The sequence below is a fragment of the Paraburkholderia sp. BL21I4N1 genome (assembly GCF_002973525.1).
GTDB lineage: Bacteria > Pseudomonadota > Gammaproteobacteria > Burkholderiales > Burkholderiaceae > Paraburkholderia.
This window is the reverse complement of the sequence record NZ_PVEN01000010.1, coordinates 57,672-115,342: the sequence shown is the minus strand read 5'-3', so window position 1 is coordinate 115,342 and position 57,671 is coordinate 57,672. Positions and strand designations below refer to the sequence as shown.

Annotated in this window: 47 protein-coding genes and 3 riboswitches (2 of these 50 cut by a window edge); of the genes, 19 read left to right on the top strand and 28 right to left on the bottom strand. The window is 62.7% G+C overall.

All coding sequences use genetic code 11. From position 1 onward, the window contains the following. On the bottom strand, positions 1-806 hold the 5' end (the start) of the coding sequence (locus B0G83_RS23905; RefSeq protein WP_105509996.1) for an ATP-binding protein. The gene continues 964 nt to the left of window position 1, outside the view; 806 of the gene's 1,770 nt are visible here — the first part of the coding sequence; the start codon lies at positions 804-806; its stop codon lies beyond the left edge, outside the window. Positions 807-1,215: 409 nt separating this feature from the next. On the opposite strand from B0G83_RS23905, the gene B0G83_RS23900 reads away from it, so the two are divergent. The 5 genes from B0G83_RS23900 (at position 1,216) to mntP (ending at position 5,678) form a co-directional block, all read left to right on the top strand. Further along, positions 1,216-2,403, top strand: coding sequence for an ammonium transporter (locus B0G83_RS23900; protein ID WP_105509878.1), 1,188 nt, complete (start codon positions 1,216-1,218; stop codon positions 2,401-2,403). 63 nt (positions 2,404-2,466) lie between these two features. Next, a riboswitch (Fluoride riboswitch) is annotated at positions 2,467-2,527 on the top strand. An 80-nt stretch (positions 2,528-2,607) separates the two neighbouring features. After that, the gene (gene crcB, locus B0G83_RS23895) at positions 2,608-2,988 is read left to right on the top strand and encodes a fluoride efflux transporter CrcB (protein WP_105509877.1); all 381 of its coding nucleotides are present in this window, start codon (positions 2,608-2,610) and stop codon (positions 2,986-2,988) included. 138 nt (positions 2,989-3,126) lie between these two features. Beyond that, positions 3,127-3,317, top strand: a riboswitch (yybP-ykoY riboswitch). Positions 3,318-3,324: 7 nt separating this feature from the next. Further along, the gene (locus B0G83_RS23890) at positions 3,325-3,915 is read left to right on the top strand and encodes a TMEM165/GDT1 family protein (protein ID WP_105509876.1); all 591 of its coding nucleotides are present in this window, start codon (positions 3,325-3,327) and stop codon (positions 3,913-3,915) included. A gap of 29 nt (positions 3,916-3,944) precedes the next feature. Beyond that, positions 3,945-4,853 carry a cation diffusion facilitator family transporter gene (locus tag B0G83_RS23885; protein ID WP_258168175.1) on the top strand — a complete coding sequence of 303 codons (909 nt, stop codon included), beginning with the start codon at positions 3,945-3,947 and terminating at the stop codon, positions 4,851-4,853. Positions 4,854-4,932: 79 nt separating this feature from the next. Then, positions 4,933-5,104, top strand: a riboswitch (yybP-ykoY riboswitch). Positions 5,105-5,111: 7 nt separating this feature from the next. Further along, positions 5,112-5,678: a manganese efflux pump MntP gene (gene mntP / locus B0G83_RS23880; RefSeq protein WP_105509875.1), complete on the top strand. Its 567-nt coding sequence runs from the start codon at positions 5,112-5,114 to the stop codon at positions 5,676-5,678. A 60-nt stretch (positions 5,679-5,738) separates the two neighbouring features. Here mntP and B0G83_RS23875 read toward each other — a convergent pair whose 3' ends face one another. After that, positions 5,739-6,701: a DUF1571 domain-containing protein gene (locus B0G83_RS23875; protein WP_105509874.1), complete on the bottom strand. Its 963-nt coding sequence runs from the start codon at positions 6,699-6,701 to the stop codon at positions 5,739-5,741. Between the two features lie 565 nt (positions 6,702-7,266). On the opposite strand from B0G83_RS23875, the gene B0G83_RS23870 reads away from it, so the two are divergent. The 4 genes from B0G83_RS23870 to B0G83_RS23855 all read left to right on the top strand — a co-directional run bounded on the left by B0G83_RS23870 (position 7,267) and on the right by B0G83_RS23855 (position 16,366). After that, entirely contained in the window at positions 7,267-8,103 is an 837-nt protein-coding gene (locus tag B0G83_RS23870; protein WP_105509873.1) for an IclR family transcriptional regulator, read from the top strand. Positions 8,104-8,464: 361 nt separating this feature from the next. Further along, the gene (locus B0G83_RS23865) at positions 8,465-9,895 is read left to right on the top strand and encodes an MdtA/MuxA family multidrug efflux RND transporter periplasmic adaptor subunit (RefSeq protein ID WP_105509872.1); all 1,431 of its coding nucleotides are present in this window, start codon (positions 8,465-8,467) and stop codon (positions 9,893-9,895) included. 18 nt (positions 9,896-9,913) lie between these two features. After that, complete coding sequence (locus tag B0G83_RS23860; protein WP_105509871.1) at positions 9,914-13,048, top strand: MdtB/MuxB family multidrug efflux RND transporter permease subunit; 3,135 nt, start codon at positions 9,914-9,916, stop codon at positions 13,046-13,048. Between the two features lie 3 nt (positions 13,049-13,051). Then, a complete protein-coding gene (locus B0G83_RS23855) occupies positions 13,052-16,366 on the top strand; it encodes an efflux RND transporter permease subunit (RefSeq protein WP_105509870.1) in 3,315 nt (1,104 codons plus the stop codon). Between the two features lie 464 nt (positions 16,367-16,830). On the opposite strand, the gene B0G83_RS23850 is transcribed toward B0G83_RS23855, so the two are convergent. Next, on the bottom strand, positions 16,831-17,214 hold the full coding sequence (locus tag B0G83_RS23850) for a hypothetical protein (RefSeq protein WP_146120286.1): 384 nt from the start codon (positions 17,212-17,214) through the stop codon (positions 16,831-16,833). A gap of 555 nt (positions 17,215-17,769) precedes the next feature. On the opposite strand from B0G83_RS23850, the gene B0G83_RS23845 reads away from it, so the two are divergent. Then, positions 17,770-18,222, top strand: coding sequence for a hypothetical protein (locus tag B0G83_RS23845; RefSeq protein ID WP_105509868.1), 453 nt, complete (start codon positions 17,770-17,772; stop codon positions 18,220-18,222). 477 nt (positions 18,223-18,699) lie between these two features. Here the strand turns inward: B0G83_RS23845 and B0G83_RS23840 are convergent, their stop codons facing one another. The 3 genes from B0G83_RS23840 to B0G83_RS23830 form a co-directional block, all read right to left on the bottom strand. Continuing rightward, on the bottom strand, positions 18,700-19,164 hold the full coding sequence (locus B0G83_RS23840; RefSeq protein ID WP_105509867.1) for a hypothetical protein: 465 nt from the start codon (positions 19,162-19,164) through the stop codon (positions 18,700-18,702). Between the two features lie 114 nt (positions 19,165-19,278). Beyond that, on the bottom strand, positions 19,279-19,842 hold the full coding sequence (locus B0G83_RS23835; protein WP_105509866.1) for a peroxiredoxin: 564 nt from the start codon (positions 19,840-19,842) through the stop codon (positions 19,279-19,281). A 326-nt stretch (positions 19,843-20,168) separates the two neighbouring features. Beyond that, entirely contained in the window at positions 20,169-21,500 is a 1,332-nt protein-coding gene (locus tag B0G83_RS23830) for an EAL and HDOD domain-containing protein (RefSeq protein WP_105509865.1), read from the bottom strand. Between the two features lie 289 nt (positions 21,501-21,789). Between B0G83_RS23830 and B0G83_RS23825 the strand changes: the two genes are divergently transcribed. Further along, entirely contained in the window at positions 21,790-23,604 is a 1,815-nt protein-coding gene (locus B0G83_RS23825) for a bifunctional diguanylate cyclase/phosphodiesterase (RefSeq protein WP_105509864.1), read from the top strand. A gap of 106 nt (positions 23,605-23,710) precedes the next feature. Then, positions 23,711-25,168: an HDOD domain-containing protein gene (locus tag B0G83_RS23820; RefSeq protein ID WP_105509863.1), complete on the top strand. Its 1,458-nt coding sequence runs from the start codon at positions 23,711-23,713 to the stop codon at positions 25,166-25,168. A gap of 155 nt (positions 25,169-25,323) precedes the next feature. Here the strand turns inward: B0G83_RS23820 and B0G83_RS23815 are convergent, their stop codons facing one another. Then, on the bottom strand, positions 25,324-26,724 hold the full coding sequence (locus tag B0G83_RS23815) for an EAL and HDOD domain-containing protein (RefSeq protein WP_105509862.1): 1,401 nt from the start codon (positions 26,722-26,724) through the stop codon (positions 25,324-25,326). 266 nt (positions 26,725-26,990) lie between these two features. On the opposite strand from B0G83_RS23815, the gene B0G83_RS23810 reads away from it, so the two are divergent. Then, positions 26,991-27,749: an acetoacetate decarboxylase gene (locus B0G83_RS23810; protein WP_105509861.1), complete on the top strand. Its 759-nt coding sequence runs from the start codon at positions 26,991-26,993 to the stop codon at positions 27,747-27,749. A gap of 122 nt (positions 27,750-27,871) precedes the next feature. On the opposite strand, the gene B0G83_RS23805 is transcribed toward B0G83_RS23810, so the two are convergent. After that, positions 27,872-28,666, bottom strand: a complete 795-nt coding sequence (locus B0G83_RS23805; RefSeq protein ID WP_105509860.1) for an ABC transporter substrate-binding protein — start codon at positions 28,664-28,666, stop codon at positions 27,872-27,874. 563 nt (positions 28,667-29,229) lie between these two features. On the opposite strand from B0G83_RS23805, the gene B0G83_RS23800 reads away from it, so the two are divergent. The 4 genes from B0G83_RS23800 (at position 29,230) to B0G83_RS23785 (ending at position 34,413) form a co-directional block, all read left to right on the top strand. Continuing rightward, positions 29,230-31,899 carry a type VI secretion system Vgr family protein gene (locus tag B0G83_RS23800; protein ID WP_105509859.1) on the top strand — a complete coding sequence of 890 codons (2,670 nt, stop codon included), beginning with the start codon at positions 29,230-29,232 and terminating at the stop codon, positions 31,897-31,899. Next, positions 31,899-32,780, top strand: coding sequence for a hypothetical protein (locus tag B0G83_RS23795; protein ID WP_105509858.1), 882 nt, complete (start codon positions 31,899-31,901; stop codon positions 32,778-32,780). Before B0G83_RS23800 ends, B0G83_RS23795 begins: the two co-directional genes overlap by 1 nt. Before the next feature lie 85 nt (positions 32,781-32,865). Further along, positions 32,866-34,023 carry a glycosyl hydrolase gene (locus B0G83_RS23790; protein WP_105509857.1) on the top strand — a complete coding sequence of 386 codons (1,158 nt, stop codon included), beginning with the start codon at positions 32,866-32,868 and terminating at the stop codon, positions 34,021-34,023. Positions 34,024-34,125: 102 nt separating this feature from the next. Next, positions 34,126-34,413, top strand: coding sequence for a PAAR domain-containing protein (locus B0G83_RS23785; protein ID WP_105509856.1), 288 nt, complete (start codon positions 34,126-34,128; stop codon positions 34,411-34,413). 118 nt (positions 34,414-34,531) lie between these two features. Here B0G83_RS23785 and astE read toward each other — a convergent pair whose 3' ends face one another. From astE to B0G83_RS23720, 13 genes are all read right to left on the bottom strand, one after another. Next, the gene (gene astE / locus B0G83_RS23780; RefSeq protein ID WP_181157052.1) at positions 34,532-35,620 is read right to left on the bottom strand and encodes a succinylglutamate desuccinylase; all 1,089 of its coding nucleotides are present in this window, start codon (positions 35,618-35,620) and stop codon (positions 34,532-34,534) included. Beyond that, positions 35,604-36,944, bottom strand: coding sequence for an N-succinylarginine dihydrolase (gene astB, locus B0G83_RS23775; protein ID WP_105509854.1), 1,341 nt, complete (start codon positions 36,942-36,944; stop codon positions 35,604-35,606). Before astB ends, astE begins: the two co-directional genes overlap by 17 nt. A 9-nt stretch (positions 36,945-36,953) precedes the next feature. Beyond that, positions 36,954-38,417 carry a succinylglutamate-semialdehyde dehydrogenase gene (gene astD, locus B0G83_RS23770; RefSeq protein ID WP_105509993.1) on the bottom strand — a complete coding sequence of 488 codons (1,464 nt, stop codon included), beginning with the start codon at positions 38,415-38,417 and terminating at the stop codon, positions 36,954-36,956. A 2-nt stretch (positions 38,418-38,419) separates the two neighbouring features. Next, the gene (gene astA / locus B0G83_RS23765) at positions 38,420-39,457 is read right to left on the bottom strand and encodes an arginine N-succinyltransferase (protein WP_105509853.1); all 1,038 of its coding nucleotides are present in this window, start codon (positions 39,455-39,457) and stop codon (positions 38,420-38,422) included. Next, a complete protein-coding gene (aruF, locus tag B0G83_RS23760) occupies positions 39,454-40,536 on the bottom strand; it encodes an arginine/ornithine succinyltransferase subunit alpha (protein WP_105509994.1) in 1,083 nt (360 codons plus the stop codon). Before aruF ends, astA begins: the two co-directional genes overlap by 4 nt. Positions 40,537-40,603: 67 nt before the next feature. Next, positions 40,604-41,839, bottom strand: a complete 1,236-nt coding sequence (locus B0G83_RS23755; RefSeq protein WP_105509852.1) for an aspartate aminotransferase family protein — start codon at positions 41,837-41,839, stop codon at positions 40,604-40,606. Between the two features lie 113 nt (positions 41,840-41,952). Further along, a complete protein-coding gene (locus B0G83_RS23750) occupies positions 41,953-43,002 on the bottom strand; it encodes a GlxA family transcriptional regulator (RefSeq protein ID WP_105509851.1) in 1,050 nt (349 codons plus the stop codon). Between the two features lie 25 nt (positions 43,003-43,027). Beyond that, positions 43,028-43,819, bottom strand: a complete 792-nt coding sequence (locus B0G83_RS23745; RefSeq protein ID WP_105509850.1) for an ABC transporter ATP-binding protein — start codon at positions 43,817-43,819, stop codon at positions 43,028-43,030. An 88-nt stretch (positions 43,820-43,907) separates the two neighbouring features. Then, positions 43,908-44,621, bottom strand: coding sequence for an ABC transporter permease (locus B0G83_RS23740; protein WP_105509849.1), 714 nt, complete (start codon positions 44,619-44,621; stop codon positions 43,908-43,910). A 4-nt stretch (positions 44,622-44,625) separates the two neighbouring features. Further along, positions 44,626-45,315, bottom strand: a complete 690-nt coding sequence (locus tag B0G83_RS23735) for an ABC transporter permease (RefSeq protein ID WP_105509992.1) — start codon at positions 45,313-45,315, stop codon at positions 44,626-44,628. Positions 45,316-45,675: 360 nt separating this feature from the next. After that, positions 45,676-46,629, bottom strand: coding sequence for a patatin-like phospholipase family protein (locus tag B0G83_RS23730; RefSeq protein WP_105509848.1), 954 nt, complete (start codon positions 46,627-46,629; stop codon positions 45,676-45,678). A 22-nt stretch (positions 46,630-46,651) separates the two neighbouring features. Then, a complete protein-coding gene (locus B0G83_RS23725) occupies positions 46,652-47,203 on the bottom strand; it encodes a hypothetical protein (protein ID WP_105509847.1) in 552 nt (183 codons plus the stop codon). Positions 47,204-47,725: 522 nt separating this feature from the next. Next, positions 47,726-48,664: an ABC transporter substrate-binding protein gene (locus B0G83_RS23720; RefSeq protein WP_105509846.1), complete on the bottom strand. Its 939-nt coding sequence runs from the start codon at positions 48,662-48,664 to the stop codon at positions 47,726-47,728. Between the two features lie 198 nt (positions 48,665-48,862). Between B0G83_RS23720 and B0G83_RS23715 the strand changes: the two genes are divergently transcribed. Beyond that, positions 48,863-49,774, top strand: a complete 912-nt coding sequence (locus tag B0G83_RS23715) for a LysR family transcriptional regulator (protein WP_105509845.1) — start codon at positions 48,863-48,865, stop codon at positions 49,772-49,774. Between the two features lie 56 nt (positions 49,775-49,830). Here B0G83_RS23715 and B0G83_RS23710 read toward each other — a convergent pair whose 3' ends face one another. The 5 genes from B0G83_RS23710 to B0G83_RS23690 all read right to left on the bottom strand — a co-directional run bounded on the left by B0G83_RS23710 (position 49,831) and on the right by B0G83_RS23690 (position 55,115). Next, the gene (locus B0G83_RS23710; RefSeq protein ID WP_105509844.1) at positions 49,831-51,432 is read right to left on the bottom strand and encodes a rhodanese-related sulfurtransferase; all 1,602 of its coding nucleotides are present in this window, start codon (positions 51,430-51,432) and stop codon (positions 49,831-49,833) included. Beyond that, positions 51,429-52,037 (bottom strand): cysteine dioxygenase, encoded by a 609-nt coding sequence (locus B0G83_RS23705; RefSeq protein ID WP_105509843.1) that lies wholly within the window; start codon positions 52,035-52,037, stop codon positions 51,429-51,431. Before B0G83_RS23705 ends, B0G83_RS23710 begins: the two co-directional genes overlap by 4 nt. A 33-nt stretch (positions 52,038-52,070) precedes the next feature. Then, the gene (locus B0G83_RS23700; protein WP_105509842.1) at positions 52,071-53,132 is read right to left on the bottom strand and encodes an ABC transporter substrate-binding protein; all 1,062 of its coding nucleotides are present in this window, start codon (positions 53,130-53,132) and stop codon (positions 52,071-52,073) included. A 61-nt stretch (positions 53,133-53,193) separates the two neighbouring features. After that, entirely contained in the window at positions 53,194-54,024 is an 831-nt protein-coding gene (locus B0G83_RS23695; protein WP_258168164.1) for a class II aldolase/adducin family protein, read from the bottom strand. 11 nt (positions 54,025-54,035) lie between these two features. Then, positions 54,036-55,115, bottom strand: coding sequence for an LLM class flavin-dependent oxidoreductase (locus tag B0G83_RS23690; protein ID WP_105509841.1), 1,080 nt, complete (start codon positions 55,113-55,115; stop codon positions 54,036-54,038). 297 nt (positions 55,116-55,412) lie between these two features. On the opposite strand from B0G83_RS23690, the gene B0G83_RS23685 reads away from it, so the two are divergent. Beyond that, positions 55,413-56,408, top strand: coding sequence for an LLM class flavin-dependent oxidoreductase (locus tag B0G83_RS23685; protein WP_105509990.1), 996 nt, complete (start codon positions 55,413-55,415; stop codon positions 56,406-56,408). Here B0G83_RS23685 and B0G83_RS23680 read toward each other — a convergent pair. Further along, positions 56,391-57,347, bottom strand: coding sequence for a LysR family transcriptional regulator (locus B0G83_RS23680; protein ID WP_105509840.1), 957 nt, complete (start codon positions 57,345-57,347; stop codon positions 56,391-56,393). The genes B0G83_RS23685 and B0G83_RS23680 overlap by 18 nt on opposite strands. 166 nt (positions 57,348-57,513) lie before the next feature. Beyond that, positions 57,514-57,671: the 3' end of an MFS transporter gene (locus tag B0G83_RS23675; protein ID WP_105509839.1), read on the bottom strand. 1,066 nt of this gene lie beyond the right edge of the window; the window shows 158 of its 1,224 coding nt (coding positions 1,067-1,224); its start codon lies beyond the right edge, outside the window — the gene reads right to left on this strand; it ends in the stop codon at positions 57,514-57,516.

Here is a 57,671-nt window from a genome sequence, read left to right as displayed (position 1 = left end):
TCGCCGGCGCGGCGCGCGAGGTCGGCCTGAAAGCGCGCCTGGATCCGCTCGGCTTCGAGCAGGCGCCGGCTGGTCTCGTGTAAGGTCAGATCGAGCCGGGCGATTTCGTCGCGGCCCGGGCCGATCGGTGCCAGCGGCTCATTGCCGGCCAACCGTCCGGCGTTGTCGGACAGCAAGGCGAGCCGCCCGCGCACGCCGCGCGTAAATAGCCAGACGGCCAGCGCGACGAACAGCAACGAGCTGAGCACGGCCGCGACGACGAGAATTTGCTGACGTTCGCGCGCGGATTCCGCGGCATTCGAGCGAAGGGCGTCGAGGCGTCGTTCTTCAGCCTGGAACGCGGCCACCTGCTGCCGGAAACGATCGAGCACATCGGCCGGCGCGAGGTCGCGGAAACGGTCGAGCACGTCGCGCCGTCGCCCGGAATGCAGCATGTCCTGCACGCGGTCCGACCATTGACGATAAGCCTGCGCCGCCTGACGCACCTGCACGACCCGCTCGACCTGCGCCGGATTGTCGGCGACCAGGTCGGCCAGTTGATCGATACGCCGGTCGACGTCCATCCACGTCATGACCGGCGTGACAAAGCGAGCGTTGTTGGCGAGCACCGCGCCGCGCAGCGCCACGGATTCGCCCAGCACCGGATCGAGAATCGCAGTGGTCTGGCGCAGCACTTCCTCGCTATGAATCGCCCAGCGCTCCGCCTGCGTCGCGTCCGACTGCGCCTTGACCAGGCCGGACAAAAGCGCCAGTTCGAAGAGGGCCGGAATTGCGATCAGCAACAGGCCTTTGGTGGTAAGTCTCATGCGTGCGCGATAGAAGTCGGTAGCCGGCAGATCGTGCTCGGGACGGCACATTATGTCGGCGTTTGCACAGGAAACAAAGCGGCCACGCCATGAACCAGGCGCGAGCCGCCAGGCGTTGTCGGCGCGCGCAACGAATGCGCATAAATTGTTGGGTGATTGAATGCAACGTAAGAATTTTAAAAGGTGATGCACGAACTTGAGCCATTGCGCCCTATCGTGAACGCAGACGCACTTAAATAGTGCCCAATATGAAGCTCCAGGTGCATCCGGCCGAATGACATGATTCGCCGGATCGCGGCACCCCGCCCATTCCGGTGCGACATTGCACCGTCGATGTGTTTATCACGCACTCATTTGGCCCACTTCTTGCATTCAATGCCCGCTTTTTGCCATTAAGCGGGACACGTCGATGGAAAGTCTGAAAACCGGCACCGATACCCTGTTTCTTCTGCTCGGCGCCGCCATGGTGCTGGCCATGCACGCAGGGTTCGCGTTTCTCGAACTCGGTACGGTGCGCAAGAAGAATCAGGTCAATGCACTCGTCAAGATCCTGGTGGACTTCTCGGTGTCGACAATTGCGTATTTCTTCATCGGCTACACCATTGCTTATGGCGTGCAGTTCTTCGGTAGCGCCGAAACATTGGCCGCGCATAACGGTTATGCACTGGTGCGCTTCTTCTTCCTGCTGACCTTCGCTGCCGCGATTCCGGCGATCGTGTCGGGCGGTATCGCCGAACGCTCGAAATTCAATCCGCAACTGTTTGCGACTTTCGTGCTGGTCGGCTTTGTGTATCCGTTCTTCGAAGGGATCGCCTGGAACGGACGCTTCGGCATTCAGGACTGGCTGACGCACGTATTCAGCGTGCCGTTCCATGACTTTGCCGGTTCCGTGGTGGTGCATGCGTTCGGCGGCTGGGTGGCCCTGCCGGCCGTGCTGTTGCTGGGCCCGCGCCATGGTCGCTACCATCGCGATGGCGGTATCGCGGCGCATCCGCCGTCGAATATTCCGTTTCTCGCGCTGGGTGCGTGGGTGCTGGCGGTCGGCTGGTTCGGCTTCAACGTGATGAGCGCGCAGACCGTCGACAAAATCAGCGGCCTCGTCGCCGTCAATTCGTTGATGGCAATGGTCGGCGGCACGCTGACCGCGTGGCTCGCGGGGCGCAACGATCCCGGCTTCACGTATAACGGGCCGCTGGCCGGTCTGGTCGCGGTGTGCGCCGGCTCCGATCTGATGCACCCGCTGGGTGCGCTAGTGACGGGCGGTATCGCCGGCATGCTGTTCGTTTATATGTTCACCTGCGTGCAGAACCGCTGGCGCATCGACGACGTGCTCGGCGTGTGGCCGCTGCATGGTCTGTGCGGCGCGTGGGGAGGTCTCGCGGCGGGCATCTTCGGTCTGCGCGCGCTGGGCGGCATGGGCGGCGTGTCGTTCGGCGCGCAACTGGTCGGCACCCTGGGCGGCATCGCGGTGGCGACGCTCGGCGGCACGCTGGTGTATGGCGCGATTCGCCTGACGGTAGGCCTGCGACTCGATCAGGAAGAGGAATACAACGGCGCGGATCTGTCGATTCACCGGATCTCGGCGACGTCGGAATAAGCCACGCTGCCTTCATGGCACCGCGCGTTGCCCTGTCCCCACAAGCACCCGCCGATGTTAGACTTGCGCGCTGGAGATGGCATTCTCCCTTAACCGCCCTCGGGCTGATGATGCCTGCTACGCCCGGATGATTGCGGACGCGGCAGCGCGCGTCGTCCGCCCAGGCCGGTTTGTCGACCCTCCTGTCTTGCCAGGTCTCCTCCCATGTATTGGTCCATTCTCGCCGTCGCCATTGGCGGCGCACTCGGCTCGTTATTCCGCTGGGTTCTCGGCATCCGTCTGAACGGCGTATTCGCCGGCCTGCCGCTCGGCACCTTTGCTGCCAACGTGATCGCCGGTTATGTGATCGGCGTCGCGGTCGCCGGCTTCGCGCGCGCGCCGCAGATCGCGCCGGAATGGCGGCTGTTCGTCATCACGGGTTTGATGGGCGGACTGTCTACCTTCTCCACGTTTTCCGCGGAAGTCGTGCAACGCCTGCAGGACGGCCGGCTCGGTTGGGCGGCTGGCGAGATCGTCATTCACGTCGGCGCGTCGCTGCTGATGACGATGCTCGGTATCGCCACCGTCTCGCTGCTGTCCCGGTAACGGCGACCGCGCACGATCAGCGCACCGACCAGCCCACTGCGAGCCGAACGGCGCGTGCGGCGAGCGGCGTCTTTCGAGCGAACGCGCCGCGCGATCTCGCCAAACGCCTTGCTCCGGTCACAACCCGACAGCTATAATCGGCCCCTCTTCGGGGAGTAGCCGCCCTGGACTTCATGTTCAGGGGCTCGCGTCAACATACTTGCCCGGTCGCCAGACCGGTCATGGCGCGCGCAGCGTTTCGCCTGGCAAGACCGATGACTCACACTCCCACCAGCCGGGTCGCGGGAGTGCGTGTCATCGTGTATTGACCGTGCGGCCCGGTTATAAAAAATCCCCATGCAATCATTCCTCGTCTCCACAAGCGTGGTCGGGCTCGCCGAAATCGGCGACAAGACCCAGTTGCTGTCGCTGGTGCTCGCCGCGCGGTATCGCAAACCCATCCCGATCGTGCTTGGCGTGTTTGCCGCAACCCTGATCAATCACGCCTGCTCGGGTGCGCTAGGCGCCTGGCTTGCCAGCATCATCCGGCCGGAGATCATGAACTGGGCGGTCGTTGCATCGTTCGCGGTCATGGCGGTGTGGATTCTTATCCCGGACAAACTCGACGACGCCGACACCGTCCCCATGAAAGATTCGATGGGCGTGTTCGGCACGACCGCGTTGACGTTCTTCATCGCGGAAATGGGCGATAAGACGCAAATCGTGACCGTCGCGCTGGCGGCGCGCTTTCACGAATTTTTCGGCGTGGTGGCCGGCACGACGCTCGGCATGATGCTGGCCAACGTGCCGGTGATCTATCTGGGACACAAGTTCGCCGACCGTCTGCCGACCAAGGCCGTGCATATACTGGCGGCGATTATCTTCGTGGTGCTCGGTGGCCTCGCGTTGCGCACGGCGCTTTACCCCGACGCCCACCCGATGTTCTGATTCCCCGCCACGCCAAAGAGGCCGACACGATGTCCGAACGCATGTCCGACGAAGCGCTGCGACGCATGGCCTCCGTGGTCGCCCTCGCGGTCGCGCTGGGGCTAGTCGTCGTCAAGGTGTGGGCGTGGCTGGCAACGGACTCCATTTCCCTGCTGACCTCCGCGGCCGACGGACTGGTGGACGTCGTGGCGTCCTCGGTGACGTTTGCGGGTGTCCGCTATGCCGCGCGGCCGGCCGATCGCGGGCATCGCTACGGTCACGGCAAAGCGGAAGCGGTCGCCGCCTTCGTCCAGGCGCTGCTGCTCGCGGGCGCCGCGTTCGGGCTCGGCGTGGAGTCCATCCATCGTCTCTTCGTGCCTCAGGCGTTGAACCAGACGGGCTTCGGCATCGTGGTGATCGTGGGCAGCTCCGTGATCGCGGCGGGACTCGTCGGTATGCAAACGCTCGTGGTCCGGCGCACCGGTTCCACCGCGATCGCCGCCGACCGCGCTCACTATGTGACCGACGTAGCCGTCAATCTCGCGGTGCTGGCCGCGCTTCTGCTCGAACGCTTTCTGGGCTGGACGCGTGCCGATGCCATCGGCGCACTGGCGATCTCCGTGTACATGCTGTGGAACGCGCGAGGCATGGCGGCGCAGGCGTTGCTGCAACTGCTCGACCGTGAACTCGATGAAGCGGATCGCGCGCGGATCGAAGCGGCGGTACTCGGTTGCGACGGTGTAAAAGGCTTGCACGACTTGCGGACTCGGAATGGCGGAGACCGGTTCTTCGTCGAGTTTCATGTGGAAGTCGACGGATCGCTCACGGTCGAAGAAGGCCATACGATCGGCGATAACGCCGAAAAAGCGGTGCAGCGATTATTCCAGGCGGCCGATGTCGTCGCGCATCTCGAACCGGCGGGTATCGAGGACGAACGGCTGGACGACCTCGTCGCCTAGCGCGTGAACGTCGCCGATGGATCGCGAGCGTGAAGTCATGCAAACGCGATTACATAAACCTTTCACGCGTGTTATGCTCGCCGCTGTCTTTGGGGAGTAGCCGGCTTCCATCTGCATGGAAGCGCCTGCGTCAACATTCTCGGTCGCTCAGACCGTGGTGCAGGTAGCCCTTGGGTTGGCAAGACCATCGACACATCACGCGACCGGTCGGGCGCGCGGTGTGTCGCGGTTTCCGCCCGACCTTGAGCGCCTCCTTTCATGAATCCCGTCGCCACGCTGTTCCTCGCTTTCGCCATGTCCACCGACGCCTTCGCCGCCGCTATCGGCAAGGGCGCCACGCTGCATCGCCCGCACTGGCGCGAAGCGCTACGCACCGGTCTCATCTTCGGCGTAATCGAAGCGCTGACGCCGCTGGCCGGCTGGTTTATCGGCAAAGCGGCGGCGCACTATGTTTCCGCGTGGGATCACTGGATCGCGTTCGCGCTACTGTCGATTCTCGGCGCCCGCATGATCCGCAACGGCTTCAAGGCCAGCGAAGCCGAGGAGACGAAACCGGCCGCGCATTCGTTCTGGTTGCTGGCGTTGACCGGCTTCGCCACGAGTATCGACGCCATGGCGGTCGGCGCGGGTCTCGCCTTCGTCGACGTCAACATTTACTCCACGGCGGCGGCAATCGGTCTGGCCACGGCGACGATGGTCACGATCGGCGTGCTGCTTGGCCGCGTGATTGGCGATGTGGTCGGCAAGCGCGCGGAAATGGCGGGCGGTGTGGTGTTGATCGGCATCGGCTGCATTATTCTCGTTGAGCATTTGCAGTTGCTCTGAGCGTCTTCAACGCGCCGTCTTGCAACGGTAGATACGGCCTCGGCCGCCGGGCACGAGACCCTAACGGAAATCGTAGCTCGGGTTGTGCGGGTCGAAGGCTTCATCCGTCCAGACATGCGGGACGATTTGCTCGAAGTCGATCTCTTCGAGCGGCGCCCCGCTCGCGTCCGCCGCGATCACGCCATGAAGTTGCGGGCGGCGCAGGTCGAAGGTCAGCGTCACGCGTGGCGCGAAATGCGCGGGCGGACCATCTGGCGCGTCCCACGTGAGCGCGAGCAATCGCCTGCCGTTCGCGGTCTCGATGTCGACGTGAGCCGGTCTTGCGCTCAGGCCTTCGGCTTCGAAACTCCCCTCTTCGTGTTCGAGCGTATGGACGACGAATTGCAAGCCGAGATCGCGCACGCTATGGCGTGACTGGGTTCTCGCGAACGTGCCGTCCACCCGGAATCTGCCCGACAGGAAATGCCACGCGCCGCCGAAATGCCCCAGGAAACGTGTCGGGTCGCGGGTCGCGTCGTAGATGATCTCCTGCCCCGCATGCGCGCCATCCGGCAGCCATTTGACGTATACGCGCTGTGGACTGTCCTGACAGTAGACCTCCATATGATCGGCTTGCGCCGGCCATTTTCCGTTCACGCGTTCGCGACGCCGCATCCAGTACTCGTACGAGCTGCCGGCACCAATCGCGAGGCGCGTATAGGCCACGATCGCTTCCGGCTTCATTGCGTCGACCAGCGCGATCAGGCGCGAGTCCGGCATGGTGCCGAGCGTGCCGTCGGCGATACGCTCACGGATGACATTCGCCTGCGCTGCGGCCGATAAACAGGCGAAGTCGGCCAGGTCACCTCCGTTCGCGCCCGGCGCCATGTCGTCATGGCAGGCTACCGGCGTCGCGCGCTGACCTTCGGCGGCAGGTGCGGCACGCGCCACCACCGAAAACAGCAACGCAACGGACATGACCACCACGATGATGAAACCGTGATCCGATTTAGCGCGACTGCCGGAACGTCCATTACCACGCATCAGGTTCTCCGCCGGGCGCGCGCAATCAGCACGCACTATCGACTAAACATCAGCCGCGCGCGATTATTCCTTGGCGTTTGAAATAACTCTCTTACGGAAAATGTCACGCCGACCCGACAGACGAAAAAAAAGGCGTCACGTTGCCGTGACGCCTTAAAAAGTTCTAGCCATTCCGAGGGCCGTGCTAGAACCTGAGAGACGGTATTCGGAAGATTTGACCCGACGAGGCGGCGCCCAGAGGGACGCGCGGCACAGACTGTTACGGTGGACTGTTTAAAGACACTCGACCAGACACTGCGCGGGCCACGGTTAGGTTGCTGAATTTCAAAATGCAGAACCTGAAACCGTCTTTCGAAATGAGATTCCATTTTTTATGGTTATGCTGACTAAGTCAAGCAAAATCTAAAGAGGCGTTCCTCGTCGCGGCAAAATATTCCGATACAATGAATCTTCTGATGAAAAATACAGTCCATGCCCCATTTTGGGGCTCATCGGCGGCGCTTTTCGGGACGGTCGCCAACGCGGCTGTGTTCAAAAAACTGAAATAAAGTTCCAGAAAAACCACATGAACAGACCTAAGCCTTCCCGCCCCGACGTGGACCCGCTGAAAGATAAAGACGGTTCGAGCGACGAAGTCACCGCGCTGGCCCGCGGTCTGACCGTATTGCGCGCAGTTGCCGCGGCCGACGCGCCGCTCAGCAATCGCGAGCTGACCGAGTTGACCGGCATTCCCAAGCCGACCGTGTCGCGGATCACCGCCACGCTGGTCAGCGCAGGTTTTCTGTTCCGGCTGCCGGACAGCGAGCGCTTTGTGCTGACTTCGTCGGTGCTGGAGTTGAGCAATGGCTTTCTGCGCAATTTCGACATCCGCGCGCGCGCCCGGCCTTTCCTGATCGAACTCGCTGAACGCACCACGCTGTCCGTGCATCTGGCCGTGCGCGACCGTCTCGACATGGTGGTGATCGACGCGATCCGTCCGCGTTCGGCGGTGCTTGTGTCGCGCCTCGAAATCGGCTCGCGGATGAACCTGAGCCGCACCGCCATCGGCCGTGCCTATCTGGCGGCACTCGCGCCGGCGGATCGGGACAAGCTGCTGATCGGCCTCCAGGCCGCGGAAGGCGACGACTGGGGACACGTCGGCAGCCGGCTCGACGCGGCGCTGGAAGATACCATCGAACGCGGTTACGCGATCGCCACCGGCGAATGGCACAACGGCCTGAACGCGATCGCACTGGGCTTCACCGGCCCCTCCGGTGAGCGCTATGCGGTCAATTGCGGCGGCTCCGCCGACCAGTGTCCGCGCGACTGGCTGATTTCGCGCGCGGCGCCGGCCCTGCTCGAATGCGTCGAGCATATCGTGCTCGAAATCGGCGGCACGCCCGGGCGACGACTCGACGCCTGACACCCTCGCGGCGCTCGCCGATCGGCGGCATGACAACTTCAAGACATCCTGTAACCTTCGTAATCAAACGAAAAAAACGCGGGTGGACTGTTACAGAGCCCAAGACGTAGGATCATGCATTCCCGTCGCGGGCCGCGGCTCCAGTTGGAGCGTTATCCCCTTCGATAACATCCGGCTACCCATTTATTGACGCCGCATTGCGTTAACATCTTTGTCCCGCGCCTCGGGTAGCATCGCGCAGAACAAGCACGACACGCCCGCTGTCGAAACCGCCTGTCACGCCCGCGTGCCGGTCCGCCTGTAGTCGAAGCGGCTCGACCGCGCGAGCGGCTCACTCAAAGCCAGCCACCAGACCGAACCGATGGACGAACAACAAAAGCATTCGGAAACCACTCGCCCTGCCACTCCGGCCTCCCAACCGTCCACAAGCGGCGGCCCCGCGCATTTGCCTGGCTCCGCGCCCGGCGCGGTCAAGCGGCATCGCGGCCGGAACATCACGCTGATCGTCGCGGCACTGGTGATCCTCGGCGTCGTGCTGTGGCGCTGGCATCCGTGGGGCGGCCCCGGCGGCGGTGCAAGCGGAGCCGCCGGCGCCACTGGCGCGAGCGGCGGCGGTCGCGGCGGCCGCGGTGCTGCCATGGCTAATCTGGCGCAGCCGGTTCACGTGGCCACCGCGACGCAAGGCGAAATGCCGGTGGTGCTGACCGCGCTCGGCACGGTCACGCCGCTGGCCAACGTCACGGTGCTGCCGCAGTTGAGCGGCGTCCTGCAGGACGTGTTTTTCAAGGAAGGCCAGATGGTCAAGAAGGGCGACGTGCTCGCCCAGATCGACCCGCGCCCGTATCAGATCTCGCTTGAAAACGCGCAAGGCACCCTCGCCCGCGACCAGGCGCTGCTGCAAACCGCCCGCCTCGACCTGAAGCGCTATCAGACGCTGCTGGCGCAAGATTCGATCGCGAGTCAGCAGGTCGATACACAGGCCTCGCTGGTGCGGCAATACGAAGGCACGGTCAAGTCCGACCAGGCGAATATCGACACGTACAAGCTCGACCTGATCTACGCGCGCATCACCGCGCCGGTGTCGGGGCGCGTCGGGTTGCGCCAGGTCGATCCGGGCAACTACGTGACGCCGAGCCTGACCAACGGCCTTGTCGTGATTACGCAGTTGCAGCCGATCAGCGTGATCTTCACCACCTCCGAAGACAACCTGCCGCAGATCATCAAGCAGACCCAGACGGGCGCGAAGCTGTCGGTCACGGCGTACGACCGCAGCAACACCACGTCGCTGGAAGGCGGCTCGCTCGAAACGCTGGATAACCAGATCGATACCACCACCGGCACCGTCAAGCTGCGCGCGAACTTCCAGAACCCGAACAACCTGCTGTTCCCGAATCAGTTCGTCAACACGCGCCTGCTGGTCGATACGATCAAAGACGCGGTGATCGTGCCGACCACCGCCGTGCTGAATGGCTCGATGGGCCAGTTCGTCTATGTCGTGAAGCCGGACAACACGGTCACCGTGCGCCCGGTCAAGGTCGGTCCGGTGGACGGCGAGCGCACCAGCATCAAGTCCGGCGTGCAGGTCGGCGAGCGCGTGGTGATCGACGGTTCGGACCGTCTCAAGGAAGGCGCGAAGATCACGATCCCGGCCGACAAGCCGCACGGCGCGTCGGGCGCACACGGTGCTCATGGTGCTCATGGTGCAAGTGGCGCCAGCGGCGCAGCCGCGGCCTCGGGCGCATCCGGCACCCGTGGACATCATCGCAAACACGCGACGCAAGACTCGCAATAAAGGCACGGCACTTACCGCATGAATCCATCCCGCGCCTTTATTCTGCGTCCCGTCGGCACCGCGCTGCTGATGGCGGCGATCATGCTGGTCGGTCTCGTCGCGCTGCGCTTCCTGCCGCTCTCCGCGTTGCCCGAGGTCGACTATCCGACCATCCAGGTGCAAACTTTCTATCCGGGCGCGAGCCCGGACGTGATGACATCGTCCGTGACCGCGCCGCTGGAGCGGCAGTTCGGGCAGATGCCGTCGTTGAATCAGATGTCGTCGCAAAGCTCGGCCGGTTCGTCGATCATCACGCTGCAATTCAGCCTCGATTTGCCGCTCGATATCGCCGAGCAGGAAGTCCAGGCCGCGATCAACGCGGCGGGTAATCTGCTGCCGTCGGACCTGCCCGCGCCGCCGATCTACGCCAAGGTCAATCCGGCCGACGCGCCGATCATCACGCTGGCGATCACGTCGAAGACGATGCCGCTGACCGACGTGCAGGATCTGGCCGACACGCGTCTCGCGCAGAAAATTTCGCAGGTCGCGGGCGTGGGTCTGGTGAGCCTGTCGGGCGGCCAGCGCCCGGCCGTGCGCATTCAGGCGAACCCGCGCGCGCTCGCCGCGTACGGTCTGAATCTGGACGATCTGCGCACCACCATTTCGAACCTCAACGTCAACACGCCGAAGGGTAACTTCGACGGCCCGACGCGCAATTACACGATCAACGCGAACGACCAGCTCACCGACGCCGAGGCGTACAAGAGCGCCGTGATCGCCTACAAGAACGGCCGCGCGGTAATGCTGACGGACGTCGCGACCATCGTGCAGGGCGCGGAGAACACCAAGCTCGGCGCGTGGGTCGACGGCACGCCCGCGATCATTCTGAACGTGCAGCGCCAGCCGGGCGCGAACGTGATCCAGGTGGTGGACAGCATCAAGGCACTCCTGCCGCAGTTGCAGCAGTCGCTGCCCGCCGCGCTCGACGTGCGGATCGTCACCGACCGCACCACCACGATCCGCGCCTCCGTGCGCGACGTGCAGTTCGAGCTGGCCATGTCGGTCGTGCTGGTGGTGCTGGTCATGTACCTGTTCCTCGCCAACGTCTACGCGACCATCATTCCGAGTCTGTCGGTGCCGCTGTCGCTGATCGGCACGCTCGCCGTGATGTACCTGTGCGGCTTCTCGCTGGACAATCTGTCGCTGATGGCGCTGACCATCGCGACCGGCTTCGTGGTCGACGACGCGATCGTGATGATCGAGAACATCGCGCGTTACGTCGAAGAAGGCGAGGATCCGCTCGAAGCCGCGCTGAAGGGCTCGAAACAGATCGGCTTCACGATCATTTCGCTGACGGTGTCGCTGATCGCCGTGCTGATTCCGCTGCTGTTCATGGGCGACGTGGTGGGCCGTCTGTTCCACGAATTCGCGATCACACTGGCGGTGACGATCGTGATTTCGGCGGTGGTCTCGCTCACGCTGGTGCCGATGATGTGCGCGAAACTGCTGCGCCACACGCCGCCGCACGAGAGCCACCGCTTCGAAGCGAAGGCGCACCGCGCGATCGACTGGGTGATCGCCCGTTACGCCGTTGCGCTGACGTGGGTGCTGGAGCGCCAGCGCTCCACCATGGTCGTCGCGTTACTCACGCTGGTGCTGACCGGCGTGCTGTATGTCTTCATTCCGAAGGGCTTCTTCCCGGTGCAGGACACCGGCGTGATCCAGGCGATCACGCAGGCGCCGCAGTCGGTGTCGTATGCGTCGATGGCGGAGCGTCAGCAGGAACTCGCCGCGCAGATACTGAAGAACCCGGACGTGGAAAGCCTGACCTCGTTTATCGGCGTGGACGGCAGCAATATCACGCTGAACAGCGGCCGCATGCTGATCAACCTGAAACCGCGCGACGACCGCAGCAACACCGCGAGCGACGTGATCCGGCAATTGCAGAAAGATGTCCAGCACATTCCGGGGGCGTCGCTGTACATGCAGCCGGTGCAGGATCTGACGATCGACTCGACCGTCAGCCCGACGCAGTATCAGTTCATGCTGACCGATCCGAACATCAGCGAATTCACCACGTGGGTGCCGAAGCTGGTCGACCGGTTGAAGCAGTCGCCTGAACTCGCCGATGTCGCGACCGATCTGCAGGACAACGGCCAGTCGGTGTACATCGAGATCGACCGCGCCACGGCGTCGCGTTACGGCATCACGCCGGCCACCGTGGACAGCGCGCTGTACGACGCATTCGGTCAGCGCATCATCTCGACCATCTTCACGCAGTCGAACCAGTATCGCGTGATCCTGGAAGCACAGCCGTCGATGCAGCACTACACCGACTCGCTGAACTCGATCTACCTGCCCTCTTCCACGTCGTCCGGTGGACAGGTCCCGCTGTCGTCGATCGCACGCTTCATCGAGAAGCCCGCGCCGCTGCTGGTCACGCACCTGAGCCAGTTCCCGGCCACGACCGTCTCGTTCAACCTCGCGCAGGGCTCGTCGCTCGGCGCCGCGGTCAAGGCGATCGACCAGGCGCAGAAGGACATCGGCTTGCCGGCGTCGTTCCAGACGCGTTATCAGGGTGCGGCGCTGGCGTTCCAGGCGTCGCTGTCGAACGAACTGTTCCTGATTCTCGCGGCCATCGTCACGATGTATATCGTGCTCGGCGTGCTGTACGAGAGCTTCATCCACCCGATCACGATTCTGTCGACGCTGCCCTCCGCCGGCGTCGGCGCGTTGCTTGCGCTGCTGATTACCGGGCACGATCTCGACATCATCGGCATTATCGGCATCGTGCTGCTGATCGGTATCGTGAAGAAGAACGCAATCATGATGATCGACTTCGCGCTCTACGCCGAGCGCGAGGAAGGCAAGCCGCCGCGCGAGGCGATCTACCAGGCGTGTCTGCTGCGCTTCCGGCCGATTCTGATGACCACGCTCGCCGCGCTGCTCGGCGCGCTGCCGCTGATGCTCGGCACGGGCGCGGGTTCGGAACTGCGTCGGCCGCTGGGTATTGCGATCGCGGGCGGTTTGATCGTCAGCCAATTGCTGACGCTGTTCACCACGCCGGTCATCTATCTCGCGTTCGACTCGCTCGGCCGTCGCGCGCGTGAACGGTTTAACCGCGGCGGGTCGTCCAATAATTCGACCCCGCCCGCCACCGATGCAGGGAACTGAGCGATGAACCTGTCGCGTCCGTTTATCTCCCGCCCGGTCGCCACCACGCTGCTGGCGGTCGGCATTGCGCTGGCCGGCGTGTTCGCATTCACCAAGCTGCCGGTCGCGCCGTTGCCGCAGGTCGATTTCCCGACCATCTCGGTGCAGGCCAGCTTGCCGGGCGCGAGCCCGGACACGGTGGCCACGAGTGTGGCCAGTCCGCTCGAGCGGCATCTCGGCTCGATTGCCGACGTCACCGAAATGACGTCGATGAGTTCGGTCGGCTCGACGCGTATCACGCTGCAATTCGGTTTGAATCGCGACATCGACGGCGCCGCGCGCGACGTGCAGGCGGCCATCAATGCCGCGCGCGCCGATTTGCCGGCGAGCTTGCGCAGCAACCCGACGTATCACAAGGTCAATCCGGCCGATGCGCCGATTCTGATTCTGGCGCTCACGTCGAAAACGCTGACCGCCGGACAGTTGTACGACTCCGCGGCCACGGTGCTGCAGCAGTCGCTGTCGCAGGTGGATGGCGTCGGTGAAGTTGACGTAAGCGGCTCGGCGAATCCGGCCGTGCGGGTCGAACTCGAGCCGAATATGCTGTCCCACTACGGCATTGGTCTCGAAGACGTGCGCGCCGCGCTGGCCGCGGCGAATGCGAATAGCCCGAAGGGTTCGATCGAGTTCGGCGCGAACCGCGTGCAGATCTACACCAACGATCAGGCGAGCAAGGCGTCGCAGTACAAGGATCTGATCATCGCGTATCGCAACGGCTCGGCGGTGAAGCTGTCCGATGTCGCGGAAGTGGTCGATTCGGTCGAGGATCTGCGCAACCTCGGCCTCTTCAACGGCAAGCGTTCGGTGCTGGTGATTCTGTACCGCCAGCCGGGCGCGAACATTATCGACACCATCGATCGCGTGACGGCGATGCTGCCGCAACTGCACGCGTCGCTGCCGGCCGACGTCGATATCGCGCCGGCAGGCGATCGCTCGACCACCATCCGCGCGTCGCTGAAAGACACCGAGCACACCCTGTTGATTGCGGTGGCGCTGGTGACGATGGTCGTGTTCCTGTTCCTGCGCAACTGGCGCGCGACGCTGATTCCGAGTATCGCCGTGCCGATTTCGATTATCGGCACGTTCGGCGCGATGTATTTGCTGGGTTTCTCGATCGACAACCTGTCGCTCATGGCGCTAACCATCGCGACCGGCTTCGTGGTCGACGATGCGATCGTTGTGCTGGAGAACATCTCGCGGCATATCGAGAACGGCGTGCCGCGCATGAAGGCCGCGTTTCTCGGCGCTCGCGAGGTGGGCTTTACGGTGCTATCCATCAGTATCTCGCTGGTCGCCGTGTTCCTGCCGATTCTGCTGATGGGCGGCATCGTCGGGCGGCTGTTCCGCGAGTTCGCGCTGACGCTGTCGCTGGCGATCGGCGTGTCGCTGATCGTCTCCCTCACCCTCACGCCGATGATGTGTTCGCGCCTGCTGCGCGAGCCGCACGAGCAGAAGGAAGAAGGCCGTTTCGCGCAGTGGCTGGAACGCGGCTTCGCGAAGATGCAGCGCGGCTACGAGCGCACGCTGGGCTGGGCGCTGCTGCATCCGCGTTTGATCGTGACAATTCTGATCGCGACGATCGGGCTGAACGTTTGGCTCTACATCATCGTGCCTAAGGGCTTCTTTCCGCAGCAGGACACGGGGCGCATGATCGGCGGCATTCAGGCCGACCAGAGCACGTCGTTCCAGGCGATGAAAGGCAAGTTCGCGCAGATGATGGAGATCGTCGGCAAGAATCCGGCGGTGGATAGCGTGGCCGGCTTTACCGGTGGACGGCAGACCAACTCCGGCTTCATGTTCGTGACGCTGAAGCCGAAGAGCGAGCGCAAGTTGTCGGCGGATGAGGTGATCCAGCAACTGCGCGCCCCGCTCGGCGATGTAGCCGGTGCGCGGACGTTCTTGCAGGCGGTGCAGGATATTCGCGTCGGTGGACGGCAGTCAAACGCGCAGTATCAATTCACGTTGCTCGCCGACTCCACGCCGGATCTGTACAAGTGGGGGCCGTTGCTGACCGAAGCGCTGCAGGCGCGCCCTGAACTCGCCGATGTGAATTCGGACCAGCAGCAAGGCGGCCTTGAAGCGATGGTGACGATCGATCGCGCGACGGCTTCGCGATTGGGGATCAAGCCGGCGCAGATCGACAACACCTTGTATGACGCGTTTGGGCAGCGTCAGGTGTCGACGATTTATAACCCGCTGAATCAGTATCACGTCGTGATGGAGGTCGCGCCGAAGTATTGGCAGAGCCCGGATATGCTGAAGCAGATTTACGTCAGTACGTCGGGGGGCAGTGCTAGCGGGGCGCAGACGACTAATGCGCCGGCTGGGACGGTGACGGCTACGGTCGCCGCGGTAAGCTCTACTAGCGCTACGACGGGCGGTACGGCGGGAACGACGGCTTCCAGTGTGGCGAGTATTGCGGCTGACTCGGCGCGGAATCAGGCGATTAATTCGATTGCGGCGAGTGGCAAGTCGAGTGCTTCTTCCGGGGCGGCCGTGTCCACTTCGAAGGAGACGATGGTGCCGTTGTCGGCGATTGCCAGCTTTGGGCCTGGGAATACGCCGCTGTCCGTCAATCACCAGAGCCAGTTCGTGGCTTCGACGATTTCGTTTAATTTGCCGCCGGGGGTGTCGTTGTCGACGGCGACTCAGGCGATTTACGACACGATGGCCCAGATCGGGATGCCCGGCACTATTCATGGCAGCTTCCAGGGCACCGCGCAGGCGTTTCAACAGTCGATGTCGGATCAACCGATTTTGATTCTTGCTGCGCTGGCGGCGGTTTATATCGTGCTGGGGATGCTTTATGAAAGCTATATTCATCCGCTCACGATTCTGTCGACTTTGCCTTCGGCGGGGGTTGGGGCTCTGCTGGCTTTGTTGCTGTTCAGGACTGAGTTCAGCATCATTGCGCTTATTGGTGTGATTCTTCTCATTGGTATCGTTAAGAAGAATGCCATCATGATGGTGGACTTTGCTATTGAGGCTTCTCGGCAAGGGCTCTCTTCCCGCGATGCGATTCATCAAGCGTGTTTGTTGCGGTTTCGGCCGATTATGATGACGACTTGCGCTGCTTTGCTTGGGGCTTTGCCGTTGGCTTTTGGGCGAGGTGAGGGGGCTGAACTGAGGGCTCCCCTCGGCATCGCTATCGTCGGTGGTCTGATCGTCAGTCAGATGCTCACGCTTTACACCACGCCGGTTGTTTATCTTTATATGGATCGGATTCGAGTGAGGTGGGAGTCCAGGAAGGCTCGGCGGCAGCGGCCTGCGGCGGTTTGATTTTTTTGCCTGCGCGGCGCTTTTGGTTGGGTGCGTGTGGTGTTGGCCTCTCCTTGTATTCTTAGTGGTCTATTAGCGTTGCCCCTGTGCGGGGCGGCACCTACTTTTCTTTGCTTGCCGCAAAGCAAAGTAGGCAAAAGAAAGCGGCTCACACCGCTAGCTCATAAGCGGGGTCCCCGCACAGCCACGGTAGTGGTGCATCTGGAATCTGGGCTCTCGCACACTCCGCGTTCGTGGCACAGCAGTCATTCTTCCGGCGGCGCTGCACGCGCCGTCGCGGTCGTTCATGCACGGCCCCTACTAAGTGGGTTCCTTGCGCAGCGGCGGTAGTGGTGCATCTGGAATCTGTGCCCTTGCACACTCCGCGTTCGTGGCACAGCAGTCATTCTTCCGGCGGCGCTGCGCGCGCCGTCGCGGTTTGTTCGTGTGCTGCTAGCGCTGGCTCGCATGAGTGGATCTCGGATTCACAAGCATGCTTCGCCTTGGAATCGATCGAAGACTTGTCCCTCCTCGTTTTTTTGTGCTCTCGCATAGGCTGCGAAACGCTCCTCGTTGTTTAACATCATCGCGAGCAGCCTCTTCTGTTTGACCATGCTGAAATTTCCAAAAACTTCAATGCCACATTGGATCGCACGAACCACGCCTTTAGTCGCCTCCCTCGCGCCGGCTACCACTCCTCCATCGACCAGTAACAAGCCATACGCCGCCGCGAACTGAACCATCGCCGCATGCTGTCGCCGATCCGGATACGAGCTGTCGATGTATTCGTCAATGTCATCCCGAATGCCGTTTTTGTTCGAATCCGGTCCGATCAATCGAGCCGCATTTTCATCGGCCGCTGCACTCACACTACTCGCCCCGATCAATACAACCCCAATGCAACACGAAACTAATACCTTCCTTATTTTCATGACGCACCTCGGTCAATTTTGATCCCCGTTTTATTGTAGGAAAATTAGATGCATGCGCGATCCGTACGGCATCATCGATACGTATTTCCTCGCCAACTTTGTCGCGGACTGAATCGCGGATCTGTTTAGCATTACGCGACCTCTTGAAGCTCTGACAAATAGTTTGGGAAATTTCGGAAATGAGGCCACTGCGCTCCATTTAGCCTGCACAAGCAATCACTCTCGAGGCCATCCGCTCTAGACTCGTCTTGTCGTGCACGCCACGACAAACGGGTTTCACAGCCTGTTAAGCACAGAACACCGCACGCTTGCGTCAGCAGGTGCTCGGCTGCCTTTGGGTGTCTATCTCCAATGGGCGGGCCTTGGCAGGGGAGCCTGACGGCTCGCCGGTTTTTGGTTCTGTGCGCCGGTCTGTGAACCCTGTCAATGTGCCCGCTCACCCTCTTGGCAAGTTAGTGTCGGGCGATCTGAGTCAGCAACTGGAGATCGCACATGAGTAAATCCCCGAAGAGTGTTCGAGCTGCTTTGCGTCCGTCTGTTGATGCAATTCAGTACGAGAAACTTGCGCTATCTGCGTTCCGTCTTATCGAGCGGCAAATAGATCAATTGGACAAGCTATTAACGCTGGCGACTTCGATTTATCAGAATCCGGCGATCACGCTTGATGAGAGATCACGCCAGCGAACGTTGTTGGGGCTCTGGATTGAAACTGGCGAGGATTACCGTCAGGAGGTCGAGGTGGACCGTGAGTTGTACGGCATTATCGCGTTGGATGCGAAGGATGTTCCTCAGATGCATCTCACGGCCCGCCACGCGACGGAGCTTCTGACGCAGGCCGCGCAAGAGGAATCGGATATCACTGCCAGCGGCGGTGCAAGCCGGGCGATTCCGAGCAAGCGAGGCCGGTCGAAGACTGCATTGCGACGTGCGGCGGTGACGCACTGACACGAATGCATCGCTAGTGCGAGTAAGACAGGGACCTGCTTAGAAGGAGCAGCGTGTGAACAACCGCGACGGCGCGCGAAGCGCCGCCGGAAGAATGACTGCTGTGTCACGAACGCGGAGTGCGCGAGAGCACAGATTCCAGACGCACCACTACCGCCGCTGCGCAAGGAACCCACTTAGCAGGGGCCGTGCATGAACGACCGCCACGGCGCGCGCAGCGCCGCCGGAAGAATGACTGCTGTGCCACGAACGCCGAATGTGCGAGAACCCAGATTCCAGATGCACCACTACCGTGGCTGTGCGGGGGCCCCGCTTATGAGCTAGCGGTGTGAGCCGCTTTCTTTTGCCTACTTTGCTTTGCGGCAAGCAAAGAAAAGTAGGTGCCGCCCCGCACAGGGGCAACGCTAATAGACCACCATGATCACAAGAAGAGGCCAAAATCCGAAGATCCCAACCAAAACACCCCACAGGCAAAAATCAAAGCTTCTGCTCCACAGCAAGCAACAAAATCCGAGTCCACTGTTTGGCTTGCCGCTCACCGTTCGCGGGCAAAAGCCAGACTTGATGCTTAGGGTCTTTAACCGTAAGAGCGACCTGAGACTGCCCCCCTTGAGCCTGCACCTCGGCCCCGAGCAAATCAGCAAAAATATAAGCCCCGAACTGATCGCCGAGCCGAACCTCACAGAGCCGTTTCCCGGCAGCAAGCCGAACAGAGCCCCAATCACCTTGCAGCAAATGAGTCCAATCGCCGTCGCGAATATTAGCGGCTACTTCCTTACGCCTGCGCCACCAATAAGCAACAGCAGCAATCAGAATCAAAGCCACCAACACGGCAACGCCGACAGCCACCCCCAGCCCAAAAGCCGCCTGCAAGGCATAAAACGCCCGCACCGCCCCATAAACCAGCGCGCCAAGCGCAATCAGAGCAACAAGAATCGGCATCACACGCTCACAAGGCGAAAAAAAACTGAGCCTAGCACGAGCAACGCCTCATCCCGACAGCAAAAGCCCATTGCGCAAAACGGCGAAACCCCGCCGCAAGGGGCTCCGCCACCCTTATTGCTGCGGATGCGCCGCCGCCCACTCCTTCACAGCCTTGAGCGTATTCTCGACATGCTTCTCGGGCGAGAGACTCGTGTACTCGTAAATGATCTTGCCATCCGGCGCGATCACATAAGAAACGCGATTCGCCATCGAGGCATGCATCGGCAACCCCGCGTCATACGCGCCGATCACCTTCGAATCGGCATCCGCCGCGACCGGAAACTTACTCCGGCATTCGCTCACGGAAAATTTCGTCAACGTATCGATGTTGTCATGCGACACACCAATCACGGTCGCGCCGTACTTCTTGTACTCATCGACCGCCTCAGCGAACTCATGCGCCTCGATCGTGCAACCCTTGGTAAAAGCCGCCGGATAGAAATACAGCACGACCGGGCCTTTCTTCAACTCGTCGGCGAGCGAATAGGTATAGGTCTTGCCACCCAACGAAGCTTCAGCGGTGAAGGCCGGCGCGGTATCGCCCGGCTTGAGCGTCGCCGAGGCCGTCAGCGAGTAGATCGCGAAGCCGGCCGATATGACAGCGGCGAGCGCCATCGGTATGAATCTCTTCTTCATTTGCGGTTTCTCCGAGCGTTGATGCACGCGATGGGTCCAATGAGTCCATGACCGCGTTGCCGGACAGCACAACAGACCGGCAACACGGCTACGGGCGCAGCACGCTATTGGACCACGTACCTGCAAGGTACGCACGATCGCATCGAAGGGATGCAAAAGAAAGCGAATATCAGCTCGCCGGCTCTAGCCACGACCCGCGCGGTAAGGCGATGCGGCTATGCGGCGATGCAGTAGGTAACACGAATCCGGCAGCGCGTGAATGCGGGGGTGCGGCAGAAGCCGCCCCATCCACTGGCAGCACCATGCATGCCCCTTGCGCGCCCCCTTCAAGCCGCTTCTTCGATATGCGCCCCAAACCAGGCCGCCGCCGACAGATTCAACTCCGCCAGCACGTCGGCGGTCAACCTCGCAAACCCCGCCGGCGCATCGACCGCCGCAGCAATCTGCGCCCCCTCGGCACCCTCGCCCGCCGCCTCAGCCAGCCGCAGCAACGTCCCCAGCGGCCCACTGCGCGACACGATCGCATCACGAATCTGCGGCGCGAGCCCCAGCTTCTCCAGCACCGCAGCGGGCGTGCTTCCCACCACCACATGCACCAGCGAAAAAATCCCGGTCATGAAAGCCGCATCGGCAAAATCGTCATCCGACGGCCGCAGCCGCCCCGCCGCCAGCTCCATAAACCGCGACCGCGTCCCCGCCAGTTGCACCAGCGGATCGGCGCGCCATGGCAGATCGCCACTATCGGCATAAAGCAGCAGTTGCGCCCAGCGCGCGATCTGCCGCGTCCCGGTTGCGATAATCGCCTCGCGCAACGACGAGATATTCCGCCCCAACCCAAACGCGCTCGAATTGACCAGCCGCATCAACTGCACGACTACGCTGGGATTGAGCTTCAGCTCGGCTTCGAGTTCGACGATCCCGGCGTCGCGCGACAGTAGCGCCAGCAAGCGCAGCAAACCCGGCCGTGGCGACCGGTTGCGCGGCGCGGCCAGCACCTGCGGCCGCGCGAAGAAATACCCCTGAAACAGATCGAAGCCCAGATCGCGCGCCAGCTCGAAGTCTTCCCGCGTTTCGACCTTCTCGGCGATCAGCGTCTTACCCTGCGCCCGCAGCATCGACGCCAGCTTTGGCAGCGCAGCCCGCTCGGTCTGTAAAAAGTCGATCTTGACGATATCCGCATACGGCAGCGCGGCCAGCACGTCGTCCGTCAGTTCGACCACGTCATCGAGCGCCACCTGAAACCCGGCCCGGCGCAACTCGCCCAGCCGGCGCGCGAGTAGCGCGTCGAACTTCACGGTTTCGAGGATTTCGAGCACGAAGCGCTCGGGCGGCATCAGATGAACGATATCGTTGAACAGCAGCGCCCGGTCGATATTGACGAAGCCTCGATGCAGCCCCAGCGCGGCCTGCACGCCGATGCCGCCGATCGCGCGGGCGACCACCTGGGCGGTCGCCTGGGCGTCGTCGGTGACTTCGGCGTAGTTATGCGCGCCGGCGCGGAACAAAAGCTCGTAGGCACTCAGCGCGCCGTGGCGATCGAGGATTGGCTGGCGGCCGAGGTAGACAAACTGCGCGGCGGACGCCTGTTCGGCGTGGTCGGCGGTTGAGTCAGGCACCTCGAGTCGGGGGATGGCCCAGACAGATTGGCGTTCAGACATGGATCACAGGAGCAAGTATTCAAAAAACGACGCGGCAACAACCTCACAGTCGTACCGCACAACGGGTATGAATCATTAACGGACAACCGGCCATGCCACTTTAGTGGAATCGATGCCTTACGCCACCGCCACTCCCTTACCGTGTGTTTTTTTTAGATGCGGCTAAAGATTTCCCGCCGACGGTCGTTATCTCGTTCTGATGGGGCGGCCTGATATCTCTCGGCCGTCCGATTCCGGCGGTGAGCAAAGCGCCCCGCCTGCAGACGAATACAGGTTGCCAGCGACAAACATGGAAGCGAACAGGATCACCGCGCCCCGCCGGGGCTCCTTGCGCACGGTCATGGACCGGCTTCGTGCGTTCGGCCGGCGTGCGGACGTCAAACCGCAGCTGGCCTCGAGCCGCGCTGCGCAACTGGAACAGGTGGTCGGCGCCGTCGACCTGCTGGCGCACATCGACGACGAGCTGCGCTTCATCTACGTCTCCGATGCCAGCCTGCGCTTCATCGGCTATCACCGCGAGTACCTCGAGACCATCACGCTGCACGACCTGGTGGCGGCCGCCGACGTGCCGCGCCTCGACGCGCTGCTGACGCTCGCGGCGACCACCGGCAACGTCGAGAAAGCCACGCTGGGTCTGATCAAGTCGCTGACCTACCCGATCACCGTCGAGCTTCGCGTGGTGCGCAGCAGCCACAACGGTACCGAAGGCTATGCGATCGCCGGCTTCGACGTGTCCGCCTGGCGCGCAACCGAAGAACGCCTGACCCAGGCGCTGCATCTGGACCGCCTGACCAATCTGGCCAATCAATCGGCATTGATCCCGGCGCTGCTCGACGCACAACTGCAAGCGGACGCGCACGGCACGCCGACCGCCCTGCTGCTGCTCGACCTCGACGACTATCAGCGCGTCAACCGCGCGCTCGGCTACGACGCCGGCGACGAAATGCTGCGCGACACGTCGCGACGTCTGCTGAACATGACGAGCCCCAACGAGACGGTGGCACGCGTGGCCAGCGACGAGTTCGCGATCCTGGTCAAACCCGCCGCCAGCCGCACCGACGCGGCAGCCGCGGCCGAGGCGCTGGCGCGGCGTCTGTTGACCGCGATCCAGCAGCCCTATGTCTACAACGGCCAGCAGGTTCACCTGTCGGCGAGCATCGGTATCGCGCTGTATCCGGACGTGCGCCACGCCAACGACAACGCGAGCCACGACACCCATCTGCTGCGCTGGGCCGACCATGCCTTGCTGCAGGCCAAGGCGGCCGGCGGCAACACGCTCGCCTTCTACGTGCCGGACGACAACCCGGCCGACGCCGAACGTCTGAAGCTCGAAGCCGATCTGTACGACGGCGTGCGCAACGGCGAATTCTCGCTGCACTTCCAGCCGATCACCAGCAGCCGCACGCACGGCGTGGTCGGCGTCGAGGCGCTGATCCGCTGGTTGCATCCGGTTCATGGCCTCGTGCCTCCGTCGATGTTCATTCCGCTTGCGGAATCGATCGGCCTGATCAACTTCCTCGGCAACTGGGTGTTGAAGGTGGCCTGCATGCAGTTGATCCAGTGGGACGCGAAAGGCATCTCGCTGCAATACGTGGCCGTCAACGTGTCGCCGCAGCAGTTCCGCGATCCGCGTTTCAAGGACTCGGTGCGCGAAGCGATCGAGCTGACCGGCATCGACCCGCGCCGCCTCGTGTTCGAGATCACCGAAAGCCTGCTGATGCACGACCCGGCGCACGCCAAGGGTCTGCTCGAGGAATTGACGGCGATGGGCATCCGTTTCGCGGTCGACGATTTCGGCACCGGTTATTCGAGTCTGGCTTACCTGCAACGATTCCCCCTGGCCAAACTCAAGATCGACAGGAGTTTCGTCGAGAATCTGCTAACCTCCCGAAACGATCAGGCAATCGTTAGCGCGGTCGTCGGGCTGGCGCAGACGCTCGACCTCGAACTGGTCGCCGAAGGCGTCGAAACGGAAGCGCAGCGCGCGCTGCTCACCGAGATGGGCTGCGACCATATTCAGGGGTGGCTCGTCTGCAAGGCGTTGCCCTCCGACGAACTCGCGCAGCGTTTCGAAGCGCGCACGCTTCATTTGCATACCGCGTAGCAATGCAGGTCGAGCGCTCAGGTAGCGGATCATGCAGCGGAACAAGCCGGTCTACCGAGGCCGGCGTGGCACTCATTGGAACATGTATGGCTTTGGCGGGACTCACATGGTAAAGGCGGCGGTGCTCGACCGGCTCTGGACGCGAATGAGCGAGCGCGGCGATTTCCCCATGCTGTCGCAATCGCTGCGCACCACCATGGCGGCGATGAACAATGACGACCTCGACTTCACCGGCCTCGTGCAGGTGGTGCTGTCGGACTTCGCTCTGACGCAAAAGGTGTTGCGACTCGCCAACTCGGCGATGTACATGGCGTTCGGCGGCAACATCACCACGGTGTCGCGCGCGCTGATGGTGCTCGGCATGGACGCGGTCGGTCATCTGGTGGTCGGCCTGAAGATCGTCGATCACTTCCACCACAGCGCGCCGCGCCGCATCGACGCGAAACTCGAACTGAACCGCACACTGCTGTCGGGCTGCGTCGCGCGCAAGCTGACCGAGCGCGGCGACCTGCGCGCCGGTGAAGAAGCGGTGGTCTGCACGCTGATGCGGCAGATCGGCAAGCTGCTGGTGGTGTTCTACCTCGACGCGGAGTGGGATCAGATTCGTCGCCACATCGACGCCGGCACGCTCGAAGCCGATGCCTGCGTGCTGGTGCTGGGCGTAACCTTCGACGAAATCGGCGAGGAAGCCGCGGTACGCTGGCGCCTGCCGGACATGATCCGTTCGGGCATGGGCGAGTTCGATCCGCAAGACACCGAACAGCCGCGCCAGGTGCAGTGGCTGCGCGCCATCACCAATTACTCCACGGCGGTCGCCGGCGTGCTCACCCAGCAGAACATGCCGGACTGGGAACGCGAGCAACGCATCGCCGAACTGGCGCAGGAATATAGCCGCGTCCTGAACACCGACCCCGACGTGCTGCTCGAAATGAGCCTCGCCCTCGCCCGCGAAGAAGGCGGCGACGGCGTGATGGCCGAGATCGTCGAGTTGCGCGCGAACGCGGACGCGATTGCGCGCGAAGCGCTCAGCCCGGAAGATCGCATCGCGGTCGGCGTCGAAGATCTGCGCGGCCTGCCCGACGGCAGCCCGCTCGCCCCGGCACTCGCGCTCGCGGCCGAAACCGTGCTGGCCGGCCTGGGTTTTGCGCGCACGGTGGTGTTCGTCAAGCACAGCAACGGCACGTTCAAGGCGCGCCTGGGTCTGGGTCCGAAAATCGACGCGGCGCTCCCCACGCTCAGCTTCAACACCGCGTTCGAACCCGACGTGTTCCATCTCGCGATCGCGAACTCGGTGGGCATTTTCATCGAGAACGCGCGCGATCCGAAAATGGTCGCGCGGCTGCCGGAATGGTTCCGCCGCTCATTCGACGACGCCCGCGCCTTCGTGCTGCTACCCGTGGTCGACGAAAGCGATCAGACAGTCGCGCTACTCTACGGCGACTGGTCTCATACGCAGGAGCCACGACGAATTTCTCAAAAGGAAATGAGCGTCCTGAATGAATTGGCCAAGGAGTTAGGCCGTTTTTTCGGCCTGGGGCAGATGCGGGAAATGGAGACGATGTGAAGACCTGGCGAGATCGTTAATCGCCACGCTTCACTCTCCTGATTCTGGATTTGCCCGACGCCGGGTTTCAATAGATGTGCCGAGGCCGGCATGCAACGCATGCCGGCCTTGCTGTTTCTGCTTCTGACAATCGAGCGCCCGGACCTGGCCGACGCTCAATCTTCGATGCGTTCCAGCCCTTCCGCGCTGCGATCCGCAACACCGGCCCATGCGCCCGCGGCGAGGCCCATCTGCGCGACCTCTTCCACCGTCAACGGTTTCAGACGCTCGCACAGCATGGCGATCTCGTCCCATGCGCCGCGCTCGAGTGCCTCGACCGCGCTCAGCAACAGACCCAGTACGCCTTCGCGTTGCAGGATCGCGGACTGAATCGGACGCGACAGCGTCAGCACGTTCAGCGTGCTTTCGAGCGAACCGCCGAACACCGCATCGACGAATGAAAACACGCCGGTCAGGAAGGCCGCGTCGGCTTCGTCGCGACCCGCTTCGGGCAGGCGTTCGATCGCCAGCTCCATGAAGCGCGCACGGGTCGCCGCCAGTTGCAGCAACGGATCGTCTTCGAGCGCGACCTTGCGGCCGTCGGCATAGAGCAGCAACTGGGTCCAACGCGCGATGCGGTCGGTGCCGGTCGCGTTGATCGCGTCGCGCAACGTGGTCACTTTGTGGCCGACCGCGAGGCCGCTCGAATTCGCCAGTTTCATCAGATGCATCACGAGCACCGGATTCAGCTTCAGCTCGGCTTCGAGCTGCGCGACGGTCGGCTCGCCCGCCAGCAATTGCAGCAGGTTCAGCAACGCATGACGCGGCGCGCTGACACGACGCGTCATCGAAGTCTGCGGACGCGCGAAGAAGTAACCCTGAAAACGATCGAAGCCGAGACCATGCGCGGTTTCGAAGTCGGCCTGCGCGTCGAGACCCGATGCGATCAACAGCTTGCCCGCCGACTTCAGCACGCTCGACAGTTTCGGCAACAACGCGGCCGGCGCACGCGCGATGTCGATCTTGACGACCTCGACGTACGGCAGCAGTTTCGCGAACGTTTCGTTGGGCTGGGTCACGTCGTCGAGCACGAAGCGATAACGGCGGCCATGCAGTTGGACGATGCGCAGAATCAGCGCGTCGTCGACGACCATCGACGGCGATAATTCGAGCATGAAGCGCTCGGCAGGCAAACGCAGGATCGCGTCGTCGAGCAGCATCTCGCGGCTTACATCGACGTAAGCCGGATGCCCCGTCAGCGCACCGCGCAGATTGCCGTGGATCAAGCCGCGAATCACGGCTTGCATGACTAACTGCGCGGGATCGGGCGCGCGGTTCGCTTGCGCGTCGGCGTCCGTGTCGGGACTCGCCTCGGTTTGAGTGTCGGTTTGTGCAGCGGCCGCCGGCGTATCCGCCGACTCCGCACTCACCGGCATGGCCGGCTCAAGCACCTTGATTTCGTAGCCGCACAGCATGCCGTCGCGATTCAGGATCGGCTGACGCGCGAAGCTGGCATTCAGTTGCGCATCGTCCGCAGCGTGTGTGTGGCTCGGATTCTCGATTGCGACGTTGGTCATTCAGGTCTTCCCCCGCTCAGCGCCGCCCGGCGCCGCCTGCTGTATTTTGGTTTTGCCGCATTCTACGCACGCCGTTCAAGGCCTAGGACCCGCGGCGCCTGCGATGCGCCCGGCGATTTTAGCGCAGCGCGCATCGCCCGGACATGTCAAAGAAGCAATATCTCGAAATAATTGGAGACGCGTCTGAAACAGGGATGGCGCGGAATCGACGATACTGTGATGCGATGCAACAGCGCTCCTCCTGCCTTTAACCACCAAGGAAAAATATGGACGTCAAAAGCGTGCTGTCGAATGCCTTCGCGATGCCGATCACGAGCCCGGCATTTCCCATGGGCCCGTATCGTTTCATCAATCGCGAATTCCTGATCATCACTTACCGCACCGACCCGGACAAGCTGCGCGCGGTGGTACCCGAGCCGCTCGAAATCGGCGAGCCGCTGGTGCATTACGAGTTCATCCGCATGCCGGACTCGACCGGCTTCGGCGATTACACGGAAAGCGGCCAGGTGATTCCGGTGTCGTATAACGGTGTCGCGGGCGGCTACACGCTCGCCATGTATCTGGACGATCACCCGCCGATCGCAGGCGGCCGCGAATTGTGGGGTTTTCCGAAGAAGCTCGCGAGTCCGGTGCTGTCGGTCCACACCGACACGCTGGTCGGCACGCTCGATTACGGCCCGGTACGCATCGCCACGGGCACGATGGGCTACAAGCATCGGCAACTCGACCTCGCGCAGCAGAAGAAGCGGCTGGAAACGCCGAACTTCCTGCTCAAGGTGATTCCGCACGTGGACGGCACGCCGCGCATTTGCGAGCTGGTGCGCTACTACCTGCAGGACATCGATCTGAAAGGCGCATGGACTGGCCCGGCCGCGCTCGAACTGGCGCCGCATGCGCTGGCGCCGGTCGCGGAATTGCCGGTGCTGGAGATCGTCGAGGCGCGGCATCTCGTCGCCGACCTGACGCTCGGTCTCGGCGAAGTGGTGTTCGATTATCTCGACCAGCCGAAAGTGAATGCGCGTTGAGTTACCGGTAGGCGACGCGCTCACCGTTATGCAAAGACGCAGCGCCGCTTCATAAGCAAAACGGCCGCTATCGCGGCCGTTTTGCTGTCCATCGTAAGCAGCATGCTGCTTCGATTGAGGCGTTACTTCAACACCACCTTCACGTCGAAGTACTTCGCGGCCAGACGGTCGATCGTGCCGTCCGCCTTCAGTGCCTTCAGCGCCTGGTTCAGCTCGTCCTTCAGCGCCTTGTCGCCCTTGCGAATGCCGTAGCCGACGCCCGCGCCGAGCAGCTTCTCGTCGCTGACGGCCGGACCGGCGAAGTCGAAGCCCGCGCCCTGCGGCTTCTTCAGGAAGCCCTTCGACGCGGCTTCCGCGTCCTGGAACGACGCGTCCAGACGACCCGACGACAGATCCGCGTAGATCTGGTCCTGCGTCTGATACGGCACGACGTCGACACCGGCCGGCGCCCAACGCGCCTTCGCGTAGGTTTCCTGGATCGTGCCCTGCAGCACGCCGACGTGCTTGCCCTTTAGCGAAGCCGGCGTCGGCAACAGACCGCTGCCCTTCTTCGCAATCATCTGATTCGGGATCGTGTAGATCGGATCGGTGAAGTCGATCGCCTGACGGCGTTGCTCGGTGATCGTCATGTCCGAGTTGATGGCGTCGAACTTACGCGCCTGCAGCGCAGGGATCAGACCGTCGAACGCATTCTCGACCCACACGCATTTCACCTTCAGCTTCGCGCACACGGCGTTGCCGACGTCGATATCGAAACCTTGCAGCTCGCCCGACGGCGACTTCGATTCGAACGGCGCATACGACGCCTCGACGCCGAAGCGCACTTCCTTCAAATCCGCCGCCGATGCGGAGCCAGCCGCTGCCGTTGCCGTCGCGAACAGCGTGAGCGCAGCCATGTTTCGCCAATTCATCTTCATTACGGGTGTTCCTCTACGGTATTGAATAAGACGGAGCCGAATCCGGGCAAGCATCATTGCCGCGCCAAAAATGCGATTCAAACTCGTGCGGCCAGTGTGGTGCAACGCACAAGCCGCGAGGCCGCGATTGTACAGGCTTCGTTGGCCAAGCCTGACGGGCAGGGGCTGGCGTGCTGTTCTGGCGTATGCAAATCGATGCACCTCAAACGTGCAAATTCGTGTCGCGTTCAGGCAAGGTGATGAGGGATTCGAGCGAGACGGCGTGGGTGGCGATAGCGCCTCCCGTTTTATGTTTAAGGTATCAGGCGGATAAAACGCCTTAATCCATTCCACCAAAAATCGCCATTGCCTTTGACGCCCGGAAATGCCGTCAATGCGAGATGACCGAAATAAGTTCGGAAAGATCGTTTGACAAAATCCGTGGATATGCCGAGCACATATTTAAATGCCCGAAATTTACATCACTTCACACTTACGGGCACCGAACATCTGGTCCATCGGTCTGGAGTTTCGTAAAATTGCGCCGAGCGCGGACGCTTGTTTAGCTAACACAAAGAGGCTGTATGGGAGCGCAGGACATAATCGGGGCAATAACTGGCGGACTCGTGCAGAGTGATCGCCTGCTTAAGCTGGATACGTCACTGGGAAATAATACCCTGGTGCCTCAGCGAGTGGTCGGTCATTCACGAATTGGCCGTCACTATGAATTCACGGCCGATGTCGTGTCGGCCTCCGACACGATTGAACTCAAGAAACTGATCGCTCAGCCGGTAACGCTTTGGGTTCAACAGGCCGACAGGTCCTATCTGCCTCGTCACGGTTATGTGCATACTGCGCGGCGTCTTGGGTCGGACAGTGGATTGACGAGTTATCAGATCGGCTTTGCATCGTGGATGCACTTTCTGCGCTTCCGTAAAGATGCACGAATCTGGCAGGACAAACCCGCCGACGAAATCCTGACCGACGTCTTCAACATGCATCCGCAGGCTCAAGGTGCATTTCGCTTTGCCCTGAGCCAGGCCCTGCCCTCGCGTTCGTTCTGCATGCAATACGAGGACGACTGGAATTTCGTCCACCGATTGATGGAAAGCGAAGGGCTATTCGGATACGTCGAGCAGGCCGTCGACGGTAGGTCCCATACATTCGTCCTCACGGACAGCCTCGACACGTTCCAGCCGCTTTCGCCGCAGAGTGTCGAGTTCTATCGCGCGGGTACGAATAGCGAAGCCGACGCGCTGGTGCAGTGGTCTGGCATGCGAACACTTCAAAGCACGACGCTCACAACGCGCACCTTCGATTACAAGGCGCCCGGGTCGTCTTTTAATCCGAAGGGCACCCATATCCCGACACTACCCACGCAGGGGAACTTACCCCCGCAGGCGGAGGTGTATGAATACACGGGCGCCTATACCTACGGCAAACAGGACAGGGGCGATGCGCTGTCAAAAATCCGTATGGAAGAATGGGAATCGCGGGCAAAACGGTTCTATGGCTCGGGCGCTGTGCGCGGTGCCGATGCGGGTCGCTGGTTCGAACTGGACGATCATCCCGGCCATGCGACAGATAGCCAGCAAAACCGCCAGTTTGCGATTGTCGAAACCGCCTGGTTCATCGAAAACAATCTGCCGGTGTCCAGTCAGGCTCCCGATTTCCCGCACAGTCTCAAGAGCGAACTCGCAGTTGCAAAAACTAACCATGCCGGTCTGAAGGTCACTCACGCGGATGGCAGCGAAGGTTTCTTTTTCGTTGAGATCGAAGCACAACGCAAGGCGGTTGCGTATCGCAGCCCCTTCGAACATCACAAGCCAGCCATGCATTTGCAGTCGGCGACTGTTGTCGGCCCTGCGAATGCAGAGGTCTATACCGATCCGCTGAATCGGATCAAGGTTCGCTTCCATTGGGATCGACTCAATGACGGCGACGAAAAAGCATCGTGTTGGGTGCGTGTCGCGATGTCCGATACCGGCGGCGGGTACGGCGGTGTGCATGTACCGAGAGTCGGCGAAGAGGTCCTGATTAGCTGGGTGGACGGCGATTGCGACAGACCCCTCGTAACAGGCCGTGTTTACAACGGCGCGACAAAACCGCACTGGCATTCCAACGGTCTGCTATCGGGCTACAAGTCAAAGGAATATCAAGGCAGCGGCTACAACCAGATGGTGATGGACGACTCTACGGGTCAGAACCGTGTTCAGCTTTATTCAACGAGTACGAACGCACATTTGCATCTGGGCTACCTGATTGATCAGACCGGGAACAACCGAGGCAGCTATCTGGGGAGTGGCTTTGACCTGAAGTCCGACGCTTACGGTGCGGTGCGTGCGGGCCGAGGCTTGTATGTCACAACCTACCCGGCGACCAGCCAGCCACTGGATGCACGGCAAGCGACCTCGCAGCTAGTGAATTCGGAAAGTGTGCTGGAAGCGATGTCGAATGCCAGCATTACGCATCAGGCGGAAAGTCTCAAGGATGGCTACGACTCGCTGAAGTCGTACACGGACGCGACGCAAAACAGCGTGGCGGGTTCGTCGTCAGGTGGAAATACAGCGGGCGGTGGAACCGGAAACGCGAACGCGTTCAAGGAACCGGTCATGCTGTTCGGTAGTCCGTCAGGCATTGCGTTGTCTACGCAGAAGTCCGCCCATGTATCCGCCGACCAACAGGTCAATCTGATTAGTGGGCAGAGCACGCACATCGCAACCGGTAAGTCGCTCATTGCGAGCGTCGCGGAAAAGCTTAGCCTGTTTGTGCAGAATGCTGGGATGAAACTCTTCGCGGCCAAGGGTAAGGTCGAAATTCAGGCGCACTCGGACAATATCGAACTGACTGCGCAGAAGACAGTGAAGCTGCTGTCCGCGACGGAAAAGATTGAGGCTGCGGCAAAGCAGGAAGTCCTTCTGACATCCGGCGGCGCATACATTCGCATCAAGGACGGCAACATCGAGATTCATGCACCGGGCAAGATTGATATCAGGGGGAGCCAGCATGGGTTCAATGGACCGACGCAGATGTCTACTGCCATTCCCGCTATGCCCGGTTCGGAAGGCAACTACGATCAGGCATTTATCGCGCATTGGGCCGGCACGGATATCCCGGTTGCCAACACGAGGTTCCAAATGTTCTCCGACGGCGCGCTCATCTCACAAGGCGTGACGAACGAACTGGGCGAAACCGGACTGACGCAGAGTCACGTGCCCAAGGACGTGGTCATTAAATTTCTGGAGAGCCGTTGATGGCGAACGAGCAAGACAATGTCCTAGGAACGGGGTCGGCAATGCTGACCCCAAGCGGCTACAAAGTCCGCCCCAAGGTTGCACTGAGTTGTTGCAACAAGGTGGTGCCTCCAGCCGCCGATTCAGTGATCGGAAAATGCCCATACTACTACCAGCCGCTTCATGGCGAGTATTGGGAAACCGTCAACAAGGTGAGTACAGCTAGCGCATGGGAAGCCGTTAAGGCGTGGGCAAAATTTTGGGATCCATACAAAAATGGTGATACTTTCCAGACGCTGCTGCATCGCCGGGAGAAGTTGATAGAAATTAATAGCACCGACTCAGACTGGTCCCGGCATGGCAACTTCATGATGCGACATATTGGGTGCGGGCACAAACCGCCTAGCTACTATGTGAGCTATGGCTATTACTACTGCTCTAACTATGGCGCAAAGCTGTACCCTAACTTAAGCGACAAAGGCAAGGCATGGCTTCGGAGTGCGCGATGGTATCTCCAGGCAAATATGGAGGATGGGCTGAGTCAAAATATGAGTGGCAACTCGATACAGCAAAGCAGTAAGAAACCGGGCAACGGATCGTTCACGATGAAGGTCGATCAGTATCAGCTTGAATTGGACGACAACACATTTAAGACCTTTGCGTTCAAAACGCACCCCTTGGCCTACCTCGATGGCGGCCTTGCCGATCTTGATATTTGGGATATGAAGAAAATTTTGGGACAACCAAATATGCAGGAGTGGGGGGACGCTCGCACGTGGGGCCAAGCGGTAGACAGTGGCACGGTGGTTGGCAAAACGATGGTCGGCAATGCATGGGATGCGACGAAGGATGATGTGGACGACCCCGTGTCACATGCTCTTGGACGACTACTTGCCAAATGACATGACAAAAATTAGCCGATTGAGCTTGAAACTAGGCTGCTGGGCGCTGCTGTTAGCAGCATTGACATACTACGGATTCAAAGAAATGACGACGCGCTGGGTAGTGATCTCCACAACCTTTACCAAAAACGACAAACCCTATGGCGGAGGAGATTTTGTCGTGCGCGACAATCAGGCCTTTAGTCTCAAAATCTCGGGCCCTGAAATCACGTTTAAGCCAACGGAACAGTTAAAAGATCCCGAAGTCGCTGAGCCAACCGAAGCCTGGATGAACAGTTCTGCCGAGCGACTTAATCGACGCACGGTCACATTCTTGCGCGGCCCCGTCGATGCTGGTTTGATCCGCACGTTCCAGCAACCCGGTCAGGATGCCGCCTGGTGGTATTCGAAGGACTGGCGCACAGTCTATGTCAGCACCGGATGGATGGATTACAAAGCGCCTAACTCAGCGAACGGCCAAACACCGCAAACTACCAAATTATGGCGCTCCGGCGACGGTGGCCAGAACTGGGCGCAATTGAGCTGGCAAGAAGACCACAACATCGGACAGTTGCTGTTTCTTGATCCGCAGCGCGGCTACGCCATCGGATGGGGGCCTCACGTATGGCGCACGGCCGACGGCGGGCAGTCCTGGCAAGAAATCAAGGTGCCCCCTCTCGCCAATGTCGGCAAGCCCCGCAAAACGTTTGACGCGGTGAACCTCGGACCAGACGGCTTGCTGCACGTTGCCTACTACGTGGACAAGCTCGGCGAAATCCAGGCATCCAGCCTCGTCTATCGGTTGGCCTGGGATCAGCAGGATTTCGAGCAGGAGGCTGTATTGCCGCAGCAAACAGTCGTCGATCTGCAATCATCACCAGATTCAGGGGGCAGCTATTCGCTTTATGCACTATCGCGCCTTGGTCCGCCGCGTAACTGGGACAATCCAGCGGACAAAGGGCATCGCATCGGCGCTATTTCAACCTGGACAAACGGTCCGCGACCCGACGTGCGGCAACTGCATACGTTTGACGAGAAGTTGATGCTTGATGGCCTTAGCGTCGGCAAACAGGGCGTTTTGCTGGTCTATGCCACAGATGCATCGGGCGAAGGTGCTCCGCGTGATCTCACGTTCATCAGCAATGATTCTGGGCATTCCTGGAAGCAGTTAGATGAGGGAGCCGCTCAAGGGGGGTACTTCGATCCCGATACCAACACGCAATATGCGCTGTTCGCCTATACGCTGAAAAAACGCAAATTCTAGTCATTCCGTGTCGGGGAAACTGGCGGATCGGCCGCTAGGAATCCGCTGTTTCTCCGCATCAGAAGTCAGTCAGAATCATCTACACCGAAGCTCAACATTGCCGTGAAAAGATACCTGATATTGAATGGCGACAAGACGACGGCTAACGGCACGGTCCAGGCCACCGCGACCACGATCCAACTAGGTGGTCAGAACGTCGCCCATGAAGGCGATAGCGTGTCCTGCCCTGCCTGCAACACGACAGGCAAAATCCAGTGCGAGGGACTTCGTCAGATGATGACGGCGCCGGATGGAAGACACGCGGCGCTGAGCGACGATCTGTGTATCTGCGGCTGCCATCCGCCGCCGAAGTTGGTCGCGTCACAGAACATGATGTCCACCGCGGAATAGGTGCGATCCGTGCTAATCGCACCGTTGCAGTTGCCTCGTTGCTCGCGTGCTTTTACCTTAAGCCCCGTCGCATCAAGCGAGTTTGTACGCTCGATGCGACGGGGCTTCAGCGTTTGATTCAAACAAGCTTCGACAACGTATCGTCGGTCGTGTCGACCACCAACAGTCCAGCACGCAAACCCGGCTTGACCGTCGCGTTCGGAAACACGAGCCGCTCTTCGTCGTGACGCACGGTGTAGCGATAATCGCCGTCGCGAGCGAGCAGCGTGTCTTTGGCGAACGGCGTGAAATTGGCGACATCCGCCGCCACCAGCAATTCAAACGCATCGCTTTGCTTGGTGAGCTGATCGATCACGGTGAACACACGCGGCAACGGCGCTGGCGCGTTGCCATGCGTGCCTGCCAGCAGATGACGCACCGCCTGATCCGCGCCTGAGAAACGCGCGAGATCGTTCTGTCCAAACGGCCGCACCTTGCCCAGTTCTAACGTGCACGCTTCCGCGCCGCACGCTTGCGCGGTGAAATGCGAATACGTGTTGCCCTTCGTGGTGTGCAACAGCACCGCGCTGATACGCGCTTCGCCGAGCCATTCGAACATTGCGCGCGAGAACGGCTTGCCGGTATGCGGCAGCAACGCGAATTGCTCGAAAGCCGATGCGCGAATCGCCGTGTGCATGTCGATATGCCAACGCTCGCCGGGCGCGTTCGAGTCAGAGGTCGACGCCGAGGCCACCGCCAATCCCGACCCCGCGAAAAACCGCACGGCCGCCTGCTCCAACGCAGCAGCGCGCGGCGCTTCATGACTCTGCGGCACCTGCAGATGCCGCCCGCTAAACAACCGGTTCAAATCGTCATCGCGATAACGACACGCGTCGCGCATGGCATCGACATTGCCGAGAATCACCAGCAATCGGCAAGTTAGCGCAGCAGCGCCTTGCGCGATATCGCGCACCAGATACGACAGCAACTCGATCGGCGCCGTTTCATCGCCATGCACACCCGCCGACACCAGCACACTACGCGTCGCGCCCTGCCCTATCGTCGCGGGCTCGATCAATAACACGCCGTCATCCAGCCACCACCAGCGCGCGCCACTCGCACACACGCCCTGCGTTTCATTCGCGGCAGGCCGCGTGCCCGCCAGCGTGTAGGCGAGAAAATCGTCGAGCATGGCGGCCGGCATACCGCGCTCAGCGCTGGAAGTCATACAGCGAACCCAGACCAAGAATCTGCGTCAGCTCATCGAGCGCGGTACGCGACTCGTGAAGCAGATGCGGATCGGTCAGATCCGACGGCGCGAGACGGTCGCGATAGTGCTTCTCGATCCACGCATCCAGACGGCCGAACAGCGTGTCGTTGATCCAGACGCCCGGCGTCACGGCCGCGCGCTCCGCGTCGTTCAGCACGACCCGCAGACGCAAACACGCCGGGCCGCCGCCGTTCTTCATGCTTTCGCGCAGATCGAACACCAGCACGTCGTCGATCGGGCCGGTGTGCGACGTCAGATCGTCGAGGTACGCTGCCACGCGCGCATTCTCGCGGCATTCCTGCGGCACCACCAGCACCTGCTTGCCATCGGGGCGCGTCAGCAACTGGCTGTTGAACAGATAAGACGTGACGGCATCGGACACGTTCACTTGCGCGTCGGGCACTTCGATCACATTGAAATCGGACTTGAAACCCAGCAGCTTCGAACGCAACGCGTCGTACACCGCGTTCTGGTCGACGAACGCCAGTTGATGACAGAACAACGTGTTGCGATTGCCCACCGCGATCACGTCGTTATGGAACACGCCCGCGTCGATCACGTCGGGGTTCTGCTGCGCATACACGGTGGCCGCCTCTTCCAGGCCATGACGATGCGCGACCGCGCGGCTCGCCTCGAACGTCTGGCGGGCCGGGAAGCGCTTCGGTTCCGGCCCGCGACGATACTCGCTGCGGCCATACACGAAGAATTCGACCCCCCGTGTGCCATATTCCGAACAGAAGCGCGTGTGATTCGCCGCGCCTTCGTCGCCGAGCGCCGGCGTGCCGGGCAGCGCCTCGTGCACCGCGAAACGGTCGGCGTCGCTGAACATCGCGCGCAACGTGCGGCGCGTCGATTCATGCTCGATCGCGCGATGCAGCTTGCTGCACAGATTGGCCGGCGTGAAATGCACGCGGCCGTCTTGCGTATCGGCCGACGGGCTCACGGTCGCCGCATTCGCGGTCCACATGGCCGACGCCGAACTCGCCGCCGCCAGCAACTCGGGCGCGTCTTTAGCCACGCGCGCGATCACCGTGGCGTCGTCGCCGGAGAAGCCGAGCTCGCGCAGCAGACGCATTGACGGACGCTCCTGCGGCGGCAACACGCCCTGATGAAAACCCAGCTCGGCGAGTTGCTTCATCTTGCGCAGACCCTGCTTCGCGGCCGCCTTCGGATTCGCTACCGACTTCTCGTTGTTCTGCGACGCGACGTTGCCGAACGACAGTCCCGCATAGTTGTGGGTCGGGCCGACCAGGCCGTCGAAATTGGCTTCAGTGGCTTGCATCGTCGATCCTTAGAATTGGAGGCCCGGCGAGACGCTCGCGGGCATTTGCAGTTGCGCGCTTTCGACGGAAGCCATCGGAAACGCGCAGTAATCGGCGGCGTAATACGCGCTCGGCCGATGGTTGCCGGAGCGGCCCGGACCGCCGAACGGCGCACCCGACGACGCCCCATTGGTCGGCCGGTTCCAGTTGACGATACCAGCGCGGATGGTGCGCTGAAAATGCGCCCACAGCGCTTCGTCGTCGGCGAGCAGGCCGGCGGAGAGACCGAACTCGGTGTCGTTGGCTTTCTCCAGCGCTTCGTCGAAGCTGCCGTAACGGATGATTTGCGCGAGCGGGCCGAAGTGCTCTTCGTCCGGCAGACGCTTGACGTTGGTCACGTCGAGAATCGCGGGCGTGACGAAGCCGAGGTTCGGATCGCGCTGCGCCATCTTAAGCAGGGCGTGCGCGCCTTCCGCGAGCAAACGTTCCTGCGCGACGACGAGTCGCGAAGCCGCGCGCGCCGAAATCACCGCGCCCATGAACGGCTGCGGATCGGCGTTGTATTCGCCCACGGTAATGCGCGCGGTGACTTCCGTGAGACGCGCGAGGAAGCGGTCACCGAACGCGTCGTTCGGCACGAAAATCCGCCGTGCGCAGGTGCAGCGCTGCCCCGCCGACAGAAACGCCGACTGGATCGTGTGATGCACGGCGGCGTCGACATCGGCCACCGGTCCGATCACGAGCGGATTGTTGCCGCCCATCTCCAGCGCCAGCACGATCTCCGGACGGCCGCCGAACTGCTTGTGCAGCAACGTGCCGGTATCCGAACTGCCGGTAAAGAAGAGACCGTCGATCTGCCGATGATTCGCCAGCGCAATACCCGTATCTTTCTCGCCTTGCACGAGGTTCAGCACACCCGCCGGCAAACCTGCGTCGCGCCAGATCCGCACGGTCAGCGCAGCAACGGCCGGCGCCAACTCGGACGGTTTGAACACGACCGCATTACCCGCGATCAACGCCGGCACGATATGTCCGTTCGGCAAATGACCGGGGAAGTTATACGGCCCGAACACCGCCACCACGCCATGCGGCCGGTGCCGCAACACGGCGGTGCCGTCGGCCATGGCCGAACGCTTTTCGCCGGTGCGTTCGTGATAGGCCTGAATCGAAATCTCGACCTTGGCGGCCATCGACGCCGCTTCGGTTCGCGCCTCCCACAACGGCTTGCCCGTCTCGCGGCCAATCGCTTCGGCCAGCGCTTCCTTGCGTTCGGTCACGAGTGCAGCGAAGCGGCGCACCACGCCGCAACGTTCGTCGAGGCTCGACGCCGACCACGCGGCGAAGGCGCGGCGCGCGCCGCGCACGGCGCGATCGACGTCGTCCGCCGACGCGCCATGGCCTTCCCACACCGTCGCGCCCGTACCGGGGTTACGCGACGCGAAAACGGGTCCTGTGCCGGCGGCCCATTCGCCGTCGATGAAAAGCTCGCTCATGATCATCCTTGTTTGTGTTTCTGCGGCAGCACGCGCACGAGGTCGCCTGCCTTGACGTCGAGCGCCGCGGCTTCGGCGGCGCTCAGGCGGAACACGCCGTCCTGCGGCACGCCCGCCACCACGCCGACGCGAAAATCGCCGAGCGACGTGTTCGATACCATCGACTTCGGTCCATCCGGCGGCGCACCTGCCGCCGCGCCGGTGATCTCAACCGGCACCAGCACGCTCTCGCGCACCGTGCGCAAGTCGGCGATATGGCATTCGAGCACCGGACCGGCATCGAAAATATCGACGTGATTCTCGTAACGCAGCCCTTCCGTTTCGAGCATGCGACGCGCCGGAATCGTGTCGTTGTGCGTGAGGCCGACGCAGTCCTGCGCCTCCTGCGGCAACAAATCGACATACACCGGATAGCGCGGCATCAGCTCCGCGAGAAACGCCTTGCGGCCATGCGAACTCAGATAGTCCGCCGCGTTGAAATCGATCTGATAGAAATGCGAGCCGACCGCGCGCCAGAACGGCGAGGTGCCTTCGGCATCGAAATGCCCGCGCAATTCCGCGCATAGACGCTGCGGAAATCGCTCGCGGAACTGCGCGAGAAACATGAAGCGCGAGCGCGACAGCAAGCCGCCCACGCCGCTCGTGCGATAACGCGGGCTCAGGAACAGCGAGCAGACTTCGGCGTAACCTGTCAGGTCGTGCGAGATGTTCAGCGCGCGCATCCGCGTCCAGATGCCGAGATCCTGGCTCGCGTGCACCACCGTGCTCACGCGATAGTTGTAGAACGGCTGTTGCAGACCGACCGCCGTTTCGATCCCGCACACGCCGGCCACGTCGCCGGTGTCGGTATCTTCCATCACGAAGAAGTAGCCGGCTTCATGCGGTTCGGCCTGGTCTTCCATCGTGCGGCGCGCGCGCTCCACCCGCGCCGCCAGCGCATCGCGATCCGGCTTGAAGGTCGTGAGACCCGGGCCGGTTTCCTGCGCGAGCCGCATCAGCGCGTCCACATCGCCTCGTTGCACAACGCGAACGACGATCATTGTGCGTCTCCCATCTGTTCATCCTGATGCGGCGCGTGCAGCGGCACGCAGCGCACCGCGTCGCCCTCCGTGACACCGAGCGCGACGCGCGTCGCGTGCGGCAATGCGGCGGCACGGGTCTTGTCCCCTGCATTCCCCGTTGCGTTGTCCGCCGCCAGCTCACCGAGCACGCAGCGGAACTCGCCATCGGCGCCGTTATGGGCGATCAGATACGTCGACCCGCTCGCCGTGGCGGCCGCGTCACGCACCACGCGCGTTTCGCTGCGCGTGACGCAGACGCTGCGATCCACCTGCGCGGTCAGCACCGGACCCGCGTCGAAAATATCGATGTAGCGGTCGGTCTCGAAGCCTTCTTCCTGGTGAATCTCATACGCGAGCAACGCCTTCGAATCCGGCTCGCCGAGCACGCGTTGCGCCGCTTCCGGCAGCAACGGCACATACACCGGATAGGTGGGCATCACTTCGGCAATAAACGTGCGGCTGCGGCCGCCCGATTCGATTTCGATGTCCGCGAAATCGCGACCGAAGAACTTGCGCCCCACCGCTTCCCAGAACGGCGACACACCGTGCTCGTCGGTGACGCCCAGCAGCAGCGAGAACACCTCGGACGTGAAGCGCTTGCGATTCGCGGCGATGTACATCATCCGCGCGCGCGACATCAGATGCGCGGCGGCGTCGCCCCGCAGCGACGGATCGATGTAGTACCCGGCGAGCCGGCTTTTGCCGGTCAGTTCATGCGACATGGTCAGCGCGTGAATCTTGCGATTCACGTGCAGTTCGCGCGACGCATGAATCAGCGCGTCGTTGCGAAACGCGTAGAACGGGTCCGAATAACCGGCCGCGGCGACGATGCTCGCCGTGCCCATCAGCTTGCCGCTTTGCCCGTCTTCGAGCACGAACAGATAGAACTCCTCGCCCGGAAAATCGACGTCCGCGCGAAACGAGTCTTCCGACAACGCAATGCGCGCTTCGAGCGCGCCCCGGTCGTGCGGTAGCGAATGCAGCACCGGTTGCGCGGTGCGCGCCATCTGTTCGAGCGCGTCGAGGTCGGCGAGGCGGCTGGGGCGTACGAAGAGCATCATCGTTCCTGTTGAATGTGACGCATGATTCCGTGCTTGTGGCGCGTCATCGGTCTTGCGCGAAAATTCACTTCGACGCGGCCTCGGCCTTGGCGCCGACGATCTCTTCGATCGCCTTCGCCAGACGCGCGAAGCCTTCGTTCATGTCGTCGAGCGGCATGACCAGCGACGGCACGAAACGCAGCACGTCCGGCCCCGCCATCAGCATGATCACGCCATGCTGACCCGCCGCAGTGACGAAATCTTTCGCGCGGCCCTTGAAGGCGTCGGTCAGTTCGGCGCCGATCAGCAGGCCCTTACCGCGCACTTCCTTGAAGAGACCAAAGCGCTCGTTGAGCTTGGCGAGGTGGCCTTTCAGCGCGTCGCTGCGCGTACGCACGCCTTCCAGCAGCGTCGGGTCGCTGATCAACTCGACGACCTTCTCCGCGATGGCCGCGCCCAGCGGATTGCCGCCGTACGTCGTGCCATGCACGCCGACCTTGAAATGCGCGGCCAGTTCGTTCGTGGTCAGCATCGCACCGATCGGGAAACCGTTGCCGAGCGCCTTCGCGGTGGTCAGGATGTCCGGCGTCACGCCGGTTTCCTCGTATGCGTAGAAGTAGCCGCTGCGGCCCACACCCGTTTGTACCTCATCAAAAATCAGCAGTGCGCCGTGCGCGTCGCACGCTTCGCGCAGCGCTTTCAGGAACGCGGGATCCGCCGGAATCACGCCGCCTTCGCCCTGAATCGGCTCGACGATCACCGCGCAGGTTTTCGCGCCGATGGCTTTCTTTGCCGCTTCGATATCGTTGTACGGCAAATGGACGATGCCCTGCGGCACCGGGCCGAAACCTTCCGAATACTTCGGCTGACCGCCCACGCTCACGGTGAAGAAGGTGCGGCCGTGGAACGACTGCGTAAACGAGATGATCTCGACCTTGTCGGCGCCGTGACGCTCGAACGCGACGCGGCGCGCCAACTTCAGCGCGGCTTCGTTCGCCTCGGCGCCCGAGTTGGCGAAGAAGGCGCGGTCGGCGAACGTCAGGTCTTCGAGCCGTTTCGCGAGACGCAGCACCGGTTCGTTGGTGTAGCCGTTGCCGATGTGCCACAGCTTGCCGCCCTGCTCGTGCAGCACCTTCAGCAGTTCGGGATGCGCATGACCGAGCGCGGTGACGGCAATGCCGCCGGCGAAGTCGATATAGTCGCGGCCTTGCGTATCCCAGACGCGTGAGCCGAGACCGCGATCCGGCACGAAGGCGGCGGGCGAAAACACCGGCACCATCACTTCGTCGAAAGTCTGGCGTGTCACTGTCAGGTCGTTCATGGCAAATCCTCGTTACGGGTGAGAGGTAGTACAGGTAGTGTAGGAAATCGTCAGCGAACCGTCTTGCGCATACGCGACGCTTTCTATGAGCTTCGGTGCGCGGCGCCAGGCTTTCAGTCCGCCTGATCCGGCCGTTCGATCAGCGCGCCCGGCCGCGGCTCGCTCGCTGCGGCGCCGCTCGCGCCGGTCTGCCTGTCGATCCAGTTGCGACGATCCTCGCGCGGTGTGACATCGAAACGTTCGCGGTACGCATTCGAAAAGTGCGCCGCCGACGAAAACCCGCAGGCAAGGCTGATCTGCACCACCGATTTACTGGTGCGCTGCAACTGCGTGCGCGCTTTTGACAAGCGCAAGCCCAGATAGTATTTGGACGGCATCGAGCCGAGATACTGGCGAAACAGGCGCTCCAGCTGGCGCCGCGACACGCCCACCAGATTCGCGATGTCGTCAGTAGTCAGCGGGTCTTCGATATTCGCTTCCATCAACATCAGCGCGTCGTTCAGACGCGGATGCCGTTCGCCCGGCGCGGTCACGAACGGAATGCGTTGCCGCTCGTCGCCCGCGCGCAACACGCCGACGCCGAGCGTGTCGGCGATCCGCTCCGCCAGTTCCGGACCGTGCTCGCGGCCGATCATCGCCAGCATGAAGTCGACCGTGGCCTGGCCTCCCGCGCAGGTGGCGCGATCGCGGTCGATTTCGAAAATCTGCTGGGTGACGATGGAGCGTTCGAACTGCTCGGAGAACTGCTGGTAGGTTTCCCAGTTGACGCTCACGCGATAGCCGGACAACTGCCCCGCCATGGCGAGCCACCACACGCCGTGATGGATGCCGGTGACGAGCGGCGTGCGTTGTCCGACGCGCGACAGACTCGCGAGAAACAGACGGTAGTCGGCGAACTGCTGAAACCGCTCGCTGACGATAATCAGCCAGTCGCACGACACCGCGTCGCCGAACGCGGTATCGGCGGGCCACTGCGCGCCGCCCGCCAGCGGCACCGCGCGACCGTCCCACGAACACACCTGCACGCGGTACAACGCGCGGCCGTCGATCTCGTTGGCGAGATTGAGCGCGTCGACGATCGGCCCGACGCCCGACATCGACACGGGCGGCAAGGCGACAATGACGACCTGGGTGGTGCGGGCCGGGCTGGACGTGCGAGCCATCAACTGAAGCGGCGCGAGCCGCGCGTTACTTCAGACTGCCGGACAGGAACTGCTTGAGCCGTTCGCTGCGCGGCGTGGTCAGCACCTCGGCGGGCAAGCCTTCTTCTTCGGTGCGGCCCTGATGCAGGAACATCACATGGTTCGACACGTTGCGCGCAAAACCCATTTCGTGCGTGACGACGATCATCGTGCGGCCTTCTTCGGCGAGCTTCTGCATGACCTTCAGCACTTCGCCGACCAGTTCGGGATCGAGTGCCGAGGTCGGCTCGTCGAACAGCATCACGTCCGGGTTCATGGCAAGCGCCCGGGCAATCGCCACGCGCTGCTGCTGACCGCCCGACAGATGCGACGGATACTGCTTCTCCAGACGCGGCGCGAGACCGACCTTTTCGAGGTATTCGCGCGCCCGCTCCTCGGCTTCGCGACGCGACATGCCGAGCACGTGAATCGGCGCTTCGACGATGTTCTCGATCACGTTCATGTGCGCCCACAAGTTGAAGTGCTGAAACACCATCGCGAGTTTCGTGCGGATGCGTTGCAGCTGCTTGTGATCGGCCACTTCGAGATTGCCGGCGCGGTCGGCTTTGGTCTTGACCGTTTCGCCGTCGACGACGATCTGCCCCGCGTTCGGCCGTTCGAGAAAGTTAATGCAGCGCAGGAAGGTGCTCTTGCCCGACCCGCTCGCGCCGATAATGCTGATCACGTCGCCCTTGTTCGCGTTCAACGAGACGCCCTTGAGCACCTCGTTGTCGCCGTAGCGCTTGTGGATGTCCTGTACGGCGAGCTTGCAAGCTTCGGTTTGAGTCGTGTGGAGCAAGATGCTCTCCCTTTGAAAATACGGATCAGTCTTCGACGGCGCCGGTCAAGCGCGCCGCGCGATGCCCATGTTGCACGATCGGATCAGGTCAGTGCGTGCGCACCGCGAGATAACCCAGCCAGTGACGCTCGGCGCGGCGGAACAGGGCCACCAGCGCGAACGACACCACGAGGTAAATCAGCGCCGCGAGGCCGAACGAGTCGAACGAGCGATACGTGGCCGAATTCGCGTCGCGCGCCACCTTCAGAATGTCCGGCACCGTGGCCGTGAAGGCGACCGTGGTGGCGTGCAGCATCAGGATCACTTCGTTACTGTACAACGGCAGTGCCCGGCGCAGCGCGGACGGTATCACAATGCGCCGGTACATCGTGAACCAGCTCATGCCGTAGGCGCGCGCCGCTTCCACTTCGCCATGCGAGGTCGAACGGATCGCGCCGGCGAAAATCTCGGTGGTGTACGCGCAGGTGTTCAACGCGAAGGCCAGAATCGCGCAGTTGAAACCGCTGCGGAAAAACGCGTCCAGCAACTCATGCGAACGCACGAATTCGAGGCTGTACATGCCGGTATAGATCAACAACAGTTGCACGTACAACGGTGTGCCGCGAAACACGTAGGTGTAGAGACGCACCGGCGTCGACAGCCAGCGCTTCTTCGACACGCGCGCCACCGCCAGCGGGATCGCCCCGACAAAGCCGATCCCGACCGACGCCACCAGCAGCCACAACGTCACCGCGAGGCCCGACAGACGCTGGCCGTCCCAGTACAGAAATGCGCGCCAGAATTGATTGAGAATGTCGATCATGGTCTTAGAGCTCCGCGTGGCGCACGCCGGTCGAATAGCGCTTTTCCAGCCAGATCAGCACGAGATTCGACGCGGTGGTGATCGCCAGATAGATGGCCGCGGCGATCAGGATGAAGAAGAACATGTTGAAGGTGCTTTTGCCGGCGTCCTGTGCGGCTTTGACCACGTCGGCGAGACCGATGATCGACACCAGCGCCGTCGCCTTGACCAGCACCTGCCAGTTATTGCCGATGCCCGGCAGCGCGAAACGCATCATCTGCGGAAACAGGATGCGGGTGAACACGCGCGCGCCGCTCATGCCGTACGCACTACCCGCTTCGAGCTGGCCGCGCGGCACCGCGAGAAACGCGCCACGAAACGTCTCGGTGAAGTACGCGCCGTAGATGAAGCCGAGCGTCAGCACGCCGGCCACGAACGGATCGATATCGAACTGCGGCAGATTCAACGCATCGGTCAGGTTGTTGACCGCGATCTGGATGCTGTAGAACAGCAGCAGCATCAGCACGAGGTCGGGCACCGAGCGGATCAGCGTCGTATAGCCGGTCGCGACGGCCCGCAGCGGGCGATTGAAGGAGAGTTTCGCCGCCGCGCCCGCCAGGCCGAGCAGCACGGCGGCCATCAGCGACAGGACGGACAGCTCGATCGTCTGGATCGTGCCGGCCAGCAACACCGGACCAAAGCCGTATAGGAACACGCGTGTCTCCATCCAGGTTGTTTGAGGATGCGCTGGACGGCGGCGGCAGCGCGGTCCAGCCGCTTGTCCGACGCGTTCAGCATGGCGCGGAGTCTCCCAAGCGAAAATTAATTGCTCAAATGGTGGAGGGCTATCGTGTTGCGACGCAACATTGCGCCGTTTGCCGGGCGGGAACGCTGGCAGCGCTTGGTTTTGCAGGGGATATGTTGTTGTAAGGCGCGGCGCGGGCGGTAGGCGCCGCCGCGATTTAGCAAGTTTCGGGTCGCTTTTTCGATAGACGCGGCGCGGCCGATGCGGGTGGAATTGGGTGGCCCGGCGCGGCTGGGCGCACCAGAAGGCGCCCGAGCGCACCTGAGCGCGTCAGTCCATCCCCAACCGCGAGCGGATGGCCGGCAGCATGTGTTCGACCGCCGCCCGCCCTTCTTCGATTGCCGGCCCCGCACGGTGGAAATCGAAGATCCCCATGCCGCCCAGCCGCGGCTGGATCAGGATATCCGCCGGCTCACCGGCCAGCCGGCTGCGCGTGATGCGCACCTGCATGATGTCGATGCTTTGCGCGATCGAACTCAGCATGGACGGCACGCGCGCGCTCGGTGCGGGCGGCACGCGCACGTCGCGAGTGACGGGCGTGTCGGCCGGCGCGAGCCACCGCGGCCACGGCTTGCCGTTGCGGCGCAGCGCGACCGGCGGTGGCGCGTCCGGATCGATGGCGGGCGTGTCGACCACCGCGCCGCCGAAGTCGCGGCCATTCAGAATGTCGTTGTTCAGGTCCACCGCGATCACGCAGTCCGCGCGCATGCCGCGCGCCACCGACACCGGCACCGGATTGCTGAGGCCGCCATCCACCAGCCACACGCCGTTGTGAAAGACCGGCGTGAAAATGCCCGGAATCGCAATCGACGCGCGCACCGCGTCGGACACGCTGCCGTCCTGCAACCAGGTCTCGCGGCCGCTATCCAGTTCGGTGGCGACCGCCGCGAACGGCATGTTCAGTTGCGCGATCGAGCAGCCGTTGAATTTGTCCGCGAAGAGCTTGATCACTTTGCGGCCGCCGAGCAGGCCGCCCGAGAAACGCAGATCGAGCAGGCGCACCACGGTCTGCCAGGTGAGCCGCGAGACCCACTCCTCGAGCCAGTCGAGGTCGCCGTTCGCGTAGACCGCCCCGACCAGCGCGCCGATCGACGTGCCGCACACCACGTCCGGCTTGATGCCTGCGTCGTGCAGCGCTCGAATCGCGCCGATATGCGCCCAGCCGCGCGCGGCGCCGCCCCCCAACACCAGCCCGATTCGGCTGTATCGACGTCGACGTATCATTTTTTGCCCCGTCTGTTGTCGTCTAGCGCCCGCGAATCACGTCCGAGCGCGATGTCGTATAAACCTTGTGAAACTCGTCGAAATGCACGTTGAAAATACCTTCTTCGGTCACGCCCCGCTCTCGCCACTTCCAGCTCCACACCGTCTCCGGCTTGAGCGGGAAGACCGCCACCTGGCCCGGTTTGCCGAGCAGACGGCGCACTTCGTCCTCGCTCATGCCGACGTGAATCCTCGCGAAATTGGCGGCGGTCAGCACCTGGGTAATGGCCTGCAATTTACCGTCGCGATCGATATCGACCATATACGTGTTCAAGCCTTCCGGGCCACGCGGATATTCGAAGCGCTTCGAACCGTCGGTAAAAGTGCGCTCCGTTTCCGGCTTGCCCATCTGATCGCGGATCTGCGCTTCGGTCGTGACGCCCGGCGTCATGTCCTTCAGTAGCAGCGCGTCCGGTTTGACGGCGTTGAAGAAGGCCTTGAGTTTTTGCACGGCTTGGTCGCTCTGTTGTTGGTCGCAGCCGGTCAACGCGACGCACGCGGCCAGCATGACGGCAATTAGCGGTTTGAGGCTCACAGCGAATTTCCTGTAGCGATGCGGCGGCGTAACGGTCCGCATCGCGGTGGGTGTGTTGTGTAGGGTGTACTACAGGATAACCGCGTGCGGAGAAAACCGCGAGCGAGGTACATGGTGGGATGGGTGGAGGGTGTTTGCGCGCGACACCGGCAGCACGCAAAAAAGGCGACGCTGTGCAAAGCGTCGCCGACGGTCGATACGGTCAACCGGGAAAATCGAAGCGGATAGCCGAACGACGCTCAATCCGCCGGAATCGAAGCGCCCTCGCCGCAACACGACGCACCAGGGACGACACGCAGCGGTCCGCTCCGAACGTGACGGCGAGCGACCTTGGCCTCTCGCCTTGCGCCAGCGCCGGGGTGACGGACCGCTGCTTGTATGGCCGCCCTGGTCCCTCGATAAGCCTTCCAAGTGCAGTTAATCTAAATGGATCGGCGGATTTAGACGAGAGCGCGTTTACACCGAATTGGCAGAGGATTCGCAAGCGGCGGCGGCCGCGCGGTCAGGCCGTCAGGCCCGCACTCAAGGCAAAGGAAAACTGCGGTCGAAACTCGCGCGGACATTCACGTGCGCGCGGATCACGTTGGCGGCTTCGTAGGTATCGGCCGTGCGCTGCTGCGCGGCGACGACGCTGTCGTCGATCGCGACCGGATGCACCTGGCCGCGCTGATAGACGGTTTTCAGCACGTCGGTCGGCAAGCCGGTGACGCGCGACTGCATCGCCGCGACTTCGTCGGGATGCGAGAGCGCCCAGCGTTGGCCGATCGCCACACGACGCAGGAAGTCCGCGAGTTGCACGCGCTTGTCGGCGATCGCGCGTTCCGTCGCGACCTGGTAGCTGAGTCCTTCGGACAGGCCCACGCCGTTCGCGATCAGGCGGTCGTGATCGCGCGCTTCGGCGAGCGCGGTGTACGGATCCCACACCGACCAGGCGTCGACGCTGCCCGACGCGAGCGCCGCTTTCGCATCGGCGGGCGCGAGGAAAACGAAGTTGACGTCGCCCGGCGCAATGCCCGCTTTCTTGAGCGCGGCGAGCGCCAGATAGTGGCCGATCGAGCCGCGCGTCGTCGCAATCCGCTTGCCCTTCAAACTCGCCGTATCGTGCAACGGCGAATGCTCGCTCACGACAATCGCCAGATCCTGCGGATTCGAACGGGTCGCCGCGACCGCTCGCACGCGCGCGCCCGCCGCGAGTGCGAACACCAGCGGTGCGTCGCCGAGACCGCCTACGTCGACGGCGCCCGCATTCAGCGCTTCACCGAGCGGTTGCGCCGCCGGAAAATTGAACCATTCGATTTTGTACGGCAGGTCGTGCAGTTGCCCGGACGCTTCGAGAATGCCGCGCGTTTGCAAAGCCTGATCGCCGACCTTGAGCACCGGTAGATCGGCCGTGTGCGCAGGCAGCGCGCACAGCATGGCCGACAGTGCGAGCGGGGCGAGAGAACCACGGAAAGTCGTCATGGATGCCTATACGTCGAGGTTTTATCGCTATTGCCGTCGACGATAAAGCGCCCTTCGGTATAAGACAAACGCATTATTCTGCTAAGCAAATATGCGAATTTTATTCGGCATCGAAGCGACGATGCGAGACACCACAGGTATCATCGACGCCACCGATCCAGCGCGTTTTCAAGCGCCATCACTCTCGCTCAACCCATCATGAAGATCGACGAAATCGACGCCTACGTCACCGTGATTCGCTGTCAATCGCTGCAACAGGCGGCGCTCGCGCTCGGTCTTACGCAACCGGCCATCACGCGCCGTCTGCAGAATTTCGAAGAAGCCCTCGGCGTCGCACTGCTTGATCGCAACACGCGCCCCTTGAAAGCGACCGCCGCGGGCCGCGTGGTCTACGAACAATGCCGCGTGATCCAGCGCGAACTCGACGTGCTGCGCGAGATCGTCGCCAGCGACACGCCGCCGGTCGGCACACTGCGTCTGGGCGTCGCGCAGACCATCGCGGATATCGCGCTGAGCGAGGCGATGCGCGGTTTGAAAACGGCTTACCCCGATCTGCAGGCACGCGCGTCGACCGGCTGGGGCAGCCAGTTGCTGCAACGCTTGGAACAAGGCGAGCTCGACGCCGCCGCGATCCTGTTGCCGGCCAACAAGACCTTCGACGACACGCTGGCTGCGCGCTCGCTCGGCCGCGTCAAACTGGCAGTGGTCGCGCAAAAAGGTCGGCTGAAGAAGCGCGCGCATACGCTGGCGGCATGCCAGTCGATCGGTTGGGTCTTGAATCCGGATGGCTGCGGTTTCCGCGACGGCCTGCAACGCACACTGACGGGTTTGGGGCTGGCGTTGAAGCTGAATCTGGAAACGCTCGGCACCGAGTTGCAATTGCAACTGGTCGCGGATGGCAATGGGCTCGGTCTTGTCCCGTTGCCGCTGCTTCAAGCCAGTGCTTACGCGGACGCTCTCGATGTCGTACCGATCAGCGACTTCAAGCCGCTGATCGATATCTGGCTCGTGCATCCTCGCGTGCTCGGCAAATTGCAGCAGCCGGTCGAGCGCTTCGGCGCGGCGATTGAACGGCAGTTCAAGGACGCCCGGGGGCAACGCGCGGCCTGACGCCGCGCGTCCTGTGCTCAGGCCTGATCGCGCGAAACCAGCCCGCCGCCCACCGCTCAAATCACCCGGAACCCATGCGTCCCATCGCGCGCCAGTTGCGCGACCAGACCGTACTCCCACTCCAGATACGCATTCATCGCTTCCCGGGCGTTATCGGTGCCTTCGTACGGACGCCGGTAGCGATCGATGCGCGGCGACGCCAGCCGCGTCTCCCCGCTTTCCAGCGGCAGGCCCGCGTCGATCCACGCCGCCGTCCCGCCGCTCAGCACCTGCACCGGCTTGTCCGTCGACGCCGCCAGCTCGGGCGCGACAAAACGCGCAAGCGCGCTACTGCCGCACGTCACCACATATCGCTGCGCAGCCGGCAATTTGTGCAACGCGTCCGCGAGTTGCGAGCGGATCACGAACCACGCGCCAGGAATGTGCCGCTTCACGTAGTTCGCGCTGGTCGTGAAATCCAGCACGACCGTGCCCGGCGTTTGCAGCAGCGTGACCAGGCCGGCCGGCGTGATTTCATCGGCATCCGGCGGCGTCGGCGCATCGCGTGCCGCCGGCGCCGCGCCTTTTTCGCCGAGATCCGCGGCCGTCAGGCCGTCCACCACGTACACCTCGACGTTCATCTGCGCGAGCCAGGACGCCGTCATATTCGCGCGCACGCCGTCGTTGTCCGCGAGAATCACGCGCGCGCCGCGCACCGGCGCGAACATGTCGGTTTCCTGCACCAGTTGGCCGCCCGGCGCGCTACGAAAACCGGGCACGTGGCCCGCTTCGTATTCTTCCGGCGTACGCACGTCGAAGCGATACACCGTGCGCACCGCTTCGCCGGCCCAGCGGCGCGCTTCGTCGCGCGACGTGCGGCCCACTTTCGCGCGATCCGCGACCGTGCGCGCGGCATCGGCGGCGGCGAGGCGCAGTTTGTCGTCGGCAATCGGTTCGAAACGGCGCGCGCTGCCGTGCGCCAGCGCCTGGCCCGCGAGCGTCCAGCCGATCGTGCCGTTGCGCAGCGCCGCGACCGGATTCGGCACGCCCGCGTTGATCAGCGACTGCGCACCGATGATGCTGCGGGTACGCCCCGCGCAATTGACGATGATCCGCGTCGCCGGATTGGGGGCGAGCTGGCGCGCGCGCAGCACCAGTTCCGCGCCCGGCACGCTGATGCTGCCGGGAATGTTCATGGTCTGGTATTCGTCGAAGCGGCGCGCGTCGAGCACGACCACGTCGGTTTCGTGATCGAGCAGCGCCTGCACCTGCGGCGCCCCCAGCGACGGCGTATGCCGCTCGCTCTCCACCAGTTCGCCGAACGCCTTGCTCGGTACGTTGACGTCCTGGAACAGTTCGCCGCCGGCGGCGCGCCAGCCTTGCAGGCCGCCTTCGAGTAAGGCGACGTCGGTGTAGCCCAGTTCGGTGAGACGCAGCGCCGCGCGTTCCGCGAGTCCTTCGCCCGAATCGAACACGACGATCGGCACCGCGCGACGCGGCAGGCGCACCGGCGCATCGAGTTCGAGTCGCGACAACGGCAAATTAGCGGCAAACAACGGATGACTGCGCGCATGCGGATCTTCCTCGCGCACGTCGACGAGCGCGATTTCCTCGCGATCGATCAGTGTGCGGCGCACGTCGTCGAATGATCGGGTACGGAAATGGGTAACGACACTCATGAGATCGAAGACTCCTTCGAGACATTCCAGATATTCGGTAACACGTCGTTCGAGTAGCCGGAAATAAACGCTTTGCGGCCGCCGCCGGCCGGATAGACCGAACGGCTCACCGCGCCGATATTTGCACCGTACACGTGAATGCTGATCGACGTACGGTCACCAAAAGCATTGCTCACGCGATGGATGTCGCCGATGTCCGGCGAGACCGCATCCACGTCCCCGCGATCGAGGCGTTTGGCCGCGCCCTGTTCCTGTAGCGCGCCATCCGGCGTGATGCGATAAGCCTGTGCAATTTCCGCGCCACGCAGCACGCCGATCAACCCCCAGACGGTGTGATCGTGAACCGGCGTCGCCTGCCCCGGTCCCCACACAAAACTGACGATTGAAAAACGCTGCCGCGCGTCCGCGTGCAACAAAAACTGCTGATAGCGCTCGGGATCGGGCTGCGCGAATGCGTCGGGCAACCAGTCGTCATGGGCGAGCAGTTCACGCAATGCGGCGCCGCCGGCATCGAGTAGATGCGCTTCGGACGCCGCCGCGTCGACCAGCGACGCGATTTGGCCGACGAACGCGCGCAGGCGGTCCGGCCTCAGGGCTTGGGTCATCGAATGATCCGAGGATAGGTGTCGGGAAGCCGCTCACGCACCGTGAGCGAGCGCGGCGTTGAAGGTGTCGGTCCACAGCGGTGCGACGTCCACATGGCGGTCGATCACCCCGGCCTGCGCGAACGTGTCCGCCACCTGCTGTTCGCTGGCGATATCCGCCGCCGTGATGCCGGCGACGCGGCGCGGCTGACTCTGGTTGCGATACAGCGACACGATCGCTTCTTCCGGCACGCGCAGTTCGGCGGACAGCACTTTCGCGTACGTGTCCTGATGCTGGCTCAACCATGTGCAGGCACGCTGCAGCCGCACCAGCAAGTCCGCCGACGCGGCGCGCCGCAATGGCTCGGTGAGCGTCGTGGGATGCCCGTAGTACAGGTAATTGCCCGACAGGTAGCCGTTCGCGTTCTTCAGCACGCGTGCGCCCGAGCGCGAGATCGCGAGCGGTACGTTGTAGCCGTAAATCGCCCAGGCGTCGAGCGAACCGGCGTTGAAGGCCGCAAAGCCATCGCGCGGCGCGAGCGAGGTTGCCTGAATGTCGTTGAACGACAGGCCGGCTTCCTCGAGCATCCGCAGCAGGTAGTAATGGGTGGTGGTCGCGCGCAGATAGCCGACGCGCTTGCCCTTCAGATCGGCGATCGAGCGGATCGGCGAGCCTTTCGGCACCAGCACGACCTGGTTGTTGACGTCGTCCTTGTAGACGGCGATCACGCGGACCTGAGCATTCTGCAGACGCGCGAAGATCGGCGGGATTTCGCTGCCCGAGGCGATGTCGAGCGAGCCGCCGTTCATCGCTTCGACCATCGCGTTGCCGGACTGAAATTCGGCCCAGTCGATCGTGTAAGGCGTATCGGCGAAGCCGGCGGTTTTCAGCAAGGTGGCGTCGCCGCCTTTGTAGGTCGCGACACGCAGACGCACCTTGCTTAAGTCGAGGTACTGCGTGGTGCTGGCGGTGGTGCTCCGGGTTGTTGCAGGCGTCGCGCCCGAGGCGGCGGACGAGATCAGGCCGCCGCTCGCGCCGAGCCACGTGACGGCCGGCAACGCGGCCACCAGTCGGCGACGCCGGGGCGAAGCCGGCGTATCGAAACGCTGAATCATTGGAGGGGTGTTCCGTGGGGTTGAGTTCGGCGTTCGGCGTTCGGCTTTTGGTGTCCGGCGCTCAGGTCAGCACGTCGGGCTCAGCGTCGACCAACCCTGCCAGCAGGCTCTCAAAAGCGAACAGCGCGCCGCCGGGGCGGCCCACCTGCTCATGCGTGAGCATGGCGACGTCGTGCGGGATGGCCTGCGGCGTGCCGGCGGCTTCGGCCAGCAATTGCGCATGGCATGCGTTGTCCAGTCCGATGTACCACCACGCCGCCGCTTCCACGCTCGGGCCCGCGGTCAGGATGCCGTGATTCTTCAGAATCACCGCCTTGCGCTCGCCGAGCGCCGCCGCGATACGCGCGCCTTCATCCGTATCGAGCACGACGCCGCGAAAATCGTCGAACAGCGCGTGATCCTGGTAGAACGCGCACGAGTCCTGGGTGAGCGGATCGAGCGTACGGCCGAGCGTCGACCATGCTTTGCCATACAGCGAATGCGTGTGGGCCGCCGCGATCACGTCGGGACGCATTTCGTGAATCGCCGCGTGGATCGCGAAAGCGGCCTGATTGAGCGGACCTTCGCCGACCACGATCTCACCGCCGGCATTCACCAGCAGCAGATCGGATACGCGAATGCGGCTGAAGTGCTTGCCGAACGGATTGACCCAGAAGTGATCGGTCCACTCCGGGTCGCGCGCGGTGATATGGCCGGCGAGACCCTGATCGAAACCGTAGCGCGCAAACAGACGAAACGCGACCGCGAGGCGTTCCTGCCGATGACGGCGTTCCGCCGCGATGCTGTCGCGCGGCGGAATGTCGTCGAACCAGAATTTGCGTAGCGGCGCGTGGCGTTCGAGCGTGCCGCCGATGCCGATGGCAGCGGCGGTGGCGTGAGAAAGGTCGGTCATTGCGCGTCCGTTCAGGCCGCCACGCGTTCGATACGCGCGATGCGCTCACGAGTCGCGGGAATCAACTCACGGCCGTAATCGATCGCGTCTTCGAGCGGATCGAAACCGCGCACGAGGAACGTCGTGACGCCCAGCGCATAGTATTCGGCGAGCGTCTCGGCAACCTGCTCCGGCGTGCCGACCAGCGCGGTCGAATTCGAGCGCCCGCCGATTTCCTTCGCCACACCGGTCCACAGGCGCTCGTCGACGCGATCCGAGTCCCCCGAGGCCGCCAGCAAACGCCGCGCGCCTTCGCTCTGCGCCGGGCCGCCGACCCCAAGCCCCTGGGCCGCGCGCAGCCGCCGGGTTTCGTCGAGAATGTGCTCCGCGCGCTCCCATGCCGCGCTTTCCGTGGCCGCGAGAATCGGCCGGAACGACACCGAAAAACGCACCGTGCGGCCATGCTTCGCCGCTTCGGCGCGTACACGCGTTACCTGTTCGCGAACCTGCGCCTTCGATTCGCCCCACAGCGCGTAGACATCCGCGTGACGGCCGGCGATTTCGAGCGCAGGCGCCGACGCGCCGCCGAAATACACCGGAATATGCGGTTGCTGCAGCGGCTTCACTTCGGAAAAGCCCTGTTCGAAGCGGTAGTACTTGCCCTGATGATCGAACGGTTTCGTCTCGGTCCATATGCGACGCAGGATCTGCAGATACTCGTCGGTGCGCGCATAGCGTTCGTCGTGCGACAGAAAATCGCCGTCGCGGCGCTGCTCGGTATCGTCACCGCCCGAAATGATGTGCACGGCGAGGCGGCCGCGCGAATAGTGGTCGAGTGTCGCCAGTTGGCGCGCGGCCAGCGTCGGCGCTACGAAACCCGGCCGGTGCGCGAGCATGAAGTGCACGTTGCGGGTCACGCTCGCCGCGTGCGAGATGGTCAGCAGCGCGTCGGGACTCGTCGACTGATACGGCACGAGGATCCGGTCGAAACCCGCGTCTTCGTGCGCGCGGGCAAATTGTCCGACGTACTCGAGGTCGATCACGGGACCTTGCGCTGCGTGAGTTTCAGACACCTTGCGGGTCTGGATCATGCCGATGAATTCGATGGACACGTGGAGGGCTCCCGGAATGGTGTCTGCCCGGCGGGGCGGTGGCGCGACGCGCTAAATGCAGGGGTGGGTTCGAGGGGTTTAAGGTAGCAGCGCGACATGCGCTTGTTAAATATTGATCGGCCATATCTATATCGGGTTTGCATGTAACGGAGGTAGGGGTTCGAGTCCCCTCCCTGGACTCATACCACAAACACCCCTCCACTAACGTGGGCATCCGTGCACCGTCAGCAGAAAACCGGAAGCTTTGCGAGAATGCCCCATCGCGCGAAAGCGCCGGAAACCGCAAACCAACAGACAATGATCCCCTTCTCGGTCCTCGACCTCTCGCCTGTCATCGCAGGCGCCACGCCCGCGGATGCCTTCAGGAACACGCTCGACCTCGCGCAGCACGCGGAAAAATGGAACTACCGCCGCTTCTGGCTCGCGGAACATCACAACATGACCGGGATCGCCAGCGCGGCGACGTCGGTGGTGATCGGCTATGTGGCCGGCGGCACGAAGACGATCCGCGTCGGTTCGGGCGGCGTCATGCTGCCGAACCATGCGCCGCTCGTGATCGCGGAACAGTTCGGCACGCTGGCGTCGCTTTACCCCGACCGTATCGACCTCGGCCTGGGTCGCGCGCCCGGCACCGATCAGAGCACCGCCCGCGCGTTGCGCCGCGATCTGCAGAACAGCGCCGATTCGTTCCCCGACGACGTGGTCGAATTGCAGCGCTATTTCGCCGACGCGGTGCCCGGTCAACGGATTCGCGCGGTGCCGGGCGCGGGGCTGCATGTGCCGTTGTGGCTGCTCGGCTCGTCGCTGTTCAGCGCGCAGCTGGCGGCGTCGCTCGGTTTGCCGTTCGCGTTCGCATCGCATTTCGCGCCCGACTACATGCTCACCGCGCTGCAAATGTATCGCGCGCAATTCCGGCCGTCGGCCACGCTCGACAAACCGCATGCAATGGTCGGCGTGAATCTGTTCGCCGCCGACAGCAATGACGAAGCGCAGCGTTTATTCACGTCGCTGCAGCAGCAATTCATCAACTTGCGGCGCGGCACGCCCGGGCAGTTGCAGCCGCCGGTCGACCAGTTGCAGGCGTCGGAGATGGAGTTGAACAGCGTCGCGCATTCGCTCGCGTGTACGGTGATTGGCGATCGCGACGCGGTGCGCGAAGGCTTGAAGTCGGTGATCGCGCAGACCGGCGCGGACGAGTTGATGCTCACCGCGCAGATCTACGATCACGCGGCGCGCTTGCGCTCGTTCGAGATCGGCGCGGAAATACGTGATGAATTAGCGGCTGGCGAGTGATCGCGGTTCACTGGCGTGCGATGACTGAATCTTTTCCAGGTGCTTCTGGAGTTGTTGAACGAACACCTTGAGTCCTTGCGTACCCGCATGGCTCATCGACGTCATCATGCACACGCCCACGGAGAGCGCCGGTTCGAGTTGCCTGACGGCAAACGTGTCGGCCGCCGACTGCGCCGTGTATTCGTCGATGATCGTAAAGCCGATGCCGCTCTCGACCAGCGCGCGCGCCAGATAGTAGGTCTTGACCTGAATCATCGGCACGCGGCCGTCTTCGTCGAAACTGGCTAGCGTCGCGTTGACGATCGAGCCGAGGGGATCCATGGAATCGAGGCTGATCCACTTCGACAAGTCGAGCTCGCGCAGGCGGACCGGCGCCTTCGCGGGCCAGTCGCTGCCGGCACCGAACAGCACGGCCCGCGCCCGGCCGAGTTCTTCGATCGCGATACCCGCCATCGCCGCCGGTTCGAACGCGATGCCGATGTCGATTTCCTGCGCCAGCAGCAAGGCCGACAGGGTCTGCTGGTTTTCGGTCCGAATGTTGATCGAGACATCCGGGCAAAGTCGCGTGAAAGCCGCGACGGCGCGCGGCACGAGACTCAAGCCGAGACTCGGAATACAACCGATGCGCAGCATGCCGCCGGGATGCGAGGCCAGATTGCGCGCGAGATGTCTGACACGATCCAGGCTCGCGTGCAGCGTCTTGGTCTCCTGAAACAGCAGCATCGCTTCGGGCGTCGGTTTCAGCCCGCCAGGCAGTCGCTTGAACAGCGCGACGCCGAGACTGTGCTCGGCCTGCGCGAGCATCTTGCTCGCCGCCGGTTGCGAAATGTTCAGGAGGCTGGCGGCGCCTGACAGCGAGCCGGCCTGCATGACGGCATGAAAGACTTCGATGTGGCGCAAGCGCATGGTCGTGGACGAGACAGGGAGAGACTTCGGCATGGCAGGCGCCGCGAGGCATCCGGAAGTCGCCGTCGCGAAGCCGCCATGTTCTGCAACGGCTGCTCGAGCCAGTTTAGCTCAAGCGTCATGGAGCACGTTACACAGTACTCACGCAACCCGTCACCGCGATGTTTGCCGCACGGGTGCCGCGCGTTGCCGGTCTCGCTCACGAGGGCTGCACGCTTTCGCCCATGCGCGGTTCAAGCGGTTTCCACGTGGCCGCGACCAGCACACCGGCGACCGCGGAGCCGATCAGCAACCAGAACGCGGAGATATACGCGCCACCGGACGCATTGATCAGCGCGCCCATCGCGATCGGTGCGA

Bases quoted from the DNA above. Each gene is read 5' to 3' on its own strand.
- B0G83_RS23900 (WP_105509878.1), top strand. From the start codon at position 1,216: ATGGAAAGTCTGAAAACCGGCACCGATACCCTGTTTCTTCTGCTCGGC.
- crcB (WP_105509877.1), top strand. From the start codon at position 2,608: ATGTATTGGTCCATTCTCGCCGTCGCCATTGGCGGCGCACTCGGCTCG.
- B0G83_RS23890 (WP_105509876.1), top strand. From the start codon at position 3,325: ATGCAATCATTCCTCGTCTCCACAAGCGTGGTCGGGCTCGCCGAAATC.
- B0G83_RS23885 (WP_258168175.1), top strand. From the start codon at position 3,945: ATGTCCGAACGCATGTCCGACGAAGCGCTGCGACGCATGGCCTCCGTG.
- mntP (WP_105509875.1), top strand. From the start codon at position 5,112: ATGAATCCCGTCGCCACGCTGTTCCTCGCTTTCGCCATGTCCACCGAC.
- B0G83_RS23875 (WP_105509874.1), bottom strand. From the start codon at position 6,701: ATGCGTGGTAATGGACGTTCCGGCAGTCGCGCTAAATCGGATCACGGT.
- B0G83_RS23870 (WP_105509873.1), top strand. From the start codon at position 7,267: ATGAACAGACCTAAGCCTTCCCGCCCCGACGTGGACCCGCTGAAAGAT.
- B0G83_RS23865 (WP_105509872.1), top strand. From the start codon at position 8,465: ATGGACGAACAACAAAAGCATTCGGAAACCACTCGCCCTGCCACTCCG.
- B0G83_RS23860 (WP_105509871.1), top strand. From the start codon at position 9,914: ATGAATCCATCCCGCGCCTTTATTCTGCGTCCCGTCGGCACCGCGCTG.
- B0G83_RS23855 (WP_105509870.1), top strand. From the start codon at position 13,052: ATGAACCTGTCGCGTCCGTTTATCTCCCGCCCGGTCGCCACCACGCTG.
- B0G83_RS23845 (WP_105509868.1), top strand. From the start codon at position 17,770: ATGAGTAAATCCCCGAAGAGTGTTCGAGCTGCTTTGCGTCCGTCTGTT.
- B0G83_RS23840 (WP_105509867.1), bottom strand. From the start codon at position 19,164: ATGCCGATTCTTGTTGCTCTGATTGCGCTTGGCGCGCTGGTTTATGGG.
- B0G83_RS23835 (WP_105509866.1), bottom strand. From the start codon at position 19,842: ATGAAGAAGAGATTCATACCGATGGCGCTCGCCGCTGTCATATCGGCC.
- B0G83_RS23830 (WP_105509865.1), bottom strand. From the start codon at position 21,500: ATGTCTGAACGCCAATCTGTCTGGGCCATCCCCCGACTCGAGGTGCCT.
- B0G83_RS23825 (WP_105509864.1), top strand. From the start codon at position 21,790: ATGGAAGCGAACAGGATCACCGCGCCCCGCCGGGGCTCCTTGCGCACG.
- B0G83_RS23820 (WP_105509863.1), top strand. From the start codon at position 23,711: ATGGTAAAGGCGGCGGTGCTCGACCGGCTCTGGACGCGAATGAGCGAG.
- B0G83_RS23815 (WP_105509862.1), bottom strand. From the start codon at position 26,724: ATGACCAACGTCGCAATCGAGAATCCGAGCCACACACACGCTGCGGAC.
- B0G83_RS23810 (WP_105509861.1), top strand. From the start codon at position 26,991: ATGGACGTCAAAAGCGTGCTGTCGAATGCCTTCGCGATGCCGATCACG.
- B0G83_RS23805 (WP_105509860.1), bottom strand. From the start codon at position 28,666: ATGAAGATGAATTGGCGAAACATGGCTGCGCTCACGCTGTTCGCGACG.
- B0G83_RS23800 (WP_105509859.1), top strand. From the start codon at position 29,230: ATGGGAGCGCAGGACATAATCGGGGCAATAACTGGCGGACTCGTGCAG.
- B0G83_RS23795 (WP_105509858.1), top strand. From the start codon at position 31,899: ATGGCGAACGAGCAAGACAATGTCCTAGGAACGGGGTCGGCAATGCTG.
- B0G83_RS23790 (WP_105509857.1), top strand. From the start codon at position 32,866: ATGACGACGCGCTGGGTAGTGATCTCCACAACCTTTACCAAAAACGAC.
- astE (WP_181157052.1), bottom strand. From the start codon at position 35,620: ATGACTTCCAGCGCTGAGCGCGGTATGCCGGCCGCCATGCTCGACGAT.
- astB (WP_105509854.1), bottom strand. From the start codon at position 36,944: ATGCAAGCCACTGAAGCCAATTTCGACGGCCTGGTCGGCCCGACCCAC.
- astD (WP_105509993.1), bottom strand. From the start codon at position 38,417: ATGAGCGAGCTTTTCATCGACGGCGAATGGGCCGCCGGCACAGGACCC.
- astA (WP_105509853.1), bottom strand. From the start codon at position 39,457: ATGATCGTCGTTCGCGTTGTGCAACGAGGCGATGTGGACGCGCTGATG.
- aruF (WP_105509994.1), bottom strand. From the start codon at position 40,536: ATGCTCTTCGTACGCCCCAGCCGCCTCGCCGACCTCGACGCGCTCGAA.
- B0G83_RS23755 (WP_105509852.1), bottom strand. From the start codon at position 41,839: ATGAACGACCTGACAGTGACACGCCAGACTTTCGACGAAGTGATGGTG.
- B0G83_RS23750 (WP_105509851.1), bottom strand. From the start codon at position 43,002: ATGGCTCGCACGTCCAGCCCGGCCCGCACCACCCAGGTCGTCATTGTC.
- B0G83_RS23740 (WP_105509849.1), bottom strand. From the start codon at position 44,621: ATGATCGACATTCTCAATCAATTCTGGCGCGCATTTCTGTACTGGGAC.
- B0G83_RS23730 (WP_105509848.1), bottom strand. From the start codon at position 46,629: ATGATACGTCGACGTCGATACAGCCGAATCGGGCTGGTGTTGGGGGGC.
- B0G83_RS23720 (WP_105509846.1), bottom strand. From the start codon at position 48,664: ATGACGACTTTCCGTGGTTCTCTCGCCCCGCTCGCACTGTCGGCCATG.
- B0G83_RS23715 (WP_105509845.1), top strand. From the start codon at position 48,863: ATGAAGATCGACGAAATCGACGCCTACGTCACCGTGATTCGCTGTCAA.
- B0G83_RS23710 (WP_105509844.1), bottom strand. From the start codon at position 51,432: ATGAGTGTCGTTACCCATTTCCGTACCCGATCATTCGACGACGTGCGC.
- B0G83_RS23705 (WP_105509843.1), bottom strand. From the start codon at position 52,037: ATGACCCAAGCCCTGAGGCCGGACCGCCTGCGCGCGTTCGTCGGCCAA.
- B0G83_RS23700 (WP_105509842.1), bottom strand. From the start codon at position 53,132: ATGATTCAGCGTTTCGATACGCCGGCTTCGCCCCGGCGTCGCCGACTG.
- B0G83_RS23695 (WP_258168164.1), bottom strand. From the start codon at position 54,024: ATGACCGACCTTTCTCACGCCACCGCCGCTGCCATCGGCATCGGCGGC.
- B0G83_RS23685 (WP_105509990.1), top strand. From the start codon at position 55,413: ATGATCCCCTTCTCGGTCCTCGACCTCTCGCCTGTCATCGCAGGCGCC.
- B0G83_RS23680 (WP_105509840.1), bottom strand. From the start codon at position 57,347: ATGCCGAAGTCTCTCCCTGTCTCGTCCACGACCATGCGCTTGCGCCAC.